This window comes from Streptomyces sp. NBC_00670 (assembly GCF_036226765.1).
Lineage (GTDB): Bacteria > Actinomycetota > Actinomycetes > Streptomycetales > Streptomycetaceae > Streptomyces.
This window is the reverse complement of the sequence record NZ_CP109017.1, coordinates 2,142,856-2,199,563: the sequence shown is the minus strand read 5'-3', so window position 1 is coordinate 2,199,563 and position 56,708 is coordinate 2,142,856. Positions and strand designations below refer to the sequence as shown.

The 56,708-nt window shown below is 73.7% G+C and carries 52 protein-coding genes, 1 other RNA gene and 2 pseudogenes (2 of these 55 only partly in view); 24 read left to right on the top strand and 31 right to left on the bottom strand.

The window, feature by feature from the left end:
- Both OIE12_RS09810 and OIE12_RS09805 read left to right on the top strand, forming a co-directional pair.
- Positions 1-487: the 3' portion of a hypothetical protein gene (locus OIE12_RS09810; RefSeq protein WP_329133819.1), read on the top strand. It extends 179 nt beyond the left edge of the window; 487 of the gene's 666 nt are visible here — the last part of the coding sequence; the start codon falls outside the window, past its left edge; the stop codon is at positions 485-487.
- 6 nt (positions 488-493) lie between these two features.
- Positions 494-1,174, top strand: coding sequence for a hypothetical protein (locus tag OIE12_RS09805; RefSeq protein ID WP_329133817.1), 681 nt, complete (start codon positions 494-496; stop codon positions 1,172-1,174).
- Between the two features lie 92 nt (positions 1,175-1,266).
- Here the strand turns inward: OIE12_RS09805 and OIE12_RS09800 are convergent, their stop codons facing one another.
- Positions 1,267-1,671, bottom strand: coding sequence for a J-domain-containing protein (locus OIE12_RS09800; protein ID WP_329133815.1), 405 nt, complete (start codon positions 1,669-1,671; stop codon positions 1,267-1,269).
- A gap of 135 nt (positions 1,672-1,806) precedes the next feature.
- Here OIE12_RS09800 and OIE12_RS09795 point away from each other — a divergent pair, with 135 nt between their 5' ends.
- Positions 1,807-2,202: an FHA domain-containing protein gene (locus OIE12_RS09795; protein WP_030379611.1), complete on the top strand. Its 396-nt coding sequence runs from the start codon at positions 1,807-1,809 to the stop codon at positions 2,200-2,202.
- A gap of 68 nt (positions 2,203-2,270) precedes the next feature.
- On the opposite strand, the gene proP is transcribed toward OIE12_RS09795, so the two are convergent.
- The gene (gene proP, locus OIE12_RS09790) at positions 2,271-3,644 is read right to left on the bottom strand and encodes a glycine betaine/L-proline transporter ProP (RefSeq protein WP_443053790.1); all 1,374 of its coding nucleotides are present in this window, start codon (positions 3,642-3,644) and stop codon (positions 2,271-2,273) included.
- Positions 3,645-4,005: 361 nt separating this feature from the next.
- Between proP and OIE12_RS09785 the strand changes: the two genes are divergently transcribed.
- Positions 4,006-6,087 carry a bifunctional glycosyltransferase 87/phosphatase PAP2 family protein gene (locus OIE12_RS09785; protein WP_329133813.1) on the top strand — a complete coding sequence of 694 codons (2,082 nt, stop codon included), beginning with the start codon at positions 4,006-4,008 and terminating at the stop codon, positions 6,085-6,087.
- A gap of 152 nt (positions 6,088-6,239) precedes the next feature.
- A complete protein-coding gene (locus OIE12_RS09780; RefSeq protein WP_329133811.1) occupies positions 6,240-7,904 on the top strand; it encodes a glycosyltransferase family 39 protein in 1,665 nt (554 codons plus the stop codon).
- A gap of 228 nt (positions 7,905-8,132) precedes the next feature.
- Here OIE12_RS09780 and OIE12_RS09775 read toward each other — a convergent pair whose 3' ends face one another.
- From OIE12_RS09775 to OIE12_RS09750, 6 genes are all read right to left on the bottom strand, one after another.
- Positions 8,133-8,540 carry a transglycosylase SLT domain-containing protein gene (locus OIE12_RS09775; RefSeq protein ID WP_329133809.1) on the bottom strand — a complete coding sequence of 136 codons (408 nt, stop codon included), beginning with the start codon at positions 8,538-8,540 and terminating at the stop codon, positions 8,133-8,135.
- A gap of 306 nt (positions 8,541-8,846) precedes the next feature.
- Positions 8,847-9,824 carry an ECF transporter S component gene (locus tag OIE12_RS09770; RefSeq protein WP_329133807.1) on the bottom strand — a complete coding sequence of 326 codons (978 nt, stop codon included), beginning with the start codon at positions 9,822-9,824 and terminating at the stop codon, positions 8,847-8,849.
- A complete protein-coding gene (locus tag OIE12_RS09765; protein WP_329133805.1) occupies positions 9,821-11,506 on the bottom strand; it encodes an ABC transporter ATP-binding protein in 1,686 nt (561 codons plus the stop codon). The genes OIE12_RS09770 and OIE12_RS09765 overlap by 4 nt, the downstream gene beginning before the upstream one ends.
- Complete coding sequence (locus tag OIE12_RS09760; RefSeq protein WP_329133802.1) at positions 11,503-12,612, bottom strand: CbiQ family ECF transporter T component; 1,110 nt, start codon at positions 12,610-12,612, stop codon at positions 11,503-11,505. Before OIE12_RS09760 ends, OIE12_RS09765 begins: the two co-directional genes overlap by 4 nt.
- Positions 12,605-13,240 carry an SCO2322 family protein gene (locus OIE12_RS09755; RefSeq protein ID WP_329133799.1) on the bottom strand — a complete coding sequence of 212 codons (636 nt, stop codon included), beginning with the start codon at positions 13,238-13,240 and terminating at the stop codon, positions 12,605-12,607. The genes OIE12_RS09760 and OIE12_RS09755 overlap by 8 nt, the downstream gene beginning before the upstream one ends.
- Positions 13,237-14,445, bottom strand: coding sequence for a prenyltransferase/squalene oxidase repeat-containing protein (locus OIE12_RS09750; protein WP_329133797.1), 1,209 nt, complete (start codon positions 14,443-14,445; stop codon positions 13,237-13,239). The genes OIE12_RS09755 and OIE12_RS09750 overlap by 4 nt, the downstream gene beginning before the upstream one ends.
- 427 nt (positions 14,446-14,872) lie before the next feature.
- On the opposite strand from OIE12_RS09750, the gene OIE12_RS09745 reads away from it, so the two are divergent.
- From OIE12_RS09745 to OIE12_RS09735, 3 genes are read left to right on the top strand one after another with little or no spacing between them, the layout of a single operon-like run.
- Positions 14,873-16,297 carry a glycosyltransferase family 4 protein gene (locus OIE12_RS09745; RefSeq protein WP_329133795.1) on the top strand — a complete coding sequence of 475 codons (1,425 nt, stop codon included), beginning with the start codon at positions 14,873-14,875 and terminating at the stop codon, positions 16,295-16,297.
- Positions 16,291-17,049, top strand: a complete 759-nt coding sequence (locus OIE12_RS09740; RefSeq protein WP_329133793.1) for a class I SAM-dependent methyltransferase — start codon at positions 16,291-16,293, stop codon at positions 17,047-17,049. Before OIE12_RS09745 ends, OIE12_RS09740 begins: the two co-directional genes overlap by 7 nt.
- Entirely contained in the window at positions 17,046-18,119 is a 1,074-nt protein-coding gene (locus OIE12_RS09735) for a prenyltransferase/squalene oxidase repeat-containing protein (RefSeq protein WP_329133791.1), read from the top strand. Before OIE12_RS09740 ends, OIE12_RS09735 begins: the two co-directional genes overlap by 4 nt.
- Before the next feature lie 22 nt (positions 18,120-18,141).
- Here the strand turns inward: OIE12_RS09735 and OIE12_RS09730 are convergent, their stop codons facing one another.
- The 5 genes from OIE12_RS09730 to OIE12_RS09710 form a co-directional block, all read right to left on the bottom strand.
- Positions 18,142-18,435 carry a hypothetical protein gene (locus OIE12_RS09730; RefSeq protein WP_030379624.1) on the bottom strand — a complete coding sequence of 98 codons (294 nt, stop codon included), beginning with the start codon at positions 18,433-18,435 and terminating at the stop codon, positions 18,142-18,144.
- A 136-nt stretch (positions 18,436-18,571) separates the two neighbouring features.
- Complete coding sequence (locus OIE12_RS09725) at positions 18,572-19,411, bottom strand: hypothetical protein (protein ID WP_329133789.1); 840 nt, start codon at positions 19,409-19,411, stop codon at positions 18,572-18,574.
- A 173-nt stretch (positions 19,412-19,584) separates the two neighbouring features.
- Entirely contained in the window at positions 19,585-20,538 is a 954-nt protein-coding gene (locus OIE12_RS09720) for an N-acetylmuramoyl-L-alanine amidase (RefSeq protein ID WP_329133786.1), read from the bottom strand.
- Between the two features lie 10 nt (positions 20,539-20,548).
- Positions 20,549-21,256, bottom strand: a complete 708-nt coding sequence (locus tag OIE12_RS09715; protein WP_329133784.1) for a class I SAM-dependent methyltransferase — start codon at positions 21,254-21,256, stop codon at positions 20,549-20,551.
- Positions 21,257-21,348: 92 nt separating this feature from the next.
- Positions 21,349-23,121, bottom strand: a complete 1,773-nt coding sequence (locus OIE12_RS09710; protein ID WP_329133782.1) for an MFS transporter — start codon at positions 23,119-23,121, stop codon at positions 21,349-21,351.
- 254 nt (positions 23,122-23,375) lie between these two features.
- Here OIE12_RS09710 and OIE12_RS09705 point away from each other — a divergent pair, with 254 nt between their 5' ends.
- A complete protein-coding gene (locus OIE12_RS09705) occupies positions 23,376-24,800 on the top strand; it encodes a DHA2 family efflux MFS transporter permease subunit (RefSeq protein WP_329133780.1) in 1,425 nt (474 codons plus the stop codon).
- Positions 24,801-24,848: 48 nt separating this feature from the next.
- Here OIE12_RS09705 and OIE12_RS09700 read toward each other — a convergent pair whose 3' ends face one another.
- Genes OIE12_RS09700 through OIE12_RS09685 form a run of 4 tightly spaced genes read right to left on the bottom strand, consistent with a single transcriptional unit; the run spans position 24,849 to position 28,737 of the window.
- A complete protein-coding gene (locus tag OIE12_RS09700; protein ID WP_329133778.1) occupies positions 24,849-25,478 on the bottom strand; it encodes a response regulator transcription factor in 630 nt (209 codons plus the stop codon).
- 53 nt (positions 25,479-25,531) lie between these two features.
- The gene (locus OIE12_RS09695; protein ID WP_329133776.1) at positions 25,532-26,842 is read right to left on the bottom strand and encodes a sensor histidine kinase; all 1,311 of its coding nucleotides are present in this window, start codon (positions 26,840-26,842) and stop codon (positions 25,532-25,534) included.
- A 60-nt stretch (positions 26,843-26,902) separates the two neighbouring features.
- Positions 26,903-27,622, bottom strand: coding sequence for an ABC transporter permease (locus OIE12_RS09690; RefSeq protein WP_329133775.1), 720 nt, complete (start codon positions 27,620-27,622; stop codon positions 26,903-26,905).
- Positions 27,622-28,737: an ABC transporter ATP-binding protein gene (locus tag OIE12_RS09685; protein WP_329133773.1), complete on the bottom strand. Its 1,116-nt coding sequence runs from the start codon at positions 28,735-28,737 to the stop codon at positions 27,622-27,624. The genes OIE12_RS09690 and OIE12_RS09685 overlap by 1 nt, the downstream gene beginning before the upstream one ends.
- A gap of 157 nt (positions 28,738-28,894) precedes the next feature.
- On the opposite strand from OIE12_RS09685, the gene OIE12_RS09680 reads away from it, so the two are divergent.
- Complete coding sequence (locus tag OIE12_RS09680) at positions 28,895-29,761, top strand: MaoC/PaaZ C-terminal domain-containing protein (RefSeq protein WP_329133771.1); 867 nt, start codon at positions 28,895-28,897, stop codon at positions 29,759-29,761.
- 83 nt (positions 29,762-29,844) lie between these two features.
- Here OIE12_RS09680 and OIE12_RS09675 read toward each other — a convergent pair whose 3' ends face one another.
- Together OIE12_RS09675 and OIE12_RS09670 are read right to left on the bottom strand one after the other, a co-directional pair.
- On the bottom strand, positions 29,845-30,003 hold the full coding sequence (locus tag OIE12_RS09675) for a hypothetical protein (RefSeq protein ID WP_329133769.1): 159 nt from the start codon (positions 30,001-30,003) through the stop codon (positions 29,845-29,847).
- A gap of 48 nt (positions 30,004-30,051) precedes the next feature.
- Complete coding sequence (locus tag OIE12_RS09670) at positions 30,052-31,323, bottom strand: hypothetical protein (protein ID WP_443053789.1); 1,272 nt, start codon at positions 31,321-31,323, stop codon at positions 30,052-30,054.
- 523 nt (positions 31,324-31,846) lie between these two features.
- Between OIE12_RS09670 and OIE12_RS09665 the strand changes: the two genes are divergently transcribed.
- The 3 genes and pseudogenes from OIE12_RS09665 to OIE12_RS09655 all read left to right on the top strand — a co-directional run.
- Positions 31,847-32,707, top strand: a complete 861-nt coding sequence (locus OIE12_RS09665; RefSeq protein ID WP_329133766.1) for a Nif3-like dinuclear metal center hexameric protein — start codon at positions 31,847-31,849, stop codon at positions 32,705-32,707.
- Positions 32,704-33,447, top strand: a complete 744-nt coding sequence (locus OIE12_RS09660; protein ID WP_329141814.1) for a zinc ribbon domain-containing protein — start codon at positions 32,704-32,706, stop codon at positions 33,445-33,447. The genes OIE12_RS09665 and OIE12_RS09660 overlap by 4 nt, the downstream gene beginning before the upstream one ends.
- A gap of 85 nt (positions 33,448-33,532) precedes the next feature.
- Positions 33,533-34,174: pseudogene (locus tag OIE12_RS09655) on the top strand (histidine phosphatase family protein); the annotation flags it as partial.
- A 20-nt stretch (positions 34,175-34,194) separates the two neighbouring features.
- Here the strand turns inward: OIE12_RS09655 and eda are convergent.
- Complete coding sequence (gene eda / locus OIE12_RS09650) at positions 34,195-34,848, bottom strand: bifunctional 4-hydroxy-2-oxoglutarate aldolase/2-dehydro-3-deoxy-phosphogluconate aldolase (protein WP_329133764.1); 654 nt, start codon at positions 34,846-34,848, stop codon at positions 34,195-34,197.
- Positions 34,849-34,986: 138 nt separating this feature from the next.
- Positions 34,987-35,769 carry a peroxide stress protein YaaA gene (yaaA, locus tag OIE12_RS09645; protein ID WP_329133762.1) on the bottom strand — a complete coding sequence of 261 codons (783 nt, stop codon included), beginning with the start codon at positions 35,767-35,769 and terminating at the stop codon, positions 34,987-34,989.
- A gap of 120 nt (positions 35,770-35,889) precedes the next feature.
- Between yaaA and OIE12_RS09640 the strand changes: the two genes are divergently transcribed.
- The 3 genes and pseudogenes from OIE12_RS09640 (at position 35,890) to rnpB (ending at position 38,073) form a co-directional block, all read left to right on the top strand.
- Positions 35,890-36,738, top strand: coding sequence for a helix-turn-helix domain-containing protein (locus tag OIE12_RS09640; protein WP_329141812.1), 849 nt, complete (start codon positions 35,890-35,892; stop codon positions 36,736-36,738).
- Between the two features lie 5 nt (positions 36,739-36,743).
- Positions 36,744-37,526: pseudogene (locus OIE12_RS09635) on the top strand (DMT family transporter); the annotation flags it as partial.
- 143 nt (positions 37,527-37,669) lie between these two features.
- Positions 37,670-38,073, top strand: an RNA gene (gene rnpB / locus OIE12_RS09630) — RNase P RNA component class A.
- Between the two features lie 33 nt (positions 38,074-38,106).
- On the opposite strand, the gene OIE12_RS09625 is transcribed toward rnpB, so the two are convergent.
- Positions 38,107-39,000, bottom strand: a complete 894-nt coding sequence (locus OIE12_RS09625) for a helix-turn-helix transcriptional regulator (RefSeq protein WP_443053788.1) — start codon at positions 38,998-39,000, stop codon at positions 38,107-38,109.
- Positions 39,001-39,149: 149 nt separating this feature from the next.
- On the opposite strand from OIE12_RS09625, the gene OIE12_RS09620 reads away from it, so the two are divergent.
- The 4 genes from OIE12_RS09620 to OIE12_RS09605 all read left to right on the top strand — a co-directional run bounded on the left by OIE12_RS09620 (position 39,150) and on the right by OIE12_RS09605 (position 44,737).
- Positions 39,150-39,953 carry an SDR family oxidoreductase gene (locus OIE12_RS09620; RefSeq protein ID WP_329133760.1) on the top strand — a complete coding sequence of 268 codons (804 nt, stop codon included), beginning with the start codon at positions 39,150-39,152 and terminating at the stop codon, positions 39,951-39,953.
- A 105-nt stretch (positions 39,954-40,058) separates the two neighbouring features.
- Entirely contained in the window at positions 40,059-40,688 is a 630-nt protein-coding gene (locus OIE12_RS09615; protein WP_329133758.1) for a 3'-5' exonuclease, read from the top strand.
- Between the two features lie 134 nt (positions 40,689-40,822).
- Positions 40,823-42,745, top strand: coding sequence for a serine/threonine-protein kinase (locus OIE12_RS09610; RefSeq protein WP_329133756.1), 1,923 nt, complete (start codon positions 40,823-40,825; stop codon positions 42,743-42,745).
- A 30-nt stretch (positions 42,746-42,775) separates the two neighbouring features.
- Positions 42,776-44,737: an FHA domain-containing protein gene (locus OIE12_RS09605; protein WP_329133753.1), complete on the top strand. Its 1,962-nt coding sequence runs from the start codon at positions 42,776-42,778 to the stop codon at positions 44,735-44,737.
- Here OIE12_RS09605 and OIE12_RS09600 read toward each other — a convergent pair.
- Genes OIE12_RS09600 through OIE12_RS09580 form a run of 5 tightly spaced genes read right to left on the bottom strand, consistent with a single transcriptional unit; the run spans position 44,650 to position 47,331 of the window.
- Positions 44,650-45,042, bottom strand: coding sequence for a signal peptidase I (locus OIE12_RS09600; RefSeq protein WP_443054032.1), 393 nt, complete (start codon positions 45,040-45,042; stop codon positions 44,650-44,652). The genes OIE12_RS09605 and OIE12_RS09600 overlap by 88 nt on opposite strands.
- Positions 44,999-45,337, bottom strand: coding sequence for a MazG-like family protein (locus OIE12_RS09595; protein WP_329133751.1), 339 nt, complete (start codon positions 45,335-45,337; stop codon positions 44,999-45,001). Before OIE12_RS09595 ends, OIE12_RS09600 begins: the two co-directional genes overlap by 44 nt.
- Positions 45,334-46,170 carry an SAM-dependent methyltransferase gene (locus OIE12_RS09590; protein WP_329133749.1) on the bottom strand — a complete coding sequence of 279 codons (837 nt, stop codon included), beginning with the start codon at positions 46,168-46,170 and terminating at the stop codon, positions 45,334-45,336. The genes OIE12_RS09595 and OIE12_RS09590 overlap by 4 nt, the downstream gene beginning before the upstream one ends.
- A gap of 52 nt (positions 46,171-46,222) precedes the next feature.
- Complete coding sequence (locus OIE12_RS09585; RefSeq protein WP_329133748.1) at positions 46,223-46,513, bottom strand: DUF397 domain-containing protein; 291 nt, start codon at positions 46,511-46,513, stop codon at positions 46,223-46,225.
- Complete coding sequence (locus OIE12_RS09580) at positions 46,510-47,331, bottom strand: helix-turn-helix domain-containing protein (protein WP_443054031.1); 822 nt, start codon at positions 47,329-47,331, stop codon at positions 46,510-46,512. The genes OIE12_RS09585 and OIE12_RS09580 overlap by 4 nt, the downstream gene beginning before the upstream one ends.
- 348 nt (positions 47,332-47,679) lie before the next feature.
- Between OIE12_RS09580 and OIE12_RS09575 the strand changes: the two genes are divergently transcribed.
- Positions 47,680-48,141 (top strand): ATP-binding protein, encoded by a 462-nt coding sequence (locus OIE12_RS09575; protein WP_443053786.1) that lies wholly within the window; start codon positions 47,680-47,682, stop codon positions 48,139-48,141.
- A 56-nt stretch (positions 48,142-48,197) separates the two neighbouring features.
- Here the strand turns inward: OIE12_RS09575 and OIE12_RS09570 are convergent, their stop codons facing one another.
- The 3 genes from OIE12_RS09570 to OIE12_RS09560 form a co-directional block, all read right to left on the bottom strand.
- Positions 48,198-48,755: a DoxX family protein gene (locus tag OIE12_RS09570; RefSeq protein ID WP_329133744.1), complete on the bottom strand. Its 558-nt coding sequence runs from the start codon at positions 48,753-48,755 to the stop codon at positions 48,198-48,200.
- A gap of 139 nt (positions 48,756-48,894) precedes the next feature.
- On the bottom strand, positions 48,895-49,614 hold the full coding sequence (locus OIE12_RS09565; protein ID WP_329133742.1) for an ABC transporter ATP-binding protein: 720 nt from the start codon (positions 49,612-49,614) through the stop codon (positions 48,895-48,897).
- Positions 49,615-49,712: 98 nt separating this feature from the next.
- Positions 49,713-51,194, bottom strand: a complete 1,482-nt coding sequence (locus OIE12_RS09560) for an ABC transporter permease (RefSeq protein ID WP_329133740.1) — start codon at positions 51,192-51,194, stop codon at positions 49,713-49,715.
- A 218-nt stretch (positions 51,195-51,412) separates the two neighbouring features.
- Between OIE12_RS09560 and OIE12_RS09555 the strand changes: the two genes are divergently transcribed.
- Complete coding sequence (locus OIE12_RS09555) at positions 51,413-52,627, top strand: D-alanyl-D-alanine carboxypeptidase family protein (RefSeq protein ID WP_329133738.1); 1,215 nt, start codon at positions 51,413-51,415, stop codon at positions 52,625-52,627.
- Positions 52,628-52,747: 120 nt separating this feature from the next.
- Positions 52,748-54,400 carry an alkaline phosphatase D family protein gene (locus tag OIE12_RS09550; RefSeq protein WP_329133736.1) on the top strand — a complete coding sequence of 551 codons (1,653 nt, stop codon included), beginning with the start codon at positions 52,748-52,750 and terminating at the stop codon, positions 54,398-54,400.
- A gap of 19 nt (positions 54,401-54,419) precedes the next feature.
- Here the strand turns inward: OIE12_RS09550 and OIE12_RS09545 are convergent, their stop codons facing one another.
- Complete coding sequence (locus tag OIE12_RS09545; RefSeq protein ID WP_329133734.1) at positions 54,420-55,421, bottom strand: Gfo/Idh/MocA family protein; 1,002 nt, start codon at positions 55,419-55,421, stop codon at positions 54,420-54,422.
- Positions 55,422-55,527: 106 nt separating this feature from the next.
- On the opposite strand from OIE12_RS09545, the gene OIE12_RS09540 reads away from it, so the two are divergent.
- On the top strand, positions 55,528-56,708 hold the 5' portion of the coding sequence (locus OIE12_RS09540; RefSeq protein WP_329133732.1) for a multidrug effflux MFS transporter. 136 nt of this gene lie beyond the right edge of the window; the window shows 1,181 of its 1,317 coding nt (coding positions 1-1,181); it begins with the start codon at positions 55,528-55,530; its stop codon lies beyond the right edge, outside the window.

Below are 56,708 nucleotides of genomic sequence, written 5' to 3'. Positions count from 1 at the left end.
CGAACTCGCCGAACGCGTCGAACGCCACGGCTCGTTGAAGAGGCGGCCGCTGGCGCCCGAAGCCCGCGCACGCTACGAGGCGCGCTGGGCGGCGGCCCAGGAACGGTTCGTCGACTCGCCGCGGGAGGCGGTGGCCGACGCGGACCAGCTGATCGCCGAACTGTCCAAGGAGCGCGGTTTCCCGGACGGCCGTCACGAGGACCGGCTCGACGCGCTCTCCGTCCACCACGCGCACCAGGTCCACGGCTACCGCCGGCTGCACCGGGCCGCGCACGCCCCGGCCGACGGTACGCCGGAGAGCCGGCCCGGTACGGAGGAGCTGCGCGCATCCATGGTCGAGGCCCGCGCGCTCTTCGCGCAGTTGACGGGCGACGACGACGGCCACCGGGCACCGCGTACGGAGACGAAGCGGTCCGGCGCGACCGGCGAAGCCCGGGGCGCCCAGCCCGCCTGGGCCTTCGGCCGGCGTCATGTGAAGGGGAGTTGAGGGGTGATGGCAGAGGTGACACCGTCCAACGAGGACCGTGACGCGCGCGACGACCGACTCGTGCGGGAGGCCCGCGAGGCGCGTGCCGCGCACGAGGCGGCGGGCGACCCGGACGCCGGTCCGGCCGCGGCGCCCATGCACAGGACCGAGCCGCCCGCGAGTGCGTCCACTCCGGGCACAGGCACGGGCGCGAGCAAGGACGCGGGTACGGGCAAGACGTTGACCGGTTCCGCCGCCGGCGGCAGCGAGGCCGGCGTCGGTGCCGCCGGCACCGGTTCCGCGCACGGTCCCGTCTCCGGCTCCTCCCTCATCGGAGGGCGGGCCGGCAGCGCCACCGACGACGCGCTCACCGGAGGCGCCGGCGCCCACCACGAGACGCGGCACGGCCACGGCGGCGAACCCCACGCCGCGCACACGCCGTTGCTCGCGCACGGCGACACCGAGAAGTTCTCGGCCCAGCTGCACCACGCCGTCGGCGGCTTCGTCGACGCGCCCCGGGCCGCCGTCGAGGAGGCCGACCACGTCCTGGAGGAGGTCGCCGACCTGTTCGCCGACGCGCTGAACCGGCGCCGCCGGGACCTGCGCGCCGCCTGGCAGGCCGGTGACGGCAACGACGGCGACACGGAACGGCTCCGCGTCGCCCTGCGGGACTACCGCGAGTTCGCGGAGCGTCTGCTGCACGTCTAGGGCACGTCCAGGGCCTGTTGTGGCCCGCGGCCCGGGAAGCCTCGTGCTCCCGGGCCGTTGTCGTGTGCGTGCGGCGGGCCGTTCCTTCGGCTTCACTCCGCCCGGCGGGCCCGCCATTCACGGACCACCGCGTCCGTGTCGTACGGCTTCAGGCCCAGTGGCGGGCCCGGCGGCGGCTTGAACATGACGTCGCGGATCTTGACGTTGACGCCGTCGATCAGCCGCCGCACCACCGTCTCCGTCGGCGCCGCGTACGCCGCCGCCAGCGTGTCCTCGGCCTCCTTGCGCAGGGCGAGCGTCGGCGGGAGGACGGAGACGCCCTCGCGGACCAGCTTCTGCTTGATCCACCACATCTCGTCGTACGCGGTGTCGGAGACCGCGCGGGAGGGCCGGCCCGCGCCCGGCAGATCGTCGAACTCGCCGCGGTCCTCGGCCTCGCGGATCTGCCGTTCGACGAAGGACTCGAAGCTCACACCGGGAGGTTTGCGCTCGGTCATAACGCCCATTGTGCAGGAGACCGCCCACCCGGGCCATGGCGCGATCTATCATGCGGCGGCGGTGCGGGGGCCCGGTCCCCGTGCCGGGTTCCGTGACAGCCGCGACATCCGTCGCCTCCAGAAGGAGCGCACCACGTGCTCGAACTCACCATGGCCCTGGTCTCCGGGGCGGACGCCGGGGCGACGGCCGGCATGCTGATGGCCGACGCGCCCAGCCGGCCGGAATCCGTACTGCGCGTGGGGCGCGACCGGACCGTGTGCCGGCTCGTCACGCCCGACGACTGGCTGTTCATCTCCCGTGTGCACCTGGAGTTCGTGTACGGGGCGGACGGTGCCTGGCGGGTGACCTGGCTGCGGGGGTCGCAGCCGGATCCGTCGTCGCAGGTGTTGCTGACGTTGGCCGGGGGGCAGTCGCAGCCGGTGCCGTACGGGGGGACGGCGGTTCTGCCGCTCGGCGGCTCGGGGGAGTTGGTCGTCCTGGACCGGACGGCTCCCAGGAGCGTGAACGTGGGGTTCTTTCACGAGGTTTAGGTGGGGTGGGAAGGCGCGCCTCCCTCAGCGCGCCGCCCAGCGACCCCGGCGCCGGAAGCCGCGCGACGTCACCCCAGCTCGCTCGGCTCCACCGACGGCTTCGAACCCGGCAGCGGTCGGCCCGCCGACTCCCGCATGAACCAGACCGCCGCTCCGCCCACGACCGCCGCCGCCATCATGTAGTACGCGGGCATCATGACGTTGCCCGTCGCGCCGATCAGGGCGGTGACGACCAGGGGGGTCGTGCCGCCGAAGAGGGACACCGAGACGTTGAAGCCGATGGACAGCGAGCCGTAGCGCACGCGGGTGGGGAAGAGGGCGGGGAGTGCCGCCGGCATCGCCGCGGTGAAGCAGACCAGGAGCAGGCCCAGCGCGCCCATGCCGAGCGCGATGGCGAGCAGGCTGCCCTGGCGGATCAGGAGCAGCGCCGGGACGGAGAGGAGCAGGAAGCCCGCGCAGCCGGTGGCGATGACGGGGCGGCGGCCGACGCGGTCGCTCAGCGCGCCCGCGAACGGCTGGACGATCATCATGAGGGCCATCACGCCGAGCACGACGAGGAGGCCGTGCGTCTCGTCGTACTTCAGTTCGCTGGTCAGATAGCTCGGCATGTACGACAGCAGCATGTAGTCGGTGACGTTGAAGACCAGCACCAGGCCCATGCACAGCAGCAGCGTCCGCCACTGGCCGGTGATCATCTCGCGCAGCGGCACCCGCTCGCGGCTGCGCTCCGCCTTGTCGACCTCCGCCGCGAACGCCGGGGTCTCCTCCAGGCGCAGCCGCAGATAGAGGCCGACGATGCCCATGGGGCCCGCGATCAGGAAGGGGATCCGCCAGCCCCAGGAGAGCAGGTCCTGGTCGGAGAGGAGCGCGGTCAGCACCGTGACCAGGCCCGCGCCGCCGATGTACCCGGCGAGCGTGCCGAACTCCAGCCAGCTGCCGAAGAAGCCGCGCCGCCGGTCGGGCGCGTACTCGGCGATGAACGTGGAGGCGCCCGCGTACTCGCCGCCGGTGGAGAAGCCCTGCACCAGCCGGGCGGCCAGCAACAGCAGCGGGGCGCCGACGCCGAGGGTGGCGTACGACGGGATCAGGCCGATGGCGAAGGTGCCCGCCGCCATCATGATCATGGTGACGGCGAGGACCTTCTGGCGGCCGACGCGGTCGCCGAGCGGGCCGAAGACCATGCCGCCCAGCGGCCGCACCAGGAAGGCCGCGGCGAAGGCGCCGAACGTGGACATGAGCTGTGCGGTGGGGTTCCCGGAGGGGAAGAACACCTTGCCGAGGGTCACCGCGATGTAGCTGTAGACCCCGAAGTCGAACCACTCCATCGCATTGCCCAGGGCGGCGGCCTTGACCGCGCGCCGGACGAGTGCCGGGTCCGTGACGGTGACGCCGGGCGGGGTCGGACGGGTACGGGGTGCGACGGGAGCGGTGATCGCGGCCAAGACTCGGCTCGCCTGCCTTTCGACGGGGACAGGGACGGGGACCCGCGCTCCGTCGAGCAGGCCGGAAATCGACCATACGAGGTGGGGGTGCGGTGACGTGGCGTGACAAAGTAGCTGCAAGCAGCACCCAAAAGTGGTCCGGCCAGGGGGTTCCGGGACGTTTCGGGTCCCTCGTCCGGTTCCCGGATGTGAGCCTTCTCGCGCCCCGGAGGGCCGAAAGGATGTTCGCGGACTATCGTCATCCGGACAAAATGCGGCCGGCTGTCAGGTGAAGAGGGGGTTGTCCGCATCTTCCAAGGAAGACGGGTGCGAGTGTTGGCACAGCGGACATATGGGTGACGGAGCGGGAGGCCGACGCGGCGTGGCGAACGCGGAACACGGTGGACGAGCGGGCGACGCATTCGGTGACACGTTCGGTGACACCTTCGGAGACACGGAGGAGTCGGCCAGAGCCGGGATGAGAACGGCCCGCGTCGTCCTGTGGCTCGTCGCCGCCGTGCTGGCCGTACGGCAGGTCGCCGCCGTCCTCGGCACCCCCGAGGCCGACCGGCTCACCGCCCTGGAGACCTGGGTCGGACCCGACGGCGTCCTGCACGTCAAGGGCTCCCTCTACGACTCGACGCGGTTCACCGGCACCCCGTTCAGCGGACTCGTCCTCAAACCGCTCACCCGCGCCGCCGAACAGGCGCTCGGCTGGGGCTGGACCTTCGGCACCCTGCTGCTCGTCGTCGCCCTCGGGGTGATCGCCGCGCGCGCCCTGCCCCAACCGGTGTCCCGGCGCACCTCGCTGTTCGCCGCCCCCGTGGCGATCAGCCTGCTCATGCTGTCGCTGCCGGTGCGCAACACCCTGTACCTCGGGCAGACCAGCATCATCCCGGTGCTGCTCGTCCTGCTCGGCTGCTTCACCGTGCGCGACCAGCGGGCCGCCGGCGTCCTGATCGGCGTCGCCGCCGCCTTCCAGCCGACGGTGCTGCTCTTCGCCCCGCTGCTGTGGTGGACCGGCCGCCGCCGTGCCACCGCCTGGACCGGCGGCGCCTTCGCCGCGTGCACGGCACTCGCCTGGGCCGCGCTGCCGCACGACTCGAACACCTACTGGGTGCACCACATGGCCGGCGTCGGCCTGGGCGGCGCCGCCGACGGCCTCGCCAACCAGTCCCTGCACGGCGCCCTGCTCCGCCTCGGCCTGAGCGGCCCGCTGGAGATCGCCCTGTTCCTGGCGCTCGGCGCCGCCGTCGCCGTCCTCGGACTGCGCCGCGCCGTGCGCTACGCCCGCGACGGGCAGCTGCTGCTCGCGGTGGCCGTCACCGGGTGCGTCGCGGTCGCGGTGTCGCCCACCGCCTGGCAGCACCAACTGCTGTGGGTGCTGCTCGCTGTCGTGGGACGGGTCGGCCGGCGCGCCTCCGACCGGCTGATGTGGCCCGTCGCCGTCGTCCTGGTGATGTCGCTGCCCGCGAGGATGCTGCTGCCGAACATGGCGGTCCTCTTCCCGCTGCGCGACAACCTCGTCCTGCTGGCCGCGCTCGCCGCCGCCACCGTCGTCCCCTTCCAGCCGCGCTCCTCGCCGTACTACGACCACCCGGTGCCCACCGAGTACGCCCCCGCCGTCCCGGCCCGCTTCCGGCACGTGCCGCTGGTGCCCTTCCTGCGCCGGGTGCTGACCCGGCCCAACCTGCTGCTCGAACTGCTGCTGATCCGCGTCACCTACGCCGCCTACTCCAAGGTCCGGCTCGCCGCGACCGGCGGCTCCAACTCCGCGGGCCGGGCCACCGCCGAGCACCACGGCCACCAGATCCTCTCCGCCGAGCGGTTCCTGCACCTCGACATCGAGCACTGGGCCAACCACGCGGTCGTGAAGGTCGACTGGCTGCGGAACTTCTTCGACTTCTACTACGAGTCGTTCCACTTCGTGGTCCCGCTCGCCGTCCTCGGCGTCCTGTACTGGCGCCGTCCGGTCGACTACCGCTGGGCCCGCACCTCCCTCGGCTTCGCCACGCTGCTCGCGCTCGTCGGCTTCTGGCTCTACCCGTTGGCCCCGCCGCGGCTGATGCCGGGGCTCGGCATGATCGACACCGTGCACGGCGTGCAGGACTTCGCCAAGCCGGACTACGGCACGCTCACCCACCTCACCAACCAGTACGCGGCCATGCCCTCCCTGCACTTCGGCTGGTCCCTGTGGTGCGGTGTGGTCATCGCGGTCCTCGCGCCCCGGTGGTGGATGAAGGCGCTCGGCCTGCTGCACCCGCTGTTCACCGTCTCCGCGATCATCGCCACCGGCAACCACTGGGTGCTCGACGCGGTGGGCGGCGCGGCCGTCGTCGGGGCGGGCCTCGGCCTCTCCTACGTCCTCCAGGGGCCGCGCGCCCGGACGGTGCGGGCGGCGGCGTTGGCCGGACCGCCCTCGCCACCGCCGTCGGCGCCGGAGCCCGAGGTCGCGCGCGGTTGACGCGGGGCGCGGGCGGTCCTGGCCGTCCGCACCGCGTCCGACCTGCGGTTTCCTCTCTCTCCTCGCCCCATGCGCGGGGCCGCTCCGCCGGGTGGCGGTCAAGCCCGGGGGCGCATCTGCCGTTCTCCTGAGCAGCGGCAGCGGCAGCGGCCGTGCGCCCCGAGGCAGCTCAGGAGGAGACCATCACCACGCCCCCCGACATCTCGCGCGCTTCCGGTGTTCCGGGGGCCTCCGTCTCCGTCCTCGTGGCCGCCGAGGGGACGCGCGCCCCGGCGCCCGGCCCGGGCCTCGCCCCGGCGCTCGCCCCGGCGTCCGCGCGGGCGCTCGCGCCGGTTCGGGTGCGGGTGGTGCGGCGGGGCGCGGCCGTCGTACCGGCCCTGCTCGCCACGGTGGCCGGGCTGTGGGAACTCGACCGGCGGCACAGCATGTGGCGCGACGAGGCGGTCACCTACGAGGTCGCCCACCGTCCGCTCGGCGAACTCGGCGAGCTGCTCGGCCGCATCGACGCCGTGCACGGTCTGTACTACCTCCTCATGCACGCCGTCTTCGCCCTCTGGGACGGCGGGCTCGCCGCGCTCCGGCTGCCGTCGGTGGCCGGGGCCGCGCTGGCCGCCGCCGGGGTGGGCGCGACGGGCGCGCGGCTCGCCGGGTGGCGCGCGGGCGTGTGCGCCGGTGAGGTGTTCGCCGTGCTGCCCGCCGTCCAGCAGTACGCGCAGGAGGGCCGCTCCTACGCCCTGGTCTGCGCGGCCGTCACGTGGGGCGGGTACTTCCTGCTGCGTGCGCTGGCGCGGCCCGCCGTCGTGCGGTGGTGGTGCGCGTACGGCGCCGCGCTCGCCCTCGCCTGCTGGCTGCACGAGTTCGCCGTACTGGCGCTGCTCGCCCATGGCGTCACCCTGCGGTGGCTGCGGGTGCCGGGATGGGTGGGGGCGCGATGGGGGCTCGCGGCGGGGGCGGTGGTGGTGGCGGTGTCGCCGTTGGCGCTGGTGAGCCTTGGGCAGTCGGAGGAGCAGCTGGGGTGGCTGGGGCGACCGGGGCCCGAGGTGTGGGCGGGGTTCCTGCTGGTGGCGGGGGCGGGGGTACTGCTCGTGCGGTGGGCCGGGCGGGGTGGGGGTGAGGGCTCGGGGGTCGTGCCGGCGGCCTGTGCGGTGCCGTTGCTCGTGGTGCCGGCGGGGGCGCTGCTGCTCGTCTCGCTGGTGCGGCCTTACTACGTGGACCGGTATGTGCTGTACGGGCTGGAGGGGCTGGCGTTGCCGGCGGGGGTGGTGCTGGAGCGGGGGGTGGCGTGGGCGAGGTGGCGGCGGGCGGGTGCGGTGGCCGTGGCTCTGGCGGTGCTGGTGCCCTGGTCGGTGTTCGTGCGGGCGCCGGAGAGTCGGAAGGACGACGTGGTGGCCGTCGCGGGGGTGGTGGCGCGGGTCGCGCGGCCGGGGGATGCGGTGGTGTTTCTGCCGGGGCGGCGGCGGGAGTGGGTGCTGTGGGCGCCGTCGGTGTACGGGGGGCTGGATGATCTGGCGCTCGGCGAGAGCCCGCGTGCGTCGCGCACGCTGTGGGGGACGGAGGTGGCCGCCGGCGCGATGCGGCGCCGGTTGCTCGCCGCTGAGCGGGTCGTCGCGTTGAGCGACCCGCCCGGCGAGCCGCTCGACCCCGACCGGCGGGAGGTGGTCAAGCGGGAGGTGCTCGCGCGGTGGTTCGTGGTGTGCGGGCGTACGGGGGTGTGGGGGGCTCGCGTCACGGTGTACGCGCGGCCGGGGCACTGTGGGGATTTTCCTCGCCCCCGCCGCCCCTACCCTTCCCGTCCTCAAGGGGCGCTGCCCCTTTGACCCCGGACGTGCGGATGGGTGGGTGGTCGCTCGCGCAGACAATACAGTCCCGCGCCCCTGAAGGGGCGCGGGGAACTGCGCGACCAGCCACGACGCACCCGCAGGCGCCGTACAACACACACCCCCGAGCCATGAGGCGCCGCATGGCGAAGGCGGCGGTCCCGGGGATCGGGGGACCGCCGCCTTCGGCTGAGGTGGTTCTGCCGTCTTCCGCGGAGCGGAAAAGGCTTAGTACCAGTGGTGGGTCTGCCAGAAGTTCCACGCGCCGACGGGGCTGCCGTAGCGGGAGTTCATGTAGTCCAGGCCCCACTTGATCTGCGTGGCCGGGTTGGTCTTCCAGTCGGGGCCCGCGGAGGCCATCTTCGAGCCGGGCAGCGCCTGGACCAGGCCGTACGCACCGGAGGAGGCGTTCGTCGCGGAGACGTTCCAGCCGCTCTCGTGCGAGACGATGTTGCTGAACGCGGCGTACTGCGCGGCGTCCGGGATCATCTGGTGGGCGATCGCCTGCGCGCTGGAGGACGTCGAGGCGTGCGCCGGAGCGGCGGTCATCGCCATGCCGGCCGTGGCGGCGGCCAGGGCGACACCGGTGAGGGCCTTCTTCGGGGAAGCGATGCGGCGGAGCAGGGAGACGGACACGTGAAACCTTTTCTTCGGGGACGTGGGGCCGTCGGCGGCACACGGTGACCACGCGGTGCGTGGGGCGGATGTGTGCCGGGCGCCGGGGCCGGTGGGCCCGGCAGCGCCTGACGACTGCTCCAGAGAAACAGGCCGGACGGATCATCCGCAAACACCCCTTTTACTAGTTGTCGTCGCATCCGGCGAACCGGCCCCTCCTGTGACCTGGCTCTCAAACCCCAGGTCGGCGCCTGTAATGAAGTGTCCGCGTCACGCCCGATCGGCTACGACGCCGGGTCGTAGGTGACGTGGGTCATGTGGGGTGCTTCACCGCTCAACCGTCTCGGTGTGACGGTGCGCGTGCGCCGTCTCACCCTCCGGAGCCGTTTCGGAGCCCTCGAACGTGACCGGCGTCTCGAAGGCGGCCCGTCGGGTGGCCCGGCGCAGCGCCCGCAGCACCGCCGGGCCGAGGGTGAGGGTGAGGACGGCGGTGACGACGGCCCGGCCCAGGTCCCAGCCGAGCGACGTGGCCACGCAGTACGCGACGAAACGGGCCAGGTTGGCCGGGACCGCCGCGTGCGGGTCGAAGGCGATGCCGGAGGCGAGGCCGCCCATGAACGGCCAGCCGGCCAGGTTCATGACCGTGCCGTAGGCGAAGGCGGCCAGGAAGCCGTAGAAGGTGAGCAACGCCAGTTCGCCCCGGCCGCGCAACCTCCCCCAAGTTCTCGACCCTTCCCCCAAGCTCTCAACTTCGTTCGAGCAGGGGGGACCCCCAGGAGCAGGGGGGACCCCCATCGGAGCCGGCAGCAGGCCCGCGCCCATCGTGAACCAGCCCATCGCCAGCATCTGGAACGGCATCCAGGGGCCCACCCCGCCCGTGAGCAGGGCGGAGGCGAACATCGTGACCGAGCCCAGGACGAAGCCGAAGCCCGGGCCGAGGACCCGGCCGCTCAGCACCATGAGGAAGAACATCGGCTCGATCCCGGCCGTGCCCGCGCCCACCGGCCGCAGCGCCGCGCCGGTCGCCGCCAGCACGCCGAGCATCGCGACCGCCTTCGGGCCGAGCCCCGACTCCGAGATCGTCGCCGCCACCACCCCGACCAGCAGCACCAGCAGCCCCGCGAACAGCCAGGGCGCGTCCTGCGCGTGGGCGCTGAGCTGCGACTCGGGCGGCGCGAGGAAGGGCCACCCGAAGGCGGCCACGCCCACCGCGCCGACCAGCACCAGCGCGGCCACGGAACGGGGGCCGAGGCGGACGGCGCGGGGACGTACTGCGCGGGGGCGGCGGGTCGGGCGCGCGGTCATCGCAGGGCCTCCCGGACCTGGGTCACCGTGAGCCACGGCCGCGGGGCGAGGATCTTGGTGACCTGGGGCGCGAAGGAGGGGGAGGAGACGACGACGGCGGCCGTCGGACCGTCGGCGATCACCTCGCCCTCGGCCAGCAGCACCACCCGGTGGGCCAGCTCGGCGGCGAGCTCCACGTCGTGCGTGGCCAGCACGCTCGCGTGCCCCTCGGCGGCCAGCCCCCGCAACACCGTGACCAGGCGGGCCTTGGCCGCGTAGTCCAGGCCCCGGGTCGGCTCGTCGAGCAGGAGCAGCGGCGGGCGGGCGGTCAGCACGACGGCCAGCGCGAGCGCGAGCCGCTGCCCCTCGGAGAGGTCACGGGGGTGGGTGTCGTCGGTGACCCCGGGCAGCAGCTCGGAGACCAGGTCGCGGCAGGTGCCGGAGGCGGCCCCGGCGTCCTGGTCGGCGGCGGCGCACTCGGCGGCGACCGTGTCGGCGTACAGCAGGTCGCGCGGCTCCTGCGGGACCAGGCCGACCCGGCGCACGAGGTCGCGGGGCGCGGTGCGGTGCGGGACCGCCCCGCCGACGCGCACCTCGCCGGCGGACGGCTCCACCAGCCCGACCAGGGTGTTGAGGAGCGTGGACTTCCCGGCGCCGTTGCGGCCCATCAGGGCCACGGTCTCGCCGGGCGCGACGGTGAGGTCGACGCGGTGCAGCGCCCGCACCCCGCCCCGGCGTACGGCGAGACCGCGCACCTCGGCGGCGGGGGCGTCCGCGGACGGCACCTCGGGGGCGCGTCGGCGCAGGAACCGGCGGGCGGGGGAGTGCGGCCGGGGAGCGGGGGGCTTCGCGTGGGCGTGCGCAGGGCCCTCGGGCGCGGGTTCCCGGTCGGCCAGTCGTTCGCGCAGTGCGCCGGCCCGGCGCCGGGCGTCCCGGACGGTGAGCGGAAGCGGGGACCAGCCCGCCAGCCGGCCCAGGTCCACCACCGGCGGGAACACCGGGGACACCGCCATCACCTCCGCCGGGCTGCCGAGCACCGGCGCGGCGCCCGGCGACGGCAGCAGCACGACCTGGTCGGCGTACTGCACCACCCGCTCCAGCCGGTGCTCGGCCAGCAGCACCGTCGTGCCGAGGTCGTGCACCAGCCGCTGGAGGACGGCGAGGACCTCCTCGGCGGCGGCCGGGTCCAGCGCGGACGTCGGCTCGTCGAGGACCAGCACCTTCGGGTGCGGGGTGAGGACGGAGCCGATCGCCACCCGCTGCCGCTGGCCGCCGGAGAGCGTCGCGATCGCACGGTTCCGCAGCCCGGCGAGGCCCAGCAGATCGAGGGTCTCCTCGACGCGCCGCCGCATCACGTCCGGGGCCAGGCCCAACGACTCCATGCCGTACGCGAGTTCGTCCTCGACGGTGTCGGTGACGAAGTGCGAGAGCGGGTCCTGGCCCACCGTGCCGACCACGTCGGCCAGTTCGCGCGGCTTGTGGGTACGGGTGTCGCGCCCGGCGACCGTGACCCGGCCGCGCAGGGTGCCGCCGGTGAAGTGCGGGACGAGCCCGCTCACCGCGCCGAGCACGGTCGACTTGCCGACGCCGGACGGACCGACGAGGAGGACGAGTTCCCCCTCCGGGACCTCGAAGTCCACGCCCCGCACGGTGGGTTCGGCGGTGCCGTCGTACGTCACGGAGACGTTCTCGAAGCGGATCACGACGGCTGCTCCTCGGCGGTTTCCGGCGGTGGTGGGAGGGGCCGCGCGGGCGCGACGAGGGCCGGAAGGAGGCCCAGGAGCACGGCCGCCGCCGGCCACAGCGGCAGCGTGGGCGCGACGAGCGGCACCACGCCGGGGTGCAGGGCGGCCGGATCGGCGGACGCGGCCCACGTGAGCGCCACGGCGACGGCGACGCCGGAACCCGCGACCAGCAGGGCGCGCGGGGTCCAGGTGTCCGGACGGTAGCGGGTGCGCGGGGAACGCCGGCCGCCCAGCCACAGCCCCGCGAGCGCGGCGGCCGCCCCGGCCAGCAGCACCGGCAGCCCGTACGTGCCGCCCGCCGCGGTGAGCAGCCCGTACGTGCCCGCGCACACGCCGAGCAGACCGCCGAGGGTGAGCGCGGCGGTCGTACGGCGCACCGGGGCGGGTACGTCGGCGGTACGGCCGTAGCCGCGCGCGTCCATCGCGGCGGCCAGGGCGACCGACCGCTCCAGGGCGCCCTCCAGGACCGGCAGCGCGACCTGCGCCAGACCGCGCAGCCCCCGGTCCGGGCGGCCCCGCAGCCGGCGGGCCGCGCGCAGCCGCCGGGCGTCCGCGATGAGGTGCGGCGCGAACGTGAGCGCGACGACGACGGCGACGCCCGTCTCGTACAGCGCGCCGGGCAGCGACTTGAGCAGACGGGCCGGGTTGGCGAGGGCGTTGGCGGCGCCGACGCACACCAGCAGCGTGGCCAGCTTCAGCCCGTCGTACAGCGCGAACAGCACGCCCTCGACGGTGACCCGGCCGCCCAGCCGGATGCCCTGCGCCCAGTGCGGGAGCGGCACCTCGGGGAGGGTGAGGAGGGTGTGCGTTCCGGGGATGGGCGAGCCGAGCACGACGGCGAAGGCGAGCCGCAGCAGCAGTACGGCGAGGCCGAGCCGCAGGAAGACGGCGTAGGAGCGGGACCAGGGGGCGGGGGTGCGGTGGGTGGCCACGACGTAGCCGGTGACGGTGAGGAGAAGGGCGAGGAGGAGGGGATTGGTGGTACGGGTGGCGGCGGTCCCGAGGGAAAGGGCCCAGACCCACCAGGCCCCGGGGTGCACGGCACGATCACCGCCCTCACCCACGACGCCTGGCCTGCCAGACCCCCGCCGCCGCCAGCAGGACGATCGCCGCGCCCCCGGCCAGGAGGCCCACGGAGGGGCCACCTCCGTCGTCGTCGGACGTGCCGGCGTCCGAGCCCGCACCCTTCGCCGCGACCTGCTCCCCGCACCCCTTCTGCGGATAACCGGCGATCGCGCACAGCAACGCGTTCGTGTCGTACCGCAACGGCTCCGCCACCGACGCCAGCGCCTCGGCCGTCGTCGCGTCCGGTGCCACCCGCGCGCACGCCACCCGCCGCGCCGGGGGCGTCTCGCCGGAGGGCGCGTCGGCCGCCGTACCGAAGTCGAGGACGAGGGCGACCCGCTTCGCGCCCGCCCGCGCGGGCGTCTTCGCGCAGATGTCCGCGAAGCCGGCGTCCCCGCGCGGCCGCGTGGCGTCGGCGGAGTCCTCGCTCACCGCGAACCGGAACCCCTGCACGTCCCCGTCGGCGGGGCGGGCGAGGGAGGGGCCCTGTGTGGCGTACGTCCAGTGGTCGCCGTCGCGCTCCCAGAAGGACCAGTAGCGGTACCCGGCGGCCCGCGCCTGCCCGGCGCCCGCGAGCAGCAGGAACGCCGACAGGAGCAGGACGGCGGCGCGACGGCGGCGGCTCACGGCTGCTGCCCGGCCTTGCGGCGGCCGCTGAGCAGGAAGCCCATGCCGATGCCGGCGACGAGGCAGACGCCGACGAACCAGTAGACGCCGTAGCTGTCACTGTCGTCGCCCTGCTGGGCCGAGTCCTTGGCCCCCTCCGCCCGCGCCTGGTGCTGCGGGGCCGGGCCGGTGGCGTTGAGGAGCGAGACGAGGTCCTCGCCGCCGAAGTCGTGCGGGTCGGTGCCGGTGGCGTGGGCGGCGAAGACCAACTGGGCGTAGGCGGCGGGGCCGTTCTGCTTCGCCCAGGCGGCGGAGTTCTTCTCCAGCCAGGCGAGCGGCTTCGCGGCCCGCGCCGCACCGCCCTGCGCGGCGAGCGCGACGACGGCGTCGGCGGTGTTGCCGAAGTCGGGCTGATCGGCGGAGCCGGGCAGCGCGGAGATCAGGTGGCCGTCCTTCGCCATCGCCCCGGCGAGGTACGAGGCCCCGTTGGCGGCGGCCTGCTCGGGCGTGAGGTCACCGGTGTCGGAGCAGGGGGCGGTCGCCTTCTTGCCCGCCGGGGCGGCGAGGCCCCTGCCGAGCGCGCCGAGGACACCGGCGGCGGTCGCGTCCGCGTTGGCGGTGAGCCTGCCCTTCTTGTCCGGCTGGAAGGCGAAGGCGCCTTCGCCCTTGCCGTCGCAGGGCAGGGAGAAGGTGAGCAGGGCGTCGTAGGAGGCGTCGAGGTCCTTCTCCCCGGCGGCGGTCAGCGCGCCGATGACGACGGACGTCGAGTTGGCGTCGCTCGCGCCGCCGGGGGAGTAACCCCAGCCGCCGTCCTTGTTCTTGTGGTCCGTCAGCCAGTCCACGGCTTTGCCGACCTCGGTGCCGTGCCCGCCGAGGGCGACGAGGGCCTGTACGGCGGCGGCCGTGCTGTTGGTGTCGACCATGGTCTTGGCGTCGCACGCCTTCGACGGCTCCGCGCGGAACGCGGCGAACGCGCCGTCCGCGCACTGCTGCCCGGTCAGCCAGTCCACGGCCTTGGCGGCGGGCTTCACGCCCACCGTGTCCTGCGCGAGCAGGGCGAGGGACTGCCGCCAGACGCCGTCGTAGGTGGGGTCGGAGCTCCCGTACAGCCCGGAGGGCAGCGCCACCGAGGGCGACGGGGAGGGGGAGGCGGCGACGGCGGGCGCGGCCCCGGCACCGAGCACGGCGACGGCGGCCAGAGCCGTGGCGCAACGGCGGACAGACATGAGCGGCGGGTGCCTCTCCCTGCGGGGCGCCGGGCAGCACGGGACGGACGGACCTCCCGGGCGGCTCGACTCCGCAGACCTCGACGGTGTCGTACGCCGGCGGACGGCCGACGCACCTGAGCCGGTCACGGCGGGCACGGGGCAATCCGGCTCCTCGGTCCTGGTGGACCGAGATACGGCTGCGGGTCAGCGCCGGATTCGCACCGGCTTTCCCCCGTACGGGCGTGATGACGACGCGGCCACTGTACCGGCCCGCCCCCGGGACCACGGCCCGGGTCCGCCGTGGTGCGAATCACCCGGGCCACCGCTCACAGCCTGGCTACCAGCCGGTAGATTCGGAGGCTCTTGAACGATCAAGTCTGAACTTGTTCCGGATTATCGTCCCGACGTAAGGTCGCGGGACCGCGCAGGCAGGAAGGGGCCCGGAGTGACCGCTGAGGCCAGTCAGGCGGGTTCCCCTCCCGGACCTGCCGCCGACGCCGGGCGACCGCTCAGCATCGCGCTCCTCACCTACAAGGGGAACCCGTTCTGCGGGGGCCAGGGCGTCTACGTCCGCCACCTCTCCCGCGAACTGGCCCGCCTGGGCCACCGGGTGGAGGTCATCGGGGCGCAGCCCTACCCCGTCCTCGACGTGCTCGACGAGGGGGCCGACGGGCCGACCCTCACCGAACTGCCCAGCCTCGACCTCTACCGCCAGCCCGACCCCTTCCGCACCCCGAAGCGGGACGAGTACCGGGACTGGATCGACGCCCTCGAGGTCGGCACGATGTGGACCGGCGGCTTCCCCGAACCGCTCACCTTCTCCCTGCGCGCCCGTCGTCATCTGCGCGCCCGGCGCGGCGAGTTCGACGTCGTGCACGACAACCAGACGCTCGGCTACGGCCTGCTGGGCGATGTCGGCGCGCCCCTGGTCACCACGATCCACCACCCCATCACCGTCGACCGGCAGTTGGAGCTGGACGCCGCCGAGGGATGGCAGCGCCGCGCCTCGGTACGCCGCTGGTACGGCTTCACGCGGATGCAGAAGCGGGTCGCGCGGCGGCTGCCGTCCGTGCTCACCGTCTCCGGCTCCTCCCAGCAGGAGATCGTCGAGCACCTCGGCGTACGGCGGGAGAGGGTGCACGTCGTGCACATCGGCGCCGACACCGACCTGTTCGCGCCGGACGCCTCCGTCGCCAAGGTGCCCGGCCGGATCGTCACCACCTCCAGCGCGGACGTGCCGCTCAAGGGCCTGGTGTTCCTCGTCGAGGCGCTGGCCAAGGTGCGCGCCGAACACCCCGGCGCCCACCTCGTCGTCGTCGGCAAGCGGCCCGAGGAGGGGCCGGTGGCGCAGGCGATGGAACGGTACGGCGTCGAGGGCGCCGTCGAGTTCGCCAAGGGCATCTCGGACGCCGAACTCGTCGACCTGGTGCGGTCGGCCGAGGTGGCGTGCGTGCCCTCGCTGTACGAGGGGTTCTCGCTGCCGGCGGCGGAGGCCATGGCGACGGGGACGCCGCTGGTGGCCACCACCGGCGGGGCGATCCCGGAGGTCGCCGGACCCGACGGCGAGACCTGCCTGGCCGTGCCGCCCGGCGATCCGGGCGCCCTCGCCACCGCGCTGGCCCGTCTGCTGGGCGACCCGGAGCTGCGGGCCCGGCTCGGCGCGGCCGGCCGCGACCGCGTGCTGCGGCACTTCACCTGGGCGCGCGCGGCACACGGCACGGTGGCCCACTACCGCGAGGCGATGGCCCGGGCCGCGCACGGCGGCCGTTCCCCGGCGCGGGCGGCCGCCGCCCGCCCCGCTCCCGCTTCTCCCCCCGTCTCCGTCCCCGCCCCCGACGACCCCGACCGCGAAAGCAGGGCCACGTGCTGACCGTCGACTTCTCCCGGTTCCCGCTCGCCCCGGGCGACCGTGTGCTGGACCTCGGCTGCGGTGCCGGCCGGCACGCGTTCGAGTGCTACCGGCGCGGCGCCCGGGTCGTCGCACTGGACCGCAACGGCGAGGAGATCCGCGAGGTCGCCAAGTGGTTCGCCGCGATGGAGCAGGAGGGCGAGGCCCCGGCCGGCGCGACCGCCACCGCCATGGAGGGCGACGCCCTCGCGCTGCCCTTCCCGGACGAGTCCTTCGACGTCGTCATCATCTCCGAGGTGATGGAGCACATCCCCGACGACAAGGGCGTCCTCGCCGAGATGGTCCGCGTCCTCAAGCCCGGCGGCCGCATCGCCGTCACCGTTCCGCGCTACGGCCCGGAGAAGGTGTGCTGGGCGCTGTCCGACGCGTACCACGAGGTCGAGGGCGGCCACATCCGCATCTACCGCGCGGACGAACTCCTCGCCAAGATGCGCGAGGCCGGGCTGCGCCCCTACGGCAGCCACCACGCGCACGCGCTGCACTCCCCGTACTGGTGGCTCAAGTGCGCGTTCGGCGTCGACAACGACAAGGCGCTGCCGGTGCGGGCCTACCACAAGCTGCTGGTCTGGGACATCATGAAGAAGCCGCTGGCCACGCGGGTCGCCGAGAACGCGCTGAATCCGCTCATCGGCAAGAGCTTCGTGGCCTACGCGACCAAGCCGCACCTGCCGGCCGAAGCCGCCGAGGGCACCGCATCGGTGGGCGCTTCGTGACCACTCCCCGGACAGAACACCTCGTCCTGCCCGGGGTCCTCACCGCCGAGCAGGCCGCCGAGACCGTCGCCGGCATCCTCGCCGTGCAGCGGGAGGACGGGGCGATCCCGTGGTTCCGCGGGCACCACCTCGACCCCTGGGACCACACCGAAGCCGCGATGGCCCTGGACGCGGCGGGCGAGCACGAGGCCGCCGCACGGGCGTACGAGTGGCTCGCGCGCCACCAGAACCCGGACGGCTCCTGGTACGCCGCCTACGCCGACGGCGACTTCAGGCGCGTCACCGACCGCGGCCGGGAGACCAACTTCGTCGCCTATCCGGCCGTCGGCGTGTGGCACCACTACCTGTCCACGGGCGACGACACGTTCCTGGACCGCATGTGGCCCATGGTGTACGCGGCCGTCGAGTACGTGCTCGGGCTCCAGCAGCCCGGCGGCCAGATCGGCTGGAAGGGCGAGGACGACGGCGGCGCCACCGCCGAGGCGCTGCTCACCGGCTCCTCCTCCGTCCACCACGCGCTGCGCTGCGCGCTCGCCCTCGCCGAACAGCGCGAGGAGCCGCAGCCGGACTGGGAGCTGGCGGTGGGCGCGCTGCGCCACGCGATCCGCCGGCACCCGGAGCGGTTCCTGGACAAGTCCCGCTACTCGATGGACTGGTACTACCCGGTGCTGGGCGGCGCGCTGGCCGGCGCGGAGGCCACGGCGCGCATCGAGGAGGGCTGGGACCGCTTCGTCGTGCCCGGGCTCGGGGTGCGCTGCGTCGTCCCCAACCCGTGGGTGACGGGCGGGGAGTCCGCCGAACTCGCCCTCACCCTGTGGGCGACGGGCGAGTCCGACCGCGCGCTGGACATCCTCAAGTCCATCCAGCACCTGCGGGACGCGGAGTCCGGGCTCTACTGGACGGGCTACGTCTTCGAGGACGCGACGGTGTGGCCGCGCGAGCTGACGACGTGGACCGCCGGCTCCCTGCTCCTCGCGGTCGCGGCACTGGGCGGCGACGAGGCGACGTGCACGGTGTTCGGCGGCGCGCACCTGCCGAGGGGGCTCGACCCGGACTGCTGCGGGGGCTGAGCCCCGCAGCAGCCGACAGGCGCTAGTGCCGCTGCATCCGGTGGGCGATGGCGTGTCCGATGAACAGGTAGACGACCGCCGCCAAGCCGTAGCCCGCCACGACGCGCGCCCACGCCTCGTCGAACGTGAACAGGTCACGTGACCAGCCGGCCAGCCAGCGGGCCACGTCGTGGACGAACTGCACCAGGTCGTTGCCCGGGTTGGCGTCCAACAGGTACATCAGGATCCAGAGACCCAGGATCAGGGCCATGACATCGGCGACGATCGCGATGACCGTCCCGGCCCCGTTCGCACTGCTGTGATATCGAGGGGACATACCTTGCGGATTGCCGCCGTCCGCCGTATGAAACCCAACCGCTCCCGCGCGGAAGGCAGTTGCGGGTGAGGACGGCGACGGCCCCCCGCCCGGGAGGGCGAGGGGCCGTTCGGTGGTACGGGGCGGACGTGCCGCCTCAGCCGCGCTGGATGCCGCTGGTGTCCTGGAGGACGCCGCGCCGGCCGTCCTGCGTCTGCGCCACCAGCGCGGCACCGCGCTGCTCGACCGCCAGGTACCAGGTGCCCGGCGCGAGTTCGGCGATCTGCCCGCCGGAGTTGTCCTCCGCGAACAGCGGCCGCGTCACCGGCACCGCGAACCAGAACGGCGAGAAGTCGCCGCCCGGCTGCGGCGCCGCCTGCGCCTGCTGCGGCTGGGGAGCCGCGGGGCCCGGCTGCGGCTGCCCGTACGGCTGCCCCGGCTGCGGCTGCCCGCCGAACGACGGCTGCTGCTGCGCGCCCGGGTAGCCGTAACCGGCGGGCGGCTGGGCACCGTAGGGCTGCGGGGCGGCCGGGCGCGGAGCGCCGATGAGCGCCCCCTTCAGCGCCGGCACCAGCGGCGTGGCGACCGCGGCGGCGGCCATCACGAGGGTGGCGATGAGGCCGAGGATGAGACCGACACCGGGGTCGAAGTTGCTGTCCGCGCCCTCGAAGTTGTCGAGACCGCCCACCGGGTCGAAGATGTTGCCGATCGCGCTCCACGCGGCGAAGACCGTGAGCGCGATGCCGAACTGGCCGAGGTCCAGGCCGACGACCTTCGGCACCTGCGGCAGCCCCCGGGCGAGCACGATGAGGACGGCGCCGATGACGCCGGCGAGGAACACGCTCAGCAGGAGCGGTCCGTTGCCCCAGGCGCTGGGGATGTCGACACTGTCCGGGGCGCCGTCGATCGAGTAGTTGTCGAGGAACGACGCGATCAACAGCAACACCGCTGCTCCGATCACCACGCCGTCGCCTCTAGTGAGGGAGCGGATATTCACTTCAGGTCCTTCGTCAGTCGTCTCGTCACCGGCATCGTGGGAGGCGTCGCTGTGCACCGTGTAGCCAGGGCCTGTCGGCCGCGGTGTGAAGCGCGGGGGGTGGCCCCCTCATCGTAGGGAGGACACTATCGTCCGCCTGACATGCGTGTCCGCCCGGTGCCGTGCGACCGCCACTACCCCCGCAGGAAACTCACGATTCCCTCAGAGATTCCCTCCGCCGCCTTCTGCCGCCAGGCCCCGCTGGTCAGCAGCGCCGCGTCCTTGCTATCGCGCATGTTGCCGCATTCGATGAACACCTTGGGAACCGTTGACAGATTGAGACCCCCGAGATCCTTCCGTACGTCCAGGCCGGTACCGCCGCCTATGTAGTTGGAGGGAGCGGTGCCGGTGGCGCGGGCGAAGCCGTCCTTGATCCCGACGCCCAGGTCGCGCGAGGGACCGGCGATCGCACGGGTGTCCGCCGAGCCGGAGTGCACCGCGCCCGGCAGGATGACGTGGAAGCCGCGGTTGCCGGCCGCCGAACCGTCGGCGTGGATGGAGATCGCGGCGTCCGCGTGCGCCTTGTTGCCGATCTGGGCGCGCTCGGTCACGCACGGCCCCCACGGCCGGTCGCCGTCCTGCGTCAGCTTCACGGTGGCGCCCCGCTCCTCCAGGAGCGTGCGCAGCCGGCGGGAGACGTCGAGGGTGAAGTCGGCCTCGGGGTAACCGGCGTTGGTGGCGGTGCCGGTGGTGTCGCACTCCTTGGAGTTGGTGCCGATGTTCACCTGGCGGTTGATCTCGGTGGCGTGCTTGAAGTTGCCCGGGTTGTGACCGGGATCGATCACGACGACCTTGCCCTTGAGGGACCGTCCGCCGGAGCCCGCCGTTCCGGCCGACGCGGACGGGGAGCCCGTGCCGTCCCGGCCGCCCTTCGCGTCCGGCGACGACGGGCCGGCGGAGTGCCCCGAGACGCCCGCCGCCTGCGCGGACGGGCCGGAACCGCCGGATCCGCCGGAGTCGCCCACCACCTCGTAGACCAGCCAGCCCGCCAGCGCGGCCGGCACCAGCGCGGCGAGCGCCACGGTGAAGGGACCACGCCGGGAACGGCGTTGCGGAACGGGCTCGAACTCTGGACCGACGTACGACACGACAGCGAGCCTATCGGCGCGCGGCGGCGGCGTCGTGCGAACCGGACGGGGCGGGGGCCGGTGCGGATACGGGAGCGGGAGCGGTCCGTCGTAGGACGCGCAGCGAACCCGTCGCCGACACCTCCGTGAACGCGCCCGACTCCAGCGCGCGCAGATACACCCGGTACAGGGCCTGCCCGGTGAACTCGTCCTCCACCACCGGGAACACGTCGTGCAGGACGAGGAGGCCGCCCTCGGCGACATGGGGCGCCCAGCCCGCGTAGTCCGCGCCCGCGTGCTCGTCGGTGTGGCCGCCGTCGACGAAGACCAGGCCGAGGGGCGAGTTCCAGACCGCGGCGACCTGCGGGGAGCGGCCGACGAGGGCGACGACGTGGTCCTCCAGACCCGCCCGGTGCAGGGTGCGGCGGAAGGTGGGCAGGGTGTCCATCAGGCCGACCTCGGGGTCGACCGTCTCCGGGTCGTGGTAGTCCCAGCCGGGCTGCTGCTCCTCGCTGCCCCGGTGGTGGTCGACGGTGAGCGCGGTGACGCCGGCGTCCCGGGCGGCGTCGGCGAGGAGGATCGTCGAGCGGCCGCAGTACGTGCCGACCTCCAGCAGCGGCAGCCCGAGCCGCCCGGCGTCGACGGCCGCCGCGTAGAGGGCGAGCCCTTCGTCGGTGGGCATGAACCCCTTCGCCGCCTCGAACGCGGCCAGGATCTCGGGCTTCGGTGCCGGCGGCATGGGGCCTCCCTCGGTGGTGCACGGGGCCCCCATGCTGCCGCACCCCCCGCCGGGGACCGACGGGGGGTGCGGGGCGCGTGCGCCGGACGGGATCAGGCCGTGACCGTCTCCTCCGGCAGGGGGCGGTCCCCGCCGGGCAGCGGCAGTGCCAGGTCCAGGTCGACCGGGCGGTCGTCGCCCGCGTGCGTGGCGCGGGAGGCGTGCGGGCCGTGCCCGGCGGCCTTCGCGGCCAGCACGTACGGGCCCTCGGCCGGGACGGCGAGCGTGTAGCTGCCGTCGGCGCCGGTGAGCGTCGCGCCCGCCTGGCGGCCCCGGCGGTCGATCAGGGTGACCCGGGCGCGGGCGACCGGGGCGCCGGCGGCGTCCAGGACCCGGCCGCGGAAGCCGCCGCCGAGCAGTTCCCGCGCCCGCTTGAGGGCCGCGTCCTCCTCGCTGTCCGCGACCAGGACCGGTGCGGTCGCGGGCCGTCGGCCGGGCAGGAAGAGGGCCAGCACCACGCCGACCACGACCGCGCCGGTCGCGATCAGGAACGAGATCCGGAAGCCGTGCATCGTCGGCAGCACCGCACCGCCCGCGTGGGTGGCGCTGTTGGCGAGGACCATGCCGATGACGGCGCTGGAGGTCGAGGTCCCGATGGAGCGCATCAGCGTGTTGAGGCCGTTGGCCGCGCCCGTCTCGGAGGCCGGGACCGCGCCCACGATCAGCGCGGGCAGCGAGGAGTAGGCCAGACCGATGCCGGCGCCCAGCACGACCGAGGTGACGATCGTCTGCCAGGCCGCGCTCATCAGGCCGAGCCCCGCGCCGTAGCCGACGGCGATGATCAGCATGCCGAGGATCAGGGTGACCTTGGGGCCGAACCGGGCGGAGAGCCGGGCGTAGACGGGTGCGGTGAACATCATGGTCAGGCCCAGCGGCGCCACGCACAGACCGGCGACGACCATGGACTGGCCGAGGCCGTACCCGGTCGACTTCGGGAGCTGGAGCAGCTGCGGCAGGACCAGGGAGACGGCGTAGAAGGCGACGCCGACCATGACCGAGGCGAGGTTGGTGAGCAGCACCTCACGGCGGGCGGTGGTGCGCAGGTCGACCAGCGGCGCCTTCAGACGCAGCTCCATGAGGCCCCACAGCAGCAGGACGACCACGGCGGCGGCGAACAGGCCGAGCGTCCGCGCCGAGGCCCAGCCCCAGTCGCTGCCCTTGGTGATCGGCAGCAGGAGCAGGACGAGCCCGACGGACAGGCCGAGCGCGCCCGCCACGTCGAAGGTGCCCCGGGCGCGCATCGGGGACTCCGGCACGGCGACGAGGGTGAGGACGATGCAGAGGACGCCGAGCGCGGCGGCGCCGAAATAGAGGGCGTGCCAGTCGGCGTGCTGGGCGACCAGCGCGGCGGCGGGCAGCGCGAGTCCGCCGCCGACGCCGATCGAGGAGCTCATCAGGGCCATCGCCGAGCCGAGCCGCTCACGGGGCAGCATGTCGCGCATCAGACCGATGCCCAGCGGTATCGCGCCCATGGCGAAGCCCTGGAGCGTACGGCCGACGATCATCGGCAGCAGCGCGCTGGTGAAACCGCTGATCAGCGCGCCGACGACCATCACGGCGAGGCTGAACAGCAGCATCTTGCGCTTGCCGTAGAGGTCGCCGAGCCGGCCCATGATCGGCGTGGCCACGGCGCCGGAGAGGAGGGTGGAGGTCAGGACCCAGGTCGCGTTGCCCGCGGAGGTGTCCAGCAGGACGGGCAGATCCTTGATGACCGGGACGAGCAGCGTCTGCATCACCGCGACGACGATGCCCGCGAAGGCGAGCACCGGGACGACCGCGCCTCCGGTCGCTGCCCGGGAAGGCCGGTCGGTCGACGTGTGCGTCATGAAAGGAGGCCTCCAGGCCGGGATAAGGGGTGGTGGTGCGCGTGGGTCGGGTACGCGTCGCGTCGGTCGCGTACGCGGGTTGCGTGCAGGGTGAACCTTGTATGCGCGGGCAACTATTCCGATGCTTCGGGTCACTAACTAAATCTTGACCGACTTTAAGGTTTCATGACTATCTGGCGTAGTGTCAGTTGGATGGCCGGGCCGGGCGGCGAAATGCCGATGCGACTGTCAGTGGTCGCTGCGAGCATGGCCGCATGCTCCGAGCAGTGTCAGAGACCCGTACGCCGTCCGTGACCGCGCCGCCCGCCTGGGCGGTGGTCGCGCTCGCGTGCGCCGGGCAGTTCCTCGTCGTCCTGGACGTCTCCGTGGTCAACGTGGCGCTGTCCTCGATGCGCACCGACCTCGGGCTGAGCGCGCCCGGGCTCCAGTGGGTGGTCAACGCCTACGCCATCGCCTTCGCCGGGCTCATGTTGCTCGGCGGCCGGGCCGGGGACCTGTACGGGCGCAAGCGGATGTTCGTGGTCGGGCTCGGCCTGTTCACGCTGGCCTCGCTCGCCGGGGGTCTGGCGCAGGAGGGCTGGCAGTTGCTGCTCGCCCGGGCGGTGCAGGGCCTGGGCGCGGCGGTCCTCGCGCCCTCCACGCTCACCCTGGTCACCGCGGCGGTGCCGGAGGGTGCAGCCCGGGCGCGGGCGATCGCCACCTGGACCGCCGTCGGCGCGGGCGGCGGCGCCGCGGGCGGGCTCGTCGGCGGGGTCCTCGTGGACGCGCTGTCCTGGCGCTGGGTGCTGCTGATCAACGTGCCCGTCGGCGCGGTCGTCCTGGCCGGCGCCGCCCGCGGACTGCGGGAGAGCCGCGCGGGGGACGGCCGGCGGCTGGACGTGGCGGGCGCCCTGCTGGTCACGGCCGGCCTGGCGACACTGGCCTACGGGATCGTGCGCAGCGAGGCCGACGGCTGGACGGCGCCCGGGACCCTGGCCCCGCTGGGCGCCGGTCTCGCCCTGGTCGCGCTGTTCCTGGCGGTGGAGGCGCGCACGACGGCGCCGCTGATGCCGCTCGCGCTGCTGCGGCTGCGGTCGGTGGCCTCGGCCAACGTGGCGATGTTCGTGTGCGGTTCGGCGATGTTCTGCATGTGGTTCTTCATGACCCTGTACGCGCAGAACGTGCTCGGCTACAGCCCGCTGGAGGCCGGGGCCGCCCTCATACCCAGCTCGCTCGCGGTCCTGCTGGGCTCCAAGGGGGCGCCCTGGCTGATGCCGTCGCTGGGCGCGCGCAACGTGGCGGTGCTCGGCACGCTGGTCGCGGCGGCCGGCTTCGGGTGGCAGTCGACGATGACGGCCGACGGCGGGTACGTCACCTCGATCATGTTGCCGGGGGTGCTGATGATGCTGGGCGCGGGCCTGGCGGCCACCCCGCTGGCCTCCCTCGCCACCTCGGGGGCGGCGGCGGACGACGCCGGCCTCGTCTCCGGACTGGTCAACACCTCGCGCACGATGGGCGGTTCGCTCGGCCTCGCGGTCATGTCGACGATCGCCGCGACCCGCACGGGGGACCGCACCACGGGCGCCGCCCTCACGGAGGGCTACGCGCTGTCGTTCCGGGTCAGCGCCGTCGTCCTGCTGGCGGGGGCGGCGGTCATGACGGCGTGGCTGCCGAGGAGGCATGCGACGGCGCACGGGTGAACGTACGGCGGTGAGCCGGTGCCCGGCCGGGGTGGGCCGGGGGCCGGGTCACAGCCAGCCCTGGTGGCGGGCCTCCCGGAGGGCCTCCGTGCGGTTGCGGGTGTGCGTCTTGCCGATGACCGACGACAGGTAGTTGCGCACCGTCGACTCCGACAGTTGGAGCCGGGCCGCGATGTCGGCGACCGTCGCCCCGTCCGCCGAACCGCGCAGCACGTCGCACTCGCGCGGCGTCAGCGGACTGGGCCCCGCGCTCAGGGCCGCCGTGGCGAGCGTCGGGTCCACGACGCTCTCGCCCGCCAGCACCCGGCGGATCGCCGCGGCCAGTTCCTCCACCGGACCGTCCTTGACCAGGAACCCAGCCGCGCCCGCCTCCATGGCCCGGCGCAGATAACCGGGACGCCCGAACGTCGTCAGTATCAGCACCCGGCACCCGGGCACCCGCACCCGCAGCTCCGCCGCCGCGTCCAGACCGCTCATGCCCGGCAGTTCGATGTCGAGCAGCGCCACGTCCGGCCGGTGCTCCAGCGCGGCGGCCACGATCGCGTCGCCCGTCGAGACCTGGGCGACCACCTCCAGGTCGTCCTCCATGCCGAGCAGCAGGGCGAGCGCGCCGCGCATCATCCCCTGGTCCTCGGCGAGCAGCACACGGACGGGCTCGGCGCGGGGTGTCTCGTTCACGGCCCAAGAGTAGGGAACGGGCGTGTGACCGAGCGAGCGGCACGGCCGGCCGGTCACACGGCCCCGGACGCCGCGGCCGCGGCCGTACCCTCCGTTCCGCTCCTGGACGGCTCCGCCACCCCCTCCGGATCCCGGGGGAGTTCGGCGGTGACCGTGAAGCCGCCGCGCGGCGAGGGGCCGGCCCGCAGCGAGCCGCCCGCCGTCGCGAGGCGCTCGGTCAGCCCCTTCAGACCGGTACCGCCGCCCGAGGCCCCGCCCCCGCCGGCCGCCTCCCCGCCCCCGCCACCGCCCCCGTCGTCGGTGACCGTCAGCCGGATCCGCTCGGCCGACGACGACCCGTCGACGGCTATCTCGCACCGCCGCGCCCCGCTGTGCCGCACCGCGTTGGTGACCGCCTCGCGCACCACCCAGCCCAGCAGCGCCTCCGTCGCCGGCGCCAGCGGCGGCCCCGACCGCCGGACGACGGGCTCGATGCCGGCCGCGGTCAGCGCCGAGGACGCCCGGTCCAGCTCGGTGGCGAGACTGCCCTCGCGGTACCCGGTCACCGCCTCCCGGATCTCGGTCAGCGCCTGTCTGCCGACCGACTCGATGTCGGTGACCTGCGCCAGCGCCGCCTCCAGATTCCGCGGGGCCAGCCGGCGCGCGGCCTCCGACTTGACGACGATCACCGACAGCGTGTGCCCGAGCAGATCGTGCAGATCACGGGAGAACCGCAGCCGCTCCTCCTCCACCGCCCGCCGCGCCAGTTCCTCCCGTGCCGCCCGCAACTGCCGGACCGCCTCCGACAGGGAGAGGATCGCGGCCGTCACCATCGTCGACAGGAACGTGCCGTAGGAGACGCCGATGGCGTCCCAGCCCTCGCGCAGTCCGGCGACTACGGTCGCCAGCGCGGTCAGCCCGAGGGCGTGTCTGCCGAGCCACGGCCCCCGCACCACCGCCCCCGTCGCCAGCCCGAGCAGCGGGAAGAACAGCAGCCAGTTGCCGCCGTACCCGATGGCCAGGCCGCAGGTCACCAGCCCCATCAGCACCAACGCGAGGCGCGTGGAGCGGGCCTCGCGCGCCACCGCGTGGAAGGCGCGGAACACCACGTAGATGTACAGCGAGTTGAAGGCCAGCAGCCCCAGGGCCCCGATCCACGCGTTGGGCGTCTCGCCCTGGAACAGATTGGAGAACGCGCCCATCCCCATCAGCAGCCACGGCAGCAGCGTGAAGCCGGTGGGCGGGGGGCCCGGGGTCTCGGGCGCCCGCCCGGCCTTCCGGGCGGCCCGGTACTCGGTCCGCGTCCGTTTCCAGTCCTCCCGCCAGGCCGCGCGTGCCGCCCGCCACGCCCGCCATTGGCAGGAGACGCTCCGCATCCAGCTCATGTTCCGTACTCCCAGGCAGGTCGGGTGGGCCGGTCAGGCAGGTCGGGTGGGGACGGCGGATCAGACGGTCCGTCCGGTCCGGCGGTAGGCCAGTACGGCGTAGCCGCCGAACACCAGCAGCCAGACCGTCAGGACGAGCACGGCCCCGGTCGCCGGCGCGTGTCCGTCGGCCACCGCCGTGCCGAGCTGGGCGAAGCGGTTGGTCGGCGTGTACGCGGATATCGAGCGCAGCCAGTGCGGGAACAGCTCCACGGGGAACCACAGCCCGCCGACCACCGCGAGCCCCAGGTTGCACACCATGTTCGCCACGCCCGTGGTCTGCGCGGTCAGCCGGTAGCCGTTGCCCAGCCCGAGGAGCGTGAACGGCACCGACCCCAGCCACAGCAGCAGCGCGATCACCGCCCACTGCCACGCCCCGAGCCGTACCCCGTTGACGAGACCGCCCGCGAGCAGCACCGCGACGATCGCCGGCAGTACCGTCACCCCGCCGGTCAGCGCCCGGCCCAGCACCACCTGGCGCGGTGTCATCGGCGTCACCCGGAGCTGGCGCAGCCAGCCGATCGCCCGGTCCTCGGCGACCCCGCCACCGGTGTTGAGCGCGGAGCCGACCGCGCCGTACGCCGCCATGCCGACCATCGCGGCGGCCTTCCAGCCGCCGTCGGCGGCGCCGCCGATGTTGGTGAAGAGCAGGTACATCATCACCGGCATCACGACCCCGCCGATGACGAAGCCGACGTCACGCAGCGTCCGGCGCACCTCGAGCCGCAGGTAGTCCCACATCAGTCCGTCTCCGTCCCCCGTCGCGGCCCGCCCTCGCGAGCCACGTCAGCCTTGTCAACCGCGTGAGCCGGTTCGTCCCCTGTCCCGTCCGCCGTCTCACCCGCCGTCCCGTCCGCCGTCAGCGCCAGAAACGCCTCGTCCAGGGAGGCCGGGACGACTTCCAGGCGGCGTATCGCGTTCCGCCGCGCCAGTGCCACCACTGTCGCGTCCGAGTCGTCGGTGCGCAGCCGCGCCCGCTCCCCGCGCACCTCCACCGACCGCACGCCCGGCAGCGACTCCAGCTCCCGGACGTCGTCCCCCGCGAGGTCGAAGGCGACGAGGGTGCCGCCCGCCGCGCGCTTGAGCTGCTCGGCGGTGCCGTCGGCGACGATCCGGCCGTGGTCGACGACGACTATCCGGTCGGCGTGCGCGTCGGCCTCCTCCAGGTAGTGCGTGGAGAACAGCACCGTCCGGCCGTGCCGGGCGCGGGCCCGCATCGACGCCCAGAACGCGTGCCGCGCCTCCACGTCGAGCGCGGCCGTGGGCTCGTCGAGGACCAGCAGCTCGGGGTTGCCCGCCAGCGCCACGGCGAACCGCACCCGCTGGGTCTGTCCGCCGGACAGCCGGTCCACCCGCCGCCCGGCGAGCTCCCCGATCCCGGCCAGCTCCAGCGCCTCGGCGACGGGGAGCGGTGCCGGATACCGGCCGGCCACGAAGGAGACCAGCTCCCGCACCGTGACCCGGGGCACGGCCCGCGCCTCCTGGAGCATCGCCCCGACCCGACCGGCCCGCACCGCGGCCTCCGGGGAGCCGCCGAACAGCTCGACCGCGCCGCCGTCCGGTGTGTTCAGTCCCAGCAGCAGGGATATCGCGGTGGACTTGCCGGCGCCGTTGCGGCCCAGCAGCGCGACGGTCTCGCCCCGCCGTATCTCCAGGTCGATCCCGGCGACGGCACGGACCGCCCCGAAGGTCTTGACGGCTCCGGTGAAGGAGACGGCGGCGAGCCCCGCCGGGAGGTCCGCCCGCGCGCCGGCGTCGTGCACCCGCGCGGTCGCGTCGCGCACCTGCGCGGCGGACGTGGGTGCCGGCGCGGGCGCACCGGCCGCTGTCGTCGTCGTGCCCTCGGTCGTGGTCATGATTCGAAGGTAGGGGCGCCGGGCGGCCGGCGGCAGTGTCGGTCGTACGCTCTTCGCCGGGACAAATGTCATGGGTCCCCGGGAGAAATTCCCGAAGCGCCCCCGGCTTCCGAGGCTTCCCGAGCCCGAAGGCCTCCCCACCCCAGGAGCCGCCCCCATGCCCCTCGACGCCGCCCGGGCCCTCGCCGCCGCGCCCCGCACCCGCGAGATCGCCTGGACCGCCAAGGACGTGCAGCTCTACCACCTCGCCCTCGGCGCGGGCGCCCCGCCCACCGACCCCGGCGAGCTGCGCTACACCCTGGAGACCCGGCTGCACGTCCTGCCGGGCTTCGCCACCGTCGCGGGCGGCGGCGAGCCCGGCGTGATCGCCGCCCTCTCCGTCCCCGGCGTCGACGTCGACCTCGCCCACGTCCTGCACGCCGGTCAGGACCTCACCGTCCACCGTCCGCTCCCCGTCACGGGCCGTGCCGTCGCCACCTCGCGGATCACCGCGGCGTACGACAAGGGCCGCGCGGCCCTGCTGGTCCTGCGCACCGACGTGGCCGACGCCGAGGGGCCGCTGTGGACCGACGAGGCGCGGGTCCACGTACGCGGGGAGGGCGGCTGGGGCGGCGAGCGCGGCCCCTCCGCCCGCATCGAGCCGCCGTCCGGCACCCCGGACGTCACCGTCGACCGTCCGGTGCGCGAGGACCAGGCGCTGCTCTACCGCCTGACCGGCGACCTCAACCCGCTCCACGCCGACCCGGAGTTCGCCGCCCGCGCCGGATTCGAACGGCCCGTGCTGCACGGGCTGTGCACGTACGGCATGACGCTCAAGGCGGTCGTCGACACGCTGCTCGACGGCGACGTCACCCGGGTCCGCGCCTACACGACACGGTTCGCCGGGGTGGCGTACCCGGGGGAGACCCTGCGCGTCCGCATGTGGCGGGCGCGGGGCGCGGAAGGGGCGGTACGGGTGACGGTGAGCGCGGTGGAACGGGCGGAGGCCCCCGTCCTCGCGGACACGACCGTCACCCACTCCTGAACCGGCGCTCTCCCGAAGACATGCGACGGCCCCGCCCGTGACGAACGTACGAGCGGGGCCGATCGGCGTCCGGCGGGGCGGCGTCAGGCCGCGTGGGAGGACTCCTCGCCCTCCCGGCGGTGCCGGCCACGCGGCTGAGTCTCCGCCTCCTGCGCGGAGACCTGACCCCGGTGCCGGCCGTGCCCCGTCGCCTCGTCACCCTCGGTGCCGGGCGGCTGCGTGCTGGTGCTGATGTCGCTCATGGGAAGTCTTCACCCCGTAGAAAAGATCCTTCGTACAGCCGGGTGATCCTATCGGGCGTCACTGACAACCGCAGTGACGACCACATGGCGGGCAGGCTTCGGCGAGCCTCCTTCGGGCGGTTCCGACTCCCCTTCCGGCGGGGCCTGTCGGGGCGACTCGCGGGGCCGCGCCGCACCCAGCGGGGCCTGCTGCAACGGCACCGGACGGGTGGTCGGACCGGCCGCCTCCGGGGGCGCGTGGGAGCCCTCGGGCGCGTGGGTTCCCGGGCCGTGCGCCGCTCCCTCGCCGCCCTCGGGCGGGGACGAAGAGTTACGGCGCTGTGACGCTTCCGCGACGGAAGCGGACGGCGCGGGCAGCGCCACCGGCGCCGTCAGCCGGGCCACCGAGCAGGGGGCCGCGGCCGTCGCACAGGGCAGGTGCAGCTCGCCCTCGCGGGTCCACCGCCCGGTGCCCGGCAGCCAGCCCTCGGGCGCCGGAACGTGCTGGAGCCGTCGCTCGGCGGGGCGCCACAGGCCGAGCCAGGAGCCGCCCGCCCCGTCGACCCGCAGCGCCACCGCACAGGCCTCCGGCGTCAGGATCTGCCCCGGCTGGATCGCGAACGGTGTCACCGCGCACCCCTCGACCCGCAGGGACTCCGGGAACCTGACCGGCAGCGTGCTGCCCAGTACGCCCCAGCCGAGCCGCTCCCGGCCGGGGGAGGGGGCGTCGGAGCGGATCAGCAGCAGTCCGCTGTCGGCGTCGGCGAGCAGCAGCCGGTCGTCGCTGTCGTCCGCGATCTGGAGCAGCGGCGACATCTCGCCGCCCCGCTCCAGGTCCACGACCACCGTCTTCGTACGGCCGTCCCGGGTGCGGTCCAGGGCCAGCATCCGGCCGGTGGTGTCCAGCCACACCCCGCCCGAGCAGTGGCCCGGCACCTCGGCGAGGTGCTCGGGCCCGAAGTCGCCGCCCGCGATCAGCCACACCGCGGTGGACTCCGGACCGGCGGCGAGGGCGTAGGCCCTGGTGCCGGCCGGGGAGGGCGGCAGCAGCCGCAGGACGGTGCCGGGGTCCGGGCACTCGACCGAGCCGAGCGCGAGCTCTCCGGTGCCGGGGCCGGTCGGGTACAGCAGGGAGAACGTGTGCCGGGCGTCGTCCGCGGCCCGGTGCACCAGCACCCGGCCGTCGGTCAGCGGCAGCACCTCGGCGCCGGGCTCCTCCGGCTGCCCGGTCGGGAGCGGCACGGCGTACGGCTCCGGGCCGTCCAGCGTCCAGCGCTCGGCGTACCGGGACGCGGGGTGCCCGGCCAGCCGGGCGGCGTAGGACCCGTCGGCGGCGAGCACGCAGGGGCTCGGGGACCCGGCCGGGGGCGGTGGGGGAGACGGTGCCTTCGGGCTGGGCGAAACGGAACCCCCGGACCCGCGTACGGCGACCCCGGGGGAGGCACTGGCCGTCATCATTTCGGTCACCTCCGGCAAGGACGCTAGTTTTCCCACCCACCCCTCACCCCCGCCGACCCCCCGCTTTCACACATACGGGTACCGAAGAACGGTTTCTCCAGGCAACGGCTCCCTCATGTGCTGGGGCACGCAAGGGGCGCGCGGCGGTGCCGATCCGCAGCTCCGCCGCGCGGGCGCGACCACGCAACCCGCACGTCCCACACCAGGGGCAACCCCGAGCTACCCAGGGGCGCGAGGAACTGCGCGATCAACCACGACCCACCCGCACCCGCCCACGCACAACGAGCCCCGAGCCAGTAGGCGCCCATGGGGTAGGAGGGGCGCAGCCCCTGCCACGGCTCCGTCCCACCCCCGGGCGAGCCCATCCCCGCCAGCCCCCGCGGCAGCGTCTGGGTACGCTTTGCCCGTGCCCCGTCTCGCAGAAGTCATCGCCGCGCTGGAAACCCTCTGGCCCGCCACCCGCGCGGAGTCCTGGGACGCGGTCGGCACGGTCGTGGGCGACCCGGACCGCGAGGTCACCCGCGTCCTGTTCGCCGTGGACCCGGTCCAGGAAGTCGCCGACGAGGCGATCCGCCTCCGCGCCGACCTCCTCGTCACCCACCACCCCCTCTACCTGCGCGGTACGACGACCGTCGCGGCGTCCACCTTCAAGGGCCGCGTCGTGCACACCCTGATCAAGAACGACGTCGCCCTGCACGTCGCCCACACCAACGCCGACACCGCCGACCCCGGCGTGAGCGACGCCCTCGCCGGCGCACTCGACCTGCGCGTCGTGCGCCCCCTCGTACCGGACCCGTCCGACCCCGAGGGCCGCCGGGGCCTGGGCCGGATCTGCGCGCTCGACCACCCGCTCACCCTCCGCGAGTTCGCCGCGCACGCCGCCGCACGGCTGCCCGCGACCGCGCAGGGCATCCGCGTGGCCGGCGACCCGGAGGCGACGATCCGCACGGTCGCCGTCAGCGGCGGCGCGGGCGACAGCCTGTTCGACGACGTCCGGGCGGCCGGCGTCGACGCGTTCCTCACCGCGGACCTGCGCCACCACCCGGCGAGCGAGGCCCGCGCCCACAGTCCTCTCGCGCTGCTCGACGCGGCGCACTGGGCCACCGAGTGGCCCTGGTGCGAGCTGGCCGCCGGCCAGCTCGACGAGATCTCCGACCGGCACGGCTGGGACCTCCGCGTCCACGTCTCCAAAACGGTCACCGACCCCTGGACCGCCCACGCGGCATCCACCCCGTCCACCTCTACCACCGCAGGAGCCCCCAACTGAACGCCGCGCCCGCCGACCAGATCCGTCTCCTCGACGTCCAGGCCCTGGACGTCCGCCTCCAGCAGCTGGCGCACAAGCGGAAGTCGCTGCCCGAACACGCCGAGATCGAGACGCTGACGAAGGACCTCGCCCAGCTGCGCGACCTGCTCGTCGCCGCGCAGACCGAGGAGAGCGACTGCGCCCGCGAGCAGACCAAGGCCGAGCAGGACGTGGACCAGGTGCGCAGCCGCGCCGCCCGCGACCAGCAGCGCCTGGACTCCGGCGCTGTCACCTCGCCCAAGGACCTGGAGAACCTCCAGCGCGAGATCGCCTCGCTCGCCAAGCGCCAGGGCGACCTGGAGGACGTCGTGCTGGAGGTCATGGAGCGCCGCGAGTCCGCGCAGGAGCGGGCCGACGAGCTGAGCGGGCGGGTCGCCTCCGTCCAGTCGAAGATCGACGACGCGACCGGGCGCCGGGACGCCGCCTTCGAGGAGCTCGACGGCGAGGCGGCCTCGGTGACGAAGGAGCGCGAGGTCGTCGCGGGCGCGGTCCCGGGGGACCTGCTCAAGCTGTACGACAAGCTGCGCGAGCAGCAGGGCGGTATCGGCGCGGCCAAGCTGTACCAGCGCTCCTGCCAGGGCTGCCGGCAGGAACTGGCGATCACCGAGCTGAACGAGATCCGCTCGGCGGCGCCGGACACGGTCGTACGCTGCGAGAACTGCCGCCGCATCCTGGTGCGGACGGCCGAGTCGGGGCTGTAGGGACGGCCGGGGGGCGTTGAGCGTGTCCACCGGCGGGACGGACGGCGGCCCGCGGGGCAGCCGTCGCCCTGTCGTTTCCGCGACCCCGCCCCCCGACCTCGGCACCCCCTGCACCCTCCTCCTGCTCCGCCACGGCGAGACGCCGCTCACCCCGCTCAAGCGGTTCTCCGGCAGCGGCGGCGACGACCCCGCGCTCTCCGCGACCGGCCGCCGGCAGGCCGAACGGGCCGCCGCCGCGCTCGCCGTCGCGCCCCGCACGGTGGACGCCGTGGTCTCCTCCCCGCTGGCCCGCTGCCGCGAGACCGCCGGCGCCGTGGCCGCCCGGCTCGGGCTCGACGTCACTGTCGAACCCGGCCTGCGCGAGACCGACTTCGGCGCCTGGGAAGGGCTCACGTTCGGCGAGGCGCGCGCCCGGCACCCCGAGGACATGGACGCCTGGCTCGCCGACCCCGGGGCCCGGCCCTCCGGCGGCGGCGAGAGCTTCGCGCAGGTCGCCCGCCGGGTGGACGCGGCCCGGCGGCGGCTGGTGACGGCGTACGCGGGCCGCACGGTACTGCTGGTCTCCCACGTGACGCCGATCAAGACCCTCGTACGGCTCGCCCTGGGCGCCCCGCCCGAGGCGCTGTTCCGCATGGAACTGTCGGCGGCGTCGCTGTCGGAAGTGGCGTACTACGCGGACGGCAACGCGAGCGTCCGCGGCCTGAACGACACGTCACACCTGCGCTGATCCGGACGACAGGCCCTGGATCACCGCCGCAGCGCCGCCGCCTCCCGCGCCAGCCGTTCGACGCGGGTCCAGTCGCCCGCGGCCACCGCGTCCGCCGGCACCATCCAACTGCCGCCCACGCACCCGACGTTGGGCAGGGCGAGATACGCGGACGCGGTGTCCGGACCGATGCCGCCGGTGGGGCAGAACCGGGCCCCGGCGAGCGGCCCGGCGAGCGACTTGAGGTAGGCGGTGCCGCCCGCGGCCTCGGCGGGGAAGAACTTCATCTCCGTCACCCCCCGCTCCAGCAGTGCCACGACCTCCGAGGCGGTCGACACCCCCGGCAGGAACGGCACCCCGGCGGCGGTCATGGCCGCCAGCAGGGTCTCCGTCCACCCGGGGCTGACCAGGAACCGCGCCCCGGCCTCGACGCACCGCGTCACGTGCGCGGGGGTCAGTACGGTGCCGGCGCCGACCACCGCGTCCGGCACCGCGTCGGCCACCGCGCGGATCGCGTCGAGCGCGGCGGGCGTCCGCAGCGTCACCTCGATCGCGGGCAGCCCCCCGGCGACCAGCGCCCGCGCGAGCGGTACGGCGTCGGCGGCGTCGTCGACGACGACCACGGGCAGCACGGGCGCGAGGTCGAGGACGGAGGCGGGCAGGACGGCGGGCGGCGGGGGCACGGCGGAGGACATGCCCTCATCCTGCCGAGCGGACGCACCCTGCGCAAAGGGCATTGCGCAGCGTGCAACGCAAGGAATGCGGCCGAACGCCCCCGCAACTCACCCGCCCGACCGGGCGCCCCGCAACGCGCCTGCCCGACCAGGCGCCCCTCAGTGCACCTGCTCCACCAGCACGTCCAGTGACCAGCCCCGCCCCTTCTTCTCCGGTGCCGAGGCCTCCACCACGTACCCCAGGTCCCGCAGTGCCGTCACCAGCTCGGCCGGGTCCTTCGGCGCTGCCCCGTCGGTCAGCAGGCTCCGTACGATCCGGCCCTTGGTCGCCTTGTTGAAGTGGCTGACCACCTTCCGGGTGGGCGCGTGCAGCACCCGCACGGACGCCGTCCGCTCCGCGACCTCACCCTTCGGCTTCCAGGCCGCCGCGTACGCCGCCGACCGCAGGTCGAGCACCAGCCCGTCCCCGGCGGTCTCCGGAAGTACCGAGGACATCGGCGCACGCCAGTGCGTGCCCAGCGCGCCGATCCCCGGCAGCCGTACGCCCATCGAGCAGCGGTACGACGGAATCCGGTCGGTCACCCGCACGGCACCCCACAGCCCCGAGAAGACCAGCAGCGAGCGCGCCGCACGCCGCTTGGCCGCCGCGTCGAGGGAGGGGAGGTCGAGGGCGTCGTACAGCACGCCGGTGTAGATCTCCCCGGCGGGCCGCGCCCCCGCCGTGCGCAGCCCGGCGTTCTTGCCGACCTCGCCCCGCAGCCCCTCGCTCAGCCCGAGCACCTCGCGCGCCTTCTCCTCGTCACCGGCGCACAGCTCGACCAACGCGTCGAGCACGACCGCCCGCGCCTCGGCGAGCCCCGGCAACGACAGCGACTCCGGCTTCAGCGGGGCACCGCGCCCCGCATCGGCCTTGCCCTCGGAGGGCGGCAACAGGACGAGCACGGCTTCTTTCTCCTTCGTCGGAACTGCGTGCCAGCGTACGGGGCGGCACAGGATGCCCGGGATGAACACGGGACCGCCCCGCGTTGCATCCTGGTGGACGACGAGGGGGGCACGGGGGCGATGGGCGCACGGGAGCAGGCGCGGTGGACGCGGGCGCGGCTCGGGCGGGGCGGGCCCGCGCTCGATCTGCTGACCGCGCGGTTCGACCGGCACGTGTACGCGCCGCACGCGCACGCCGAGTTCACCATCGGCGTCAGCATCGGTGGCTCGGAGAGCATCGACTACCGGGGCGGCCGGCTCCGCACCGGCCCCGGTTCCGTCATCGTCCTCGGGCCCGGCGAGATGCACACCGGCGGCCCCTCCGCCCCGACCGGCGGCTATGCCTACCGCGCCCTGTACGCCGCGCCGGACCTGCTCTCCGACGGCACCGTCGGCGCCGGTCCGCCGCACTTCCGCGAGGGGCTGGTCGACGACCCCGAGCTGGCCGACGCGCTGCGTGCCGCGCACGCCGAGCTGAGCGCCTGCCCCGACCCGCTGGAGGTCGAGTCGCGGCTGCCCTGGCTGCTCACCGCGCTGGCCCGCCGCCACTCCACGGCCCGCCCGGTGGACGGCACCGTCCCCGGCGCCGAGCGCATCGCCCGCGCCGTACGGGAGAGGCTCGCCGACGAGCTCACCGCCCCGCCCTCCCTCGCCGGACTCGCCGCCGAGCTGGACCTCTCCCGCTATCAGCTCCTGCGGGCCTTCCGCACCGCCACCGGCATCCCGCCGTACGCCTGGCTCGCCCAGTACCGGGTGAGCCGGGCGCGCGGCCTGCTGGAGTCCGGGCTGCGCCCCGCCGACGTGGCCCCGCTGGTGGGCTTCGCCGACCAGGCGCACCTCACCCGCTGGTTCCGCCGGGTGCTCGGGGTGACCCCGGCGGCGTACCGCAACAGCGTTCAAGACGACGGACGGCGGGCCCGGCCACAGTAGGCCGCATGACTGCACGCGGCTGGTTCCTGTTCTCCCTGATGGGAGTGGTCTGGGGCATCCCCTATCTGATGATCAAGGTGGCGGTGGATGCCCTGTCCCCGTCCGTCGTGGTGTTCACGCGCTGTGCGCTCGGCGCGGCGCTCCTGCTCCCCTTCGCGATACGCCGGGGCGGCCTGCCCCGAACCGTCCGCACCCACTGGCGTCCGATGCTGGCCTTCGCGTGCATCGAGATCATCGGCCCCTGGTGGACCCTGACCGACGCCGAACGCCACCTCTCCAGCTCGACAGCCGGGCTGCTGATCGCGGGTGTGCCGATCGTCGGCGTCGTCCTGGCGCGGTTCTTCGGCAGCGCGGAACACCTGGGCCCGCGACGGCTCACGGGACTGCTGCTGGGGCTGGCGGGCGTCACCGTCCTCACGCTGCCGCATCTGACCGGGGGCGACACCCGCTCGCTGGCGGAGGTGCTGCTGACGGTCCTCGGCTATGCGACGGCGCCGCTGATCGTCGCCCGCCACCTCAAGGACGTGCCGACGCTGCAACTCACGGCTCCCTGCCTGGCACTGGCCGCACTGGTGTACGCCCCGGCGGCAGCGGTGGGCATGCCCGAGACGATGCCGTCCGCGCAGGTCCTGACCGCCCTCGCCGGGCTCGGCGCGATCTGCACGGCGCTGGCGTTCGTCGCCTTCCTCGAACTGATCAAGGAGGCCGGCCCCACCCGCGCCACGGTCTTCACCTACGTCAACCCGGCGATCGCGGTGGCCGCGGGCGCCCTCTTCCTGGACGAGCACCTGACGGCGGGCGTCCTGGCCGCGTTCGCCCTCATCCTCGCGGGCTCGGTCCTGGCGACGACGGGCCCCCGCGTCGCACCGCCGGCACGGGAGCCGGAGCCGCTGCCCGTCGTTCCGCCCGGTACCATGGTCGACACGGCAGACGAGCCGGGCGGGCGGCCGCGTGAGGACCCTTCGGGGGCTTCCCGAGGAACGTCCGGGCTCCACAGGGCAGGGTGATGGCCAACAGCCACCCGGGGTGACCCGCGGGACAGTGCCACAGAAAACAGACCGCCCGGCGCTCAGGCGCCGGGTAAGGGTGAAACGGTGGTGTAAGAGACCACCAGTGCCCAGGGTGACCTGGGCAGCTAGGTAAACCCCACCCGGAGCAAGGTCAAGAGGAGCGCCGTGAAAAGCGCTCTGCGCGGACGTTCGAGGGCTGCCCGCCCGAGTCCGCGGGTGGACCGCACGAGGCCGGCGGCAACGCCGGCCCTAGATGGATGGCCGTCGCCGACGGGCCCGCGAGGACCCGTCGGAACAGAACCCGGCGTACAGCCCGACTCGTCTGCCGCTCACCCCGCCCCCGATGATCGGGGCAGTTCTACTGGCGGGAGCGTGCGGCCGGGTTTTCCCGGTCGGCCGCCCAGGATGCCAGGAGGGTCAGGCCGTCGGCGGTCGGTGTGCCGGTGGGGGCGGTGTAGACGTTCAGGTGCAGGCCGGGGTCGGAGGGGAGTTGCATCGACTCGACGTCCAGATCGAGGCGGCCGACCACCGGGTGGTGCACACGTTTGCGTCCGGACCATTGGAGGCGGACGTCCCGGGATGCCCATCGTTGCCGGAAGAGTTCGCTGCTTTCCGTCAATTCGTCGATCAGGGCGGTCAGGTCCTCGTCGTGCGGATTGCGGCCGGATTCCATGCGGAGTTTCGCCGCCGCGTCGCGGGCGATGTGGTCGTAGTCGACGAAGAATTTCTTCGCCGCTTCGGGATTCAGATACACGAACCGCGCGGTGTTCGCCGGGCGTCGGGTGTCGGCCAGCAACGGTGAATACAGTGCGCGGGCGAGTTGATTCATGGCCAGTACGTCGTAACAGTTGTTGTGGATACAGGCCGGTGCGTCGGTGAGGGCGTCGAGGACCTGCTGAAGCGCCGGACGTACCGTCGCGGCGGTGGCGGTGGGGCGCCGGTGGCGTGGGCCGCCGGGGGCCCCGGACTGCCGGGCGAGGTGGTACAGGTGCGCGCGCTCGGCCTCGTCGAGTTGCAGGGCGGAGGCCAGTGCGTCGAGCACCCCGTCGGAGGCACCGGTGAGGCTGCCGCGCTCCATCCGGACGTAGTAGTCGACCGACACGCCCGCCAGGAGAGCCACCTCCTCGCGCCGCAGCCCCGTGACCCGGCGGTTGCCGCCGTAGGCGGCCAGTCCGGCCCGCTCGGGCGCGATCCGCGCGCGACGCGAACGCAGGAATTCCTTGATCTCGGTGCGCGGATCGATCGTGGCCACCTCCTCACCGTAGGCCCTGCCCGCAGACGGAGGGAGGTACTGCTGGTACCCCGACGGCCCGGTCCCTGTTTCAGCGGGTCTCCCGGACGTCCGGAGCGGCTGTCAACCTCGTTGAGTCGGCTACCGGCTACCGGAGAAAAAAGGGACTCATGGCGGACACGCAATTCACCACTCACACAGGACTCTTCGATCTGAGGGGGAAATACGCCCTTGTCACCGGGGGCACCAAGGGCATTGGGATGATGATCGCGCGCGGCCTTCTCCAGGCGGGCGCCCGCGTCGTCATCAGTTCACGCACGGCAGACGCGTGCGCGGACGCACAGCATCACCTGTCCGCATTCGGCGACGTCCGAGCGATCCCCGCCGACCTCTCCCGGCACGACGAGTGCCGGCGCCTCGCCGATCTCGTCACGGCCGACTCGGGCCGCCTGGACATCCTCGTCAACAACGCCGGAGCGATGTGGCGCGAGCCGCTGGAGACGTTCCCGGACGAGGCCTGGGACACGGTGCTCGACCTCAACCTCAAGTCGCCGTTCTGGCTGGTGCGGGCGCTGCTTCCCGCACTGCGCAGCGCGGGCACCGCCGACGACCCCGCGCGGGTCATCAACATCGGCAGCATCGCCGCCATCCACGTCGCCGCTTCGCCCAACTACTCCTACGCCGGCAGCAAAGCGGCACTCCATCAGCTCACCCGAGTGCTCGCCCGGGAGTTGGGCCCCCAGCACATCACGGTGAACGCGGTGGCACCGGGACCGTTCCCGTCGCAGATGATGGCGACCACGCTCGAAGCCGTCGGGGACGCGATCGCGGCGAAGGCCCCGCTGCGCCGGCTCGGCCGCGACGACGACATGGCGGGCACCGCCGTGTTCCTCGCCGGCCGGGCCGGGGCCTACCTCACGGGCGCCGTCATCCCGGTGGACGGCGGCATCGCGACGACCGCGACGGGCACGTAGGCGTCGGGGCGGGGCGTTGCCTGCGCCCGCGCCGGAGCGGACCGGTGGGCGGGCGGTGCCGGAATTCACGTGCCCCGGCGGCCGCGCTTCCCTAGGTTCTTCGTCGTGAAGCGCACCGGGAACGAGCACCTCGTCAACGTCGTGGACGTGGAGGCGACCTGTTGGGCGGGCCCCCCGCCGTCCGACGAGGTCAGCGAAATCATCGAGATCGGACTCACCGTCGTTGACCTGGGGGCCGGTGAGCGCCTTGCCCGGAACCGCATTCTGGTGCGTCCCGGGAGGTCCACCGTCAGCGAGTTCTGCACGGAGCTGACCGGCCTCACCCGGCGGGAAGTCGACCAGGGGGTCGGCTTCGCCGAGGCGTGCCGACTGCTGGCGGCCGAGCATCGGGCAGGCAGCCGGCCGTGGATCAGCTGGGGCGACTACGACCGTCACCAGTTCACCCGGCAGTGCCGGGCGACACGGACGCCCTACCCCTTCGGCCGCCGGCACACCAACGCCAAGGCGGTCTTCACCGCGGCGTACGGCCTGCGCAGGCGCCCCGGCATGGCGACGGCACTGGAGATCGCCGGGCTACCGCTCGAAGGACGCCACCACCGAGGTGAGGACGACGCCTGGAACATCGCGGCCCTCGTGCTCCACCTGTCCGAGCAGGGCCTCTGGCCGACCACGGCCGCATCCGTGACTCCAAGCTGCCCGCCCGCGCGGACACGCGGTGTGAAGTCGTGGGGTTAGACTTCGTCGAACCGAACGGGCCCTGTCCTGCGTGTAGTTGAGCGGGCGGGCGAACGTTTCGGTGGTGGGGGCGGAGTGGTGTCTCCCGGCACGGTGAACCCGTCCACGCCCGAGAGACGAGGGAGAGTCGCCCCATGCAGGACCAGGACGCGGTGCCCCCGGAAGAGGCCGCCGCACGCGTGGTGGCCGGCCGTTACCGTCTGCTGTCCCCGCTCGGCGAGGGCGGCATGGGAACCGTGTGGCGCGCCCGAGACGAGATGCTGCGCCGCGAGGTCGCGATCAAGGAGGTGCGCGCGCCCGCCGGGATGCCCGCCGCCAAGGTCGAGCGCATGTACACGCGGCTGGAGCGGGAGGCGTGGGCCGCCGCCCGCATCGCCGCACGCAACGTGATCACCGTGCACGACGTGGTCACCGACGCCGGCCGTCCGTGGGTCGTGATGGAACTGGTTCGCGGCCGGTCGCTCGGCGAACTGATCGCCGCAGAGGGCGCGTTGGCCCCTCGGGAGGCCGCCCGTATCGGCGCGGAGGTGCTCGCCGCGCTGCGCGCCGCGCACGACGCGGGGGTGCTGCACCGCGACGTCAAGCCCGCCAACGTCCTCCTCAGCGACGACGACCGGGTGATCCTCACCGACTTCGGCATCGCCATGGTCCAGGGCGACACCGCGCTGACGCTCACCGGGGAGGTCGTCGGCTCGCCCGAATACCTCGCGCCGGAACAGGCGTTGGGCCGTACGCCGGGGCCCGCGACCGACCTGTGGTCCCTCGGCGTGCTGCTCCACACCGCCGTGCAGGGGCGCTCGCCCTTCCGGCGCGAGAACACGCTGAGCACGCTGCGGGCCGTCGTCGACGAGGAACCGCCCGCTCCGCACCGGGCCGGGCCGCTCGGCCCCGTCATCGAGGGCCTGCTGCGCAAGGACCCCGAGCAGCGCACCTCCGCCGAACGGACCGCCGAGCAACTGCGGCTCGTGGCGGCCGGGGGGACGGCGGACGGGGACCTGGGATCGACGGCGGAGGGAGTGGTCGGGGGAACGGCCGAGGGGGTGGTCGAGTGGGCGGTGGACACGGACGCCCCGACCGATGCCGTAACGGTGGATGCGGCGACGACGGGCGCGGCGACGGCGGATGCGGCGACGGCGGATGCGGCGACGGCGGGTACGGCGACGGCGGATGCCGAGCCGACCGCCGTCGCGACGGGTGACGGGCGGCCGGCCACCGCGACGGACGCCGGACGACCGGCCACCGCGACGGACGCCGGACGACCGGCCGCCGCCGTCGACCCCCGCACCGCCCTCGCCCGCGTCGACGCCACCCCCACCGCCGAGGCGACCCCCGCACCGCCCCGGAACCCGTCGCCCGCCGCCGAGGCGGCCACCACGCCACCCCAGAACCCGTCACCGGCCGCCGCCGCCGCGACCGTCACCGCCCACCCGCTGCCCGCCCCCTCCCTCGCGCCTCCGCAGGACCCCCCGACGCCCCCCGCCACCGTCATCGGCAACCCCTCTCCGCAGCCCGCCGAGCGGCGACGGCGTGCGGTGTACGTGTGGAGCGCGGCCGCGGCCGCGTTCGCCGTGCTTGCGGGCGGGCTCGGGTACGCCCTGGCGAACAGCGGTGGCGACGACGGTGACAAGGGCGGCACGGACGCCAAGTCCGCCACCGCCACCGCCTCCGGCCGGGCGCAGGACGGGGCGACCGTGGAGAACGACGGCGCGGCGGCCGCCCGGCCGCCGGTCACCGTCTCCGTCACCGGCACCCACACCACGTACGCGGGCACCTGCCCGCCCCCGCAGGGCCAGGCGCCCACCTTCACGGCCACCTTCGCGGTGAGCGAGCTGCCGACGACGTTCACCTACCGCTGGGTGTCCTCGGGCGGCTCGGTGGTCGACCGGACCTGGCGGAAGCTGTCCTTCGCCGCCGACGGCCCCCGCACCCACGAGGAGTCGGTGAGCGTGACGACGTGGGCCAAGTCGGGGTCGCTGTCCAGCGCGATGGGCGTGGAGATCAAGTCGTCGCAGCAGACGGTGTCCGACACGGTGCCGTTCACGCTGACGTGCGAGTGACACAACCCCCTTGCCCCCTAGGAGAATCGCGTGTCGTCGGTCATCGTGGGACAGAGCGGTCCCTTCAGTGGTCAGAGTGTGCTGCTCGGCACCGCTCCGCTGCGGTTCGGGCGCAAGAGCGACAATGACGTGATCATCGTCAGCACCAGCGCGTCCCGGCTGCACGCCGAGATCGTCGAGGAGAACGGCGCGTACGTCCTGCACGACCGGGACAGCAGGAACGGCACCCACGTCAACGGCCGGCGCGTCACCCGGCACGTACTGGAGTCCGGCGACGTCATCCGGATCGGCGACGAGACCTTCCTGTACGAGACGCAGGAGGCGATGGAGACGGTCATGGACCTCTCCCAGGCCGACCTCCCGCCCGCCGTCGCCCACCCCGGTGAGCTGCGGGTCACGGTCGTCGGCGGCGGCCCGGTCGGGCTCGCGTTCGCGCTGCTGCTGGAGGACGCGCTGCCGGGGAACGTCGCCGTCACCGTCTACGACGGACGGTGGACGCGCGCCGGCTCCGACGTGGTGTGGAAGGACGAGACGCAGGGCAACGTCCGCCGTCAGCAGGTGGTGACGGTCCAGAGCAGGCAGTACCTCGCGCTGACCGAGGAGATGCGCCAGGCGCTGTTCGGCGCGGGCGAGTTCTCCGAGATGTGGCCCGTCGGACCGGACTCCGTGGCCGGCCGCCCGCCCCGCAACATCCGTATCGCCTACATCGAGGACCGGCTCCTCGAACTGGCCGCGCGCAAACCGGCGATCCGGCTCGTGCCCCGGCGGTTCGACGTGGCCGAGCACGAGCACCGGCTCGCCCAGGAGCACGTCCTGGTGATCAGCGACGGCGGCCGCTCCCGCACCCGCGAGCACTACGCCGACCGCTTCGGCCGGGCCGACGCCTCCGTCTACTCGCTCGACGGCGAACACCTGCACGACCTGGTGCTCGGCCTGCGGGTCAAGTCGCCGCTGCCGGACCCGATGAGCGTCCTGCTGACCGTGTCGCAGAACCGGTTCCTGCTCAACTCGCTGCGCGGCGAAGGCTTTCTGAACATGCGGCTCACCCGCGAGGAGGCCAAGGCGGTCGTCGGCATCGACCCCGTCCGCCAGGTCTTCGAGGACTGCGTCGCCGCCCGCCCCTGCGTGATGAGCCGCCAGGACGGCAACGAGTTCGTCTGCCCCACGCACGGCACCCTCTTCCTGCCCGCCCTGCTGCGCGGCTCCGCCCTGTGGAAGCGGATCCTGGAGGGGCTGAAGCTGTTCGGGGTGCCGGAGGAGGACCTGAGCGCCGTCACCTCCTTCCGCCTCGACATGGTGCAGCGCCCCCGGTTCACCGCGCAGCTCAGCCGCGCCACCGCGAACGGCCCGGGGACGTACGGCTTCCTGCTGGGCGACGCGGCCAACGCGATCCACTTCTGGCCGGGGCGCGGCCTCAACAGCGGCCTTGCCTCCGCCACTTCGCTGGCCCGTTCGCTCGGCCGGGTCTGGCGGGGCCGGCCGCTGCGGGACGCCGACTTCATCCGGCACGAGGCGGCGATGTCGATGCTGCAGTACCGGCACAAGAGCCGGGCGTGGAACGCGATGGTCGCCACCGACGACAGGGGTGTCACCCGCGCCATCAAGGACATCATCGCCCGCAGCACGGAGCCGCTGCCGGACGCGGGCGCGACCGCCGGTTCCGGGATCTCCGGGGCTTCCGGGGACTCCGATCTGGACGCACTCCTCGCACGCGTGCGCGCGATCCGCGAACGCCTCGCCCCCCGGCTGCCCGGCATGCCCGGCGACGAGGAACTGCGCGCCCACCTCGCCGCGCTCACCCCCGAGACACTGCGCACGCTGCGGGAGAGCGGCGCGTGGGACACGCTGATCGTCGGCGGCGAGGAGGTCGACATCGACCTCTTCTACCAGTCCGACGCCCCCGTCTACGTCGCCCGCCCCACACCCCCACAGGACCCCCGCACCCCCCTCGACCCCGGCTCCTCGGAACCGGTGGCGGGCTCCCACACCTGACGGCCTTCGTCCTGTCGTGGCGCCGCGTAGCCCGGTACGGAGGGCCATCGGACCGTCAGGACCACCGAGTCCTCCTCCGCGAGCCAGGAGTGGTCGGTGCCGCGGCTCCAGACGACGTAGTCGCCCTGTTCCGCCAGGAGCACGGTGCGGTCGGGGAACTCCATGCGGAAGCGGCCGCTGATCAGGACCAGGAGAGCCGTACGGACCTCGCCCCGTACCCGCCCGCCCTGCCCACGTACACGCCGTCCGGTGGTGCCGTGGTCATGACGGCGGTCCCAGTGACCGCCGCGCCACCCCCGCCACATGCGCCTCGAACGCCCCACGGGCGTCCGGCGTCAGCGTGCGGAGGGCTATCAGGGCGGTGAGGGCGACGTCGCAGAGTTCTGCGTGGACGTCGTCCCAGGTGTGGGTGGTGCCCTTGCGGGGGTTCTGGCCGAGGGTGCCGATCACCGCTTCGGCGACCTCGCCCACCTCCTCCGAGAGCTTGAGCACCCGCAGCAGCAGGCCCTCGCGGCCGCCGACCGGGCTCTCGGCCTCCAGCCACGTCCACAGGTCGTCGACGGACCGCCACAGGCGGTCCGTCGCGGCCTCGTCGCTCACCGCTTGATGCCGACCCCGGTCCACAGGCTGACCTGGGCGTCCGTGGGGGGCTCCGTGTCCGTGCCGGTGTCGGCGTCGTCGGGGCCGGCGTCGGGGCGCCAGTGGTGGCCGACGGTGATGCCCGGGTCGAGCAGGTCGAGCCCGTCGAAGAAGCGGGCGACGTCCTTCTGCGCGCGGAACTGCACCGGCGTCCCGGAGTTGGTGTAGATCGCGGTGACCTTCTCCCACGTCTCCGGGTCGAAGTCGGGTGTGCAGTGGCTCAGGGCCAGCGCGCTGCCCGCCGGGAGGATCGCGAGGAGCCCCTCCACGATGCCGTACGGGTCCTGCGCGTCGGTGACGAAGTGCATCAGCGCGTTGAGGGAGAGCGCGACCGGCTGGTTCAGGTCGAGCACCGCGGCCAGCTCGGGGGAGTTGATCAGCGTCTCGGGGCTGTTGACGTCCGCCTCGATGTACGTCGTGCGGCCCTGCGGGCTGCTGCGCATCAACCGCTCGGCGTACTTCAGCACCAGCGGGTCGTTGTCGGCGTAGACGACCCGGGCCTCCGGCACCACCGACTGCGCGACCTGGTGCAGGTTCGGCTCGGTGGGGATGCCGGTGCCGATGTCCAGCCACTGGCGGATGCCGTGCTCCCGGGCGAGCACGCGGGTCGCGCGGTGCATGAAGGCACGGTTCTCGCGGGCGCACACGAAGATGCCGGGGTAGGCCTCCGCGACGGCCTCGGCGGCCTGCTTGTCGACCTCGAAGTGGTCCTTGCCGCCGAGGTAGTAGTCGTACATCCGGGCGGAGTGGGGCCGGCTGGTGTCTATCTCCCGGGCCGTGTGCGAGGTGTTCATCCTGTCCCTTCCCTCTGTCCCTTTCGGTGTCGGTGGTGGTCGGTCCCGGCGGTCAGCCGGCCGCCAGATGGTCGGCGAGCCCCCGCTTGACGCCCGCGACGAACGCGGCCATCTCCTGCGGGGTGTAGATCAGGGCGGGCCCGGCCGGGTCGGTCGACTGCCGCACCGCGACCCTGCCGTCGGAGAGCTGCTTGGTCTGCACGCACTGACCGCCGTTGGGGCCGCTCCACGGAGACTCCCAGCCCTGCTCGCCGAGGTCCAGGGCAGGCATGCCGTTGTAGACACGGCCATGGGTGCTGTGGGTCGTGTACGTGCTGCGGGCACTGCTCTTGCTGGTGCTCATGAGTATTCCTTGCGCATCTGGTTCAGGAGCGCTCTGCTCTCCGCGGACGAGGTCAGAAGGGACATCCGGTTGTGCGCCTCGAGGTGAGTCACCACGTCGGAGCGCTGGTCCAGGTACACGCCGGCGGACAGGATCTCGCTGTAGACGATGTCGGGGAGTTCGGGTTCCTGGAAGCGGAAGTAGGTGAAGGGCGCGCACGCGCCCGTGTGGGCGCCCGCGGCGAACGGCACGACGTCGATGCTGACGTGCTCCAGCTCCGACACCTCGAGCAGCCGCTCGATCTGCTCCCGCATCACCTCCGGACCGCCCACCACCCGGTGCAGCACGGCCTCCTCCAGGACCACCCACAGCGTGGGCGCGTCCGCCCGCTCCAGCAGGCTCTGCCGGCGCAGCCGCAGATGTATGCGCCGGTCCAGGTCCTCCTCGCTGTCGTTGGGGAAGCCGCCGCGCAGAATGGCCTTGGCGTACGCGTGGGTCTGGAGCAGCCCCGTGACGTACTGCGGTTCGTACGTGCGCAGGGTCCGCGCCCCGGTCTCCAGGCTGACGTAGGCGCTGAACCAGTTCGGCAGCACATCGCGGTACGGGTGCCACCAGCCCGGTTCGTTGGCCTTGTCGGCCATGCCGACGAACTCGTCGATCTCCTGCCTGTCCGCCCCGTACGTCTCGAGCAGCTTCTCCACGTAGAGCGGTTTGAGCGCGACCTCCGCCTTCTCCAGCCGGCGGATCGTCAGGGACGTCACACGCAGCGCCTTGGCCGCCGTCTCCAGCGAGACGTTCGCGTCCTGTCGTCGCTCCTGCAACCGTCGGCCGAGGATCATCCGGAGAACGGTGGGCGCACTCGTGCCCGAACCGCTCGCACCCGAACGGGAATCACTCACGACCAACCTCCTGAACAACCGTCACCGGTACGAGCATGACAGTGACTTGGCTGATTGCGCCAGACCGAAAACAACTGTCCGACATCTACCGGGTGAAATTATCAGCGAGTCGGTTGCAGGGTGAACTGCCCCGCGAGCATAGTTACTTGAGTGACGCCGCCCGACGGACACCGCCTGTCCGGCGTGCCCCGTCGCGCACCCGCTCCTGCCCCGACGCTTGTCCCGCGCAACCGGACCACCGGCCACCGGCTCCGACTGCGTCCGCCGGCCCGACGGAAGGCGACCACCGTGTCCCCCCACGCGATTACCTCCCCCGTGACCACGTCCTTCGAGCTGTTAGACGTCGTCAACCCGGACCGCACACACTGGCTGGAGCTTCCGGCGTACCGCTCCAGCGTCAGAGTCGCCCGCCGCACCATGGGCACGCGGCTGGCCGGGTGGCGGCTGCCGGAGGAGCTGTGCGACGACGCCGTGCTGCTCGTCTCGGAGCTGGCCACCAACGCCGTACGGCACACGCTGAGTGCGCGGATCCTGTGCGGGGTCGGGCTCGTCGGGGACGGCCGCGTCCGGCTCGAGGTGCACGACCACGACTACGGGGGCGGCAGCGGCGACATGACGGGGTCCCGGCCGGGCGGTGACGCCGAGAGCGGCCGGGGGCTGTTCCTCGTCGAGCAGCTCGCCGACACGTGGGGGGTCTGCCGGTCACGGCTGACCGGCGGCAACGCGGTGTGGGCGAACCTCAGCGTGTGATTCCGGGGCGCGGACGACCCCGCGCCGGAGTCCCCCTCACTTCTTCCCCACGCCAATCACTCCTCGAACAGCGGCGCCTGATCCCCCAGGCGTTCCGCCCGCTCCCGTTCGCGCACCCGCCTGGTGCGGGCGCCGACCACCGCCGCGGTGACCGCCGCCGTCGCGCCGAGCGCGGCCGGAACCATCCAGTTCCGGTTCACCGCGTGGCGCAGCACATGGTCCAGGGAGAGCCGGCCCGGGCCCGCCACCGCGAGCCCCGCCGCCGTCAGCCCGAGGGAGGCCGCGTACTCGTAGCCGCCGCCCTGGGCGAAGAAGCCGTTGGGCGCGTGCACCGCCGCCGCGCCCACCATGGCCCCGGCCGCCGCGGCACCCGCCGCCGGGGTCGCCAGGCCCAGCGCCAGCAGCGCGCCGCCGCCCGTCTCGGCCACCCCCGCCGCCGTCGCGCTGGCCCGGCCGGGCGCGTAGCCGACGGATTCCATGAACTGTCCGGTGCCCTCGAGCCCGTGGCCGCCGAACCAGCCGAACAGCTTCTGCGCCCCGTGCGCCGCGAGCACCCCTCCGGTGCCCAGGCGGAGCAGCAGCAGTCCCACATCACGTCGGTCGCACAGCGTCACGATCACTCCCGGAACGGCAACGGTCCCTCTTGCGCCTCCACCGTTCCACGCCGCCCACCCCGCGGGCCCGCCCCGCGCGGCCGTACGGGTGACGACGGTCGCCCCCTGCGAGCGGCCGGGGCGCGCAGGGGGCGTCGGCTCAGTGGGCCGACTGCGGCTCGGCGTGCCGGGTGGCGTCGCCGGTCCGCTGGTCCTTCAGCGTGATCCGGCCCGAGCGGATCGTGGCCAGGCGGGGCGCCCGGCGGGCGATGGAGGAGTCGTGGGTGACCATGACGAACGTCAGGCCGTACTCGTGCCACAGGCCTTCGAGCAGGGCCATGATGTCGTCGCGGGTGCCCTCGTCGAGGTTGCCGGTCGGCTCGTCGGCGAGCAGCACCTTCGGCTGCTTCACCAGCGCACGGGCGATCGCCACCCGCTGCTGCTGGCCGCCGGACAGCTCCGAGGGCACATGGCCGAGCCGCTCGCCGAGGCCGACCGAGCGCAGCGCCTCGGCCGCCCGCTCGCGCCGCTCGACGGCCTTGACGCCGAGCGGCACGAGCGCGGTCTCGACGTTCTCCTGCGCGGTCAGTGTCGGGATGAGGTTGAACGACTGGAAGATGATGCCGATCTTCTCGGCGCGCAGCCGGGTCAGCTTGGCCTCGCCGATCGCGCCGAGGTCGACGCCGTCCAGCTCGACGCTGCCGGACGTGGGGCGGTCCAGGCCGCCGATCATCTGGAGCAGCGTCGACTTGCCGCCGCCGGTGGGGCCCTGGATGACGAGCTGGTCGCCGTCCTCGATGGTGAGGTCGATGCCGCGCAGTGCCTCCACCGTCTCCTTGCCGCGCGTGTAGCGCTTGGTGACGCCGGTGAGTCTGTACATCGGGTGCTCCATGGGTTCGGACGGAAGAGTGGAAGGGGGAGGGGGCGCCGCCTCCCGGGGGAGTGGAGGCGGCGCCCCTGCTCAGGGGGGCGGGGCGGTTACGAGACGCTGCGCAGCGCGTCCGCCGGACGCATCCGGGAGGCGCGCCAGCCGCCCATCGCACCGGCGATCAGACCGCCGGCCACGGCCAGGCCCACCGCCAGCGCGATGGTGGTCGCCGACACCGGCGCCGACAGCGCGATCTCCAGCGTGTTCTGCGCGCTCTGCCCGCCGGGACCGCCGCCACCCGGACCGCCGCTGCCACCGGGGCCGCCGCCCGTCCCGCCTCCGCCGCCGAGCTGCGCGGTCAGGGTCGGGCTGATCGCCGTCACCGCGTACGCCGCCGCCAGGCCGAGCGCGATGCCGAGGACGCCGCCGAGCAGGCCGTTGACGATCGACTCGCCGACCACCTGCCGGGTCACCCGGCGGCTGGGCCAGCCCAGCGCCTTCAGCGTGCCGAACTCGCGCACCCGGCGGGAGACGGCGGAGGAGGTGAGCAGCGCGGCCACCAGGAACGCGGCCACCAGCACTACCAGGGAGAGCCACTTGCCGACACCGGCCGCCAGATCGGAGGCGGTGGACAGCGAGCCCGAGACCGTGTCCGCGAGGTCGGCGGAGGTGGTGACCGTGGTGCCCGAGATGTTCTTCTGGATGGTCGACTTCACGGCGTCGATGCGCTTGGAGTCCGTCGCCTTGACGTAGATCGTGGTGACCTCGTTCTTGGCGTCGCCCAGCGTCTGCGCCTGCTTCAGCGGCAGATAGACGTCGGTGGTGGAGTCGCTGCTGTCGGGCGTGGCGATGCCGATGATCTCGTACTTGGTGCCGGAGATCTTCAGCGTCTTGCCGACCTTGTATTCGTTCTCCTTGGCGTACGACTTGCTGACGACGGCGACCTTGGCGTCGGTCTGCGCGGCCGTGAACGTCTTACCGGAGGTGATCTTCGACGCGGCGAGCGGGCCGAGGTCCTGGTCGGTGACGTCGACGCCCGCGACCGAGTACGAGTTGACGTCGAACGAGGCCCCGCCGCCCTGCACCTGTGGCTGGCCCTGCCCCTGCTGCTGGCTCTGGCCGCCGCCGGGGCCGCCCTGCTGCGAGCCGGACGAACCGGAGGTGGAGCTCTGCGCCTCGCCCTGGGTGAACGAGCCGTCGACCTTGGTGACGTTCAGGGACAGCGCGCCCACCGCGCTCGCCACGCCCTTCTGCGCGGCGACCTTCGCCACCAGCGAGGACTTCAGGGCCTGGCCGCCCTGCGTCATCACCCGGTCGGAGCTCTGCGTGTCGCTGTCGTCCGACTTGGCGTCGAACTCGAACTTCGGTCTCTCCGTACTGTTCCCGGAGGGGGCGGTCCTGGCCTTGGTGACCGTCATGTCGGTGCCGAGGCCGTAGAGCGACTCCAGGACCTTGTCCTGGGCCCGCTGCATTCCGGCCGACACCGAGTCGACGGTGATCACCAGCGCGATACCGAGCGCCAGACCCATCGCGATGACCAGGGCCGCCTTCTTGCGGCGGCTCAGTTCGCGCCTGAGATAGATGCCAAACATCTCGTTCCTCGTAGGTTCATGGCGCCCGCGTGGGTGGGCGCGGCCACAAAGTAGGGAGGAACCTTGGACAGGGGCTGGGTGCGAGGTGTGCGTGAGCTGAGAAGTATGGGGAGTTGGGGGGAAATCGGCGGCGCGCGGGACGGGCCGAGGGGTGGACTTTGCCAGGGCTTGGGGACCCCGATGTGGGCGTGGTGTGCGGGACTTTGTACGGTCCCGGGATGCGTGACTCTTCTCCGCTCTCCCGTCGTGCGCTGCTCGGCCTCGCCGCCGCCGCGCCCCTGGCCGCCGCCGTTCCCGCGGCCACCGCCACCTCCGCGTACGCCGCGACCGCCATCGGCGGTGAACGGCTGGGCCGTTCCGGGCTGCAGGTGCGGGGCGGTGTCGACGTGCCCGCCAAGCTGACCGCCCGCGCCTGGCTGGTCGCCGACCACGAAAGCGGCGAGGTCCTGGCGGCGTTCAACGCGCACCGGCACCTGGCCCCCGCGTCCACCCTGAAGATGCTGTTCGCGGACACCGTGCTGGGCAAGTTCGACCGCACCGAGCGGCACAAGGTGGCCCCGGAGGAGATCGCGGACGTCCCGGCGGGCTCCAGCCTCGTCGGCGTCAAGGAGAACTACACCTACACCGTCGAGCAGTTGTGGCTCGGCGTCTTCCTGCGCTCGGGCAACGACGCGGTGCACGTGCTGTCCCACATGAACGGCGGCATCGACAAGACGGTCGCCGAGATGCAGGCCAAGGCCGTCGACCTCCAGGCGCTGGACACGCAGGTGCGCAGCCCCGACGGGTTCGACCACAAGGGGCAGGTCTCCTCGGCGTACGACCTGACGCTGTTCGCCCGGCACGGCCTGAAGAACGACGACTTCCGCGCCTACTGCGGGACGAGGACCGCCCAGTTCCCGGCCGGTGGCAAGAAGACCTTCCAGATCCAGAACACCGACCGCCTGCTGACCGGGGCGTGGGGGATGGAGACGTACGACGGCCTCATCGGCGTCAAGAACGGCTACACCAGCCACGCCGGCAACACGTTCACGGGCGCGGCCACGCGGAACGGCCGCACCCTGCTGGTGAGCGTGCTGCACCCCCGGTCCGGCGGCAACGGCGTCTACAAGGAGACCGCCGAGCTGCTCGACTGGGGCTTCGCCCACGCGGACAAGGTGAAGCCGGTGGGCGTGCTGGTCGACCCGCTGAGCGAGGGCGGGGCGAAGCGGGCGCCCGCGGACAAGGCGGCCGGCGCGAAGGGCGCCGCCGGCGCGCAGGCGGCCTCGGCGTCGGCCTCCGGCGACGGCCCGTCCTGGGGCCTGATCGGCGGCGCCGGCGCGGCGGTGGCCCTCCTGGCGGGCGGCACGCTGGCCCTGCGGGGGAGGCGGAGGCGGGCGGTCGCGGGAGGCACGGCGGAGCCCGACGGTCCCGACAGCGGGCGGTCCGGGCGCTGACCGGCGCCGGCGACGACCGGAACTCATCCGTCCGCCATGTGGCTGTTGTGTACGTGACAGGCGGGAGTCGATCCGGGTCGTTCGAATGGCGGGGTCCGCAACCGCCAGGGGAGGCCCCGGATGACACCCGCGTCCCACCAGTCGTCGCAGCCGTCGCAGCACGCTCCCGAACTCCGCGCCGCCGCCCGCCACTTGGGCCGCCGTCGCTTCCTCACCGTGACCGGCGCGGCCGCCGCGCTCGCCTTCGCGGTGAACCTGCCCGCCGCCGGTGCCGCGAGCGCCGCCGAGCTCGACGCCCGGAGGATCACCGCCGACCCGTTCACCCTCGGCATCGCCTCCGGCGACCCGCAGCCCAGCTCCGTCCTGCTGTGGACCCGGCTCGCCCCGCGGCCGTACGAGGCCGACGGCGGACTGCCCGCCTCCCGCGTCACCGTGCACTGGGAGCTCGCCCACGACGCCCGCTTCCGCCGCATCGCCAGACGCGGCACCGCCACCGCGCACCCCGAGTTCCGGCACACCGTGCACGTCGAGGTCCCCCACCTCGACCCCGGCCGTGAGTACTACTACCGCTTCCGCACCGGCTCGTGGACCAGCGGCACCGGCCGCACCCGCACCGCCCCCGCCACCGGCGCGCAGGCCGCCCGGCTCAAGCTCGCCGCCGTCTCCTGCCAGGCGTACCACGACGGCTACTACACCGCGTACGGCCACCTCGCCCAGGACGACGTCGACGTCGTCTTCCACCTCGGGGACTACCTCTACGAGTACGCCGTCACCTCCGCAGGCGGCGCCCGCGCCTACACCGACCGCGTGCTCCCCGACCTCTTCAACCACGAGACGGTCACCCTGGAGGACTACCGGCTCCGCTACGCCCTCTACAAGACCGACCCCGACCTGCGCGCCGCGCACGCCGCGCACCCCTTCGTCGTCACCTGGGACGACCACGAGACCGAGAACAACTACGCCGACGACGTCTCCGAGAACGAGGACCCGCCGGAGGAGTTCCTGCTGCGCCGGGCCGCCGCCTACCGCGCGTACTGGGAGCACCAGCCGCTGCGCCGCACCCAGCTCCCGCAGGGCCCCGACGCCCAGCTCTACCGCCGTCTGCACTGGGGCAGGCTCGCCCAGTTCGACGTCCTGGACACCCGCCAGTACCGCTCCAACCAGGCGTACGGCGACGGCGCCCACGTGCCCGGCCCCGAGTCGGACGACCCGGCGCGCACCATCACCGGCGCCACCCAGGAGCGCTGGCTGATCAACGGCTGGCGGAGCTCCCGGGCGCTGTGGAACGTCGTCCCGCAGCAGGTCACGTTCTCCCAGCGCAAACTCGACCTGAACCCCGCCGCCAAGCTGTCCATGGACGCGTGGGACGGCTACCGGGCCTCCCGGCAGCGGGTGCTCGCCGGGGCCAAGTCCGCCGGGGTCGACAACCTGATGGTGCTCACGGGCGACGTCCACGTGGGGTACGCGTTCGACATCAAGGACGACTTCGACGACCCGTCGTCCCGGACGCTCGGCACGGAGATCGTCGCCACCTCCCTCACCAGCGGCAAGGACGGCTCCGAGAAGCCGTCCAACTGGGCGACGTACACCAAGGCCAACCCGCACCTGAAGTTCTACAACGGACAGCGGGGCTACGTGACGGTGGAGCTGGGGCGGTCGCAGGCGCGGGCCGACTTCAAGACGGTCGCCGCCGTGACGACCCCCGGAGCGGCGATCAGGACCGCCGGCTCCTTCGTCACGGAGGTGGGGGAGCAGGGGCTGCGGGAGGTGTAGCCGCGCCCCGCCCCCCGCGTCAGGCCGCTTCCCCCGGGTACCGCACCCCGATCTGCGCCCTGATCGTGTCCAGCGTGCGCATGATCGCCAGGGTGCCGTCCAGCGGGACCAGCGGGGACTCCTTCTCGCCCGCGCGCAGGGCCCGCATGACCTCGCGCGCCTCGTGCCGGAAGCTGGTGCGGGGGCCGTCCGCCGGGTCGGCCGTGAACTCCTCGGGGTCACGGCCGTCCCGGTGCAGCACGAAACGCTCGGGGTGGAAGAAGCCGCTCGGAATGTCGATGCGGCCCTTCGAACCGGTCACCGACGCCACCACCGCCGTACCGCCGTTGATCGAGCAGTGCAGCGAGGCCAGCGCGCCGCTGTCCCAGGTGAACAGGGCGCCTGTCTGGAGGTCGACGCCCTCCTCGGAGAGCACCGCGCGCGAGGTGATTCCCGTCGGCTCCCCGAGCAGCAGCTGCGCGAACGACACCGGGTACACCCCGAGGTCGAGCAGCGCGCCGCCGCCCTGCGCGGGGTCCCGCAGCCGGTGCGCCGGCGGGAAGGGGCCGGCCAGCCCGAAGTCGGCCTGCACCGTGCGGACTTCGCCGATCGCGCCGTCGTCGACCAGCGCCTTCAGCCGCCGTACCAGCGGGTTGCAGTACATCCACATGGCCTCCATCAGGAAGCCGCCGTGCTCCTTGGCCAGCGCGACCAGTTCCTCGGCCTCGCGCAGGTTCAGCGTGAACGCCTTCTCGCACAGCACGTTCCGCCCGGCCTCCAGACAGAGCCCGGCCGCCGCCCGGTGCGCCGCGTGCGGGGTGGCGACGTAGATGACGTCCACGTCCTCGTCCCGCGCCAGGGACTCCCAGTCGCCGTACGCCCGCCCGATCCCGAACCGGTCCGCGAACGCCTTCGCCGACTCCGTGCTGCGCGAGGCCACCGCGACCACCTCGGCGTCGGGCAGATCCACCAGATCCGCCGTGAACGCCGCGGCGATCCCGCCGGTCGCCAGAATGCCCCACCGCACGCGTTCGTCCGCCATGTCCGCCCCTCGTTCAGTCCAGCCAGTGGGCACTGCCCTCGATCAGTCGTTCGAGCTGAGAGCATAGGCGGCGGGACGGCGGAACGAGAGAACAGGGAGGGGTCCCATGCCCGAGCGTGGTCGCACCACGCGCGTACCGGACGGCCTGGAGGAGCACGGGGGGAACGGCGGTGTCACGAAGACACCCCCGGCGCCCGCGCCGGCCGCCCGGGCCGGACTGTTCGTCACCTTCCTCCTCGGCGGGCTCACCGCGACCGCCCCGCTGGCGATGGACATGTACCTCCCGTCGCTGCCCGAGGTCACCCGGTCCCTGCACGCCCCCGCCGCCACCGTCCAGCTCACGCTCACCGCCTGCCTGGTCGGGATGGCCGTCGGCCAGCTCGTGGTCGGCCCGATGAGCGACCGGTGGGGCCGGCGCCGGCCGCTGCTCGCCGGGCTCGTCGTCAACGTCGTGGCCACCGCGCTGTGCGCGCTCGCGCCCACCGTCGGGACGCTCGTCGCCTTCCGGCTGGTGCAGGGGCTCGCGGGCGCGGCGGGCATCGTGATCGCGCGGGCCGTCGTGCGCGACATGTACGAGGGCGTGGCCATGGCCCGCTTCTTCTCCACCCTCATGCTGATCTCCGGGGTCGCCCCCGTCGTCGCCCCGGTGATCGGCGGCCAGCTGCTGCGGTTCACCGGCTGGCGCGGGGTGTTCGCCCTGCTCACGGTGGTCGGGCTGGTGCTCGGCGCGCTGGTGTGGGCGCGGCTGCCCGAGACGCTGCCGCCCGCGCGCCGGCACGGGGGCGGCGTCGGCGACACCCTGCGGGCCATGCGCGGGCTGCTCGCCGACCGGGTCTTCGTCGGCCACACCCTCACCGGCGGCTTCGCCTTCGCCGCGCTGTTCGCGTACATCTCCGCCTCCCCGTTCGTCGTGCAGGACATCTACGGCGCCTCCCCGGGGACCTTCAGCCTGCTGTTCGCGCTGAACTCCGTCGGCCTGATCACCGTCGGCCAGATCAACGGCAAGCTGCTGGTGGGCCGGGTCCGGCTGGAGAAGGTGCTGGCGGTGGGCCTCGCCCTCGTCACCGCCGCCGCGCTGGCGCTCCTGCTGCTCACCACCGGCGTCTTCGGCGAGGTGGGGCTCGCCCCGGTCGCCGCCGGGCTGTTCGTGCTGATGTCCGCGCTCGGCCTGACGATGCCCAACGCCCAGGCGCTCGCACTGATGCGCACGAAGAGGGCCGCCGGGGCCGCCTCCGCGCTGCTCGGCACCTCGTCCTTCCTCATCGGTGCCCTCGCCTCGCCGCTCGT

Coding starts and splice junctions, on each gene's coding strand:
- OIE12_RS09600 (WP_443054032.1), bottom strand. CDS start 45,042: ATGTGGCGGGGGTGGCGCGGCGGTCACTGGGACCGCCGTCATGACCAC.
- OIE12_RS09590 (WP_329133749.1), bottom strand. CDS start 46,170: ATGAACACCTCGCACACGGCCCGGGAGATAGACACCAGCCGGCCCCAC.
- OIE12_RS09640 (WP_329141812.1), top strand. CDS start 35,890: ATGGGCGCACGGGAGCAGGCGCGGTGGACGCGGGCGCGGCTCGGGCGG.
- OIE12_RS09730 (WP_030379624.1), bottom strand. CDS start 18,435: ATGTCCCCTCGATATCACAGCAGTGCGAACGGGGCCGGGACGGTCATC.
- OIE12_RS09750 (WP_329133797.1), bottom strand. CDS start 14,445: ATGTCTGTCCGCCGTTGCGCCACGGCTCTGGCCGCCGTCGCCGTGCTC.
- OIE12_RS09680 (WP_329133771.1), top strand. CDS start 28,895: ATGCCCCTCGACGCCGCCCGGGCCCTCGCCGCCGCGCCCCGCACCCGC.
- OIE12_RS09580 (WP_443054031.1), bottom strand. CDS start 47,331: ATGATCCTCGGCCGACGGTTGCAGGAGCGACGACAGGACGCGAACGTC.
- OIE12_RS09710 (WP_329133782.1), bottom strand. CDS start 23,121: ATGACGCACACGTCGACCGACCGGCCTTCCCGGGCAGCGACCGGAGGC.
- OIE12_RS09585 (WP_329133748.1), bottom strand. CDS start 46,513: ATGAGCACCAGCAAGAGCAGTGCCCGCAGCACGTACACGACCCACAGC.
- OIE12_RS09705 (WP_329133780.1), top strand. CDS start 23,376: ATGCTCCGAGCAGTGTCAGAGACCCGTACGCCGTCCGTGACCGCGCCG.
- OIE12_RS09715 (WP_329133784.1), bottom strand. CDS start 21,256: ATGCCGCCGGCACCGAAGCCCGAGATCCTGGCCGCGTTCGAGGCGGCG.
- OIE12_RS09555 (WP_329133738.1), top strand. CDS start 51,413: ATGCGTGACTCTTCTCCGCTCTCCCGTCGTGCGCTGCTCGGCCTCGCC.
- OIE12_RS09565 (WP_329133742.1), bottom strand. CDS start 49,614: ATGTACAGACTCACCGGCGTCACCAAGCGCTACACGCGCGGCAAGGAG.
- OIE12_RS09545 (WP_329133734.1), bottom strand. CDS start 55,421: ATGGCGGACGAACGCGTGCGGTGGGGCATTCTGGCGACCGGCGGGATC.
- OIE12_RS09610 (WP_329133756.1), top strand. CDS start 40,823: ATGCAGGACCAGGACGCGGTGCCCCCGGAAGAGGCCGCCGCACGCGTG.
- OIE12_RS09690 (WP_329133775.1), bottom strand. CDS start 27,622: ATGTGGGACTACCTGCGGCTCGAGGTGCGCCGGACGCTGCGTGACGTC.
- OIE12_RS09800 (WP_329133815.1), bottom strand. CDS start 1,671: ATGACCGAGCGCAAACCTCCCGGTGTGAGCTTCGAGTCCTTCGTCGAA.
- OIE12_RS09560 (WP_329133740.1), bottom strand. CDS start 51,194: ATGTTTGGCATCTATCTCAGGCGCGAACTGAGCCGCCGCAAGAAGGCG.
- eda (WP_329133764.1), bottom strand. CDS start 34,848: ATGTCCTCCGCCGTGCCCCCGCCGCCCGCCGTCCTGCCCGCCTCCGTC.
- OIE12_RS09805 (WP_329133817.1), top strand. CDS start 494: ATGGCAGAGGTGACACCGTCCAACGAGGACCGTGACGCGCGCGACGAC.
- OIE12_RS09620 (WP_329133760.1), top strand. CDS start 39,150: ATGGCGGACACGCAATTCACCACTCACACAGGACTCTTCGATCTGAGG.
- OIE12_RS09695 (WP_329133776.1), bottom strand. CDS start 26,842: ATGAGCTGGATGCGGAGCGTCTCCTGCCAATGGCGGGCGTGGCGGGCG.
- OIE12_RS09550 (WP_329133736.1), top strand. CDS start 52,748: ATGACACCCGCGTCCCACCAGTCGTCGCAGCCGTCGCAGCACGCTCCC.
- OIE12_RS09685 (WP_329133773.1), bottom strand. CDS start 28,737: ATGACCACGACCGAGGGCACGACGACGACAGCGGCCGGTGCGCCCGCG.
- OIE12_RS09675 (WP_329133769.1), bottom strand. CDS start 30,003: ATGAGCGACATCAGCACCAGCACGCAGCCGCCCGGCACCGAGGGTGAC.
- OIE12_RS09770 (WP_329133807.1), bottom strand. CDS start 9,824: ATGACCGCGCGCCCGACCCGCCGCCCCCGCGCAGTACGTCCCCGCGCC.